This is a genomic window from Kitasatospora sp. NPDC057738 (assembly GCF_042798815.1).
Classification (GTDB): domain Bacteria; phylum Actinomycetota; class Actinomycetes; order Streptomycetales; family Streptomycetaceae; genus Kitasatospora; species Kitasatospora lactacystinica.
In genome coordinates, this window is sequence record NZ_JBHVJT010000013.1 from 100,746 (window position 1) to 141,625 (window position 40,880).

The window sequence follows — 40,880 nt, forward strand, 5'->3', positions numbered from 1 at the left end:
CGGTACGGGCGCCCGCCGCCCGTCCGGGTCCGGCCACGCGGCCGGACCCGGAGGTCACACGTACACCATTGTCACCCGAAAGTGGATCAGCCCTGACCCGCGTCGAGGATGTCCACCACGAAGACCAGCGTCGCGCCGGGCGGGATGTCGCCCTGGCCCTTGTCGCCGTAGCCCAGCGAGGCGGGGATCACCAGCTCGACCCGGCTGCCGACGGTCTGGCCCTCCAGGCCCTGGTCCCAGCCCTGGATGACCTGGCCGCCGCCGACCGGGAAGGTGAACGCCTGGCCCTTGCTGAGCGAGGAGTCGAACACCTTGCCGCTGGAGAACAGCGCGCCGGTGTACTGGACGACGACCTTCTCGCCCTTCTCCACCTTCGGCCCGGTGCCCTTGATCAGGACGTGCGACTTCAGCTCGGTCGGGTCCTTCGCGCCGGCCACCGGGGTGATCTCGGCCGGCTTCTTGCCGTTGTCCTTGACCTGCGGGAAGTCCGCCGGCGGCGGGGTGACGGTTCCGCTCACCACGGCGTCGGGCGCGTTGGCGTTGCGGACGTCGATCACGAAGATCAGGTCGTCCTTGGGGCCGATCGACATGTCGGCCTTGCCCTGGGCGCCGAACGCGGCGGCCGGCGGGGCCACCACCAGCAGCCGGCTGCCGGCCTTCTTGCCGATCACGGCCTGGTCCAGGGCCGGGATCAGCGCGTCGGTGCCGGCCTGGAAGATCTGCGGCTTCCCGTCGGCGTCGTACGAGCTCGGGATGTCCTTGCCGGTGTTCCAGTCCTTGGCGGTGTAGTCGACCGAGGCCCAGGAGTTCTTCTCCACCTTGGCGCCGGTGCCCTCGGTGAGCACCTTGACGACGAAGGAGCCGTCGGAGGCCTCGCCCGGCACCTGGATCTCGGCCTTCTTGCCGAAGTCCCCGGCGACCGTCGGCAGCACCTTGGCGCTGTCCTTGATCGGCGGCACCGGTTCGGCGGTCGGCGTGGGCGGCGCGCTCTTGGCCGCGTCCGGCTTGGCCGCGGCGCTGTCCTTGGAGCCGTCCTTGTTCACCACGTAGAGCGTGATGCCGCTGCCGACCAGCAGCAGCGCCAGCACCGTACCGAGGATCACGCCCAGCTTGCCGACACCGGGCGGGTTCTCGTCGTACCCGGCCTCCGAGCTGTCGGTCTTGCGCACGTTGGAGGCGAAGATCTGCGGGGCGTCGTCGTCCGTCCTGGTCCCGCCCGCGGGGCGCGGCGCCTCGCCGGGCTGCGCCCAGCCGGCCTGCTGCGCCAGGATCGCCGGGGGGACGACGATCGACTCGCGGTCCCCGCCGACCGGGCCGCCGGGACGGGAGGCGGCCGGGTCACCCGCAGAGCTGTCGTTCGCCGCGGTACCGGCCCCGCCCGGGCTCGGCGTCTTCTCAGTCATGACTCCCCATCCATCTCGCCACGAGGTCTTCCAGGTCTGCGTCCGGCGTGGGCACGCCGGCCTGATGTCGCACCGCCCGCCCGGACCTCGGCACCGGGCGGCGCCTGCCACAGTGCGTGGGCAGTATGACAGCTCAGGATGAGGGCGGACGCTTCGCTGTACGAGCGTCCGCCCAAGCGTACGGAATCCCCTGGGTGAGTTCCTAGACCGCTTCGAGAATGTCGATCACGAAGACCAGCGTCGAGTTCGCCGGCACCGAGCCCTGCGCCTTGTCCTGGTAGCCGAGCGCCGGCGGGACCACCAGCAGGACCCGGCTGCCGACGTTCTGCCCGACCAGGCCCTTGTCCCAGCCCTCGATCACGCTGCCGGTGCCGATCTGCACCGCCTGCGCGCCGCCGTGCGTCCAGGAGGAGTCGAACTGCTGGCCGTTGGCCCACAGCACCCCGGTGTACTGCACCACCAGGGTCTGCCCGCTCTTGACCTGCTTGCCCTCGCCCTTGATCAGCACCGCCTGCTGGAGGTCGGTGGGCGCGGCCTGCCCTTCCGGGATCGTGATCGTCACCGGCGCCTTGCCGTTGTCCTTGACCTGCGGCAGCGTCGCGGGCGGCTCGGTCATCGTCCCGGTGAGCGTGGAGTCCGGCGGCAGGCTCTCCATGATGTCCAGCACGAACACCACGGTGTCGCCCTTGCTGACGCCAAGCTGGCTGGAGCCCTGCTCGCCGAAGGCCGCCTCCGGCGGGGCCACCACCAGCAGCCGGGAGCCCACCTTCTTGCCGATCACGCTCTGGTCCAGCGCCGGCACCAGCTGCCCGCTGCCGGCCTGGTAGAGCTGCGGCTTGCCGTTGGCGTCGTACGAGCTCGGCAGGTCCTTGCCGGTGGTCCAGTCCTTGGCGGTGTAGTTGACCGTCACCCAGTCGCCCTTGTTGACGGTCGCCCGCTCACCCTCGATGACCGTGTTCACCACGAACTGGCCGCTGGGCTGCTGGCCCTCGGGAATGGTGATGGTGGCCTTGCTGCCGAATCCGCCACCCGAAAGAGTGGGCATCGGCGACGCCTCCGCGACCGGCGCGGGGACCGTCGGGGCGGCGCTCGCCGTGGACGGCGTCGCCGGGCCGGCCGCCTTGGGGGAACTGCTGCAGGCGACCGCGAGCAGCAACGGCAGGGTGAGAAGCAAACCGGCGGTGCGGCGCACGGTGGTCCTAACTGTCGGTCGAAGTCGGCTCTCCTGACTCGACGGACAGCGTATGCCCGGCACGCGTCCGGCCCCGGTAGACACCACCGGGGCCGGCCACCGCCTTGATCACAACGCCTCGATCACACCGCCTCCACTACATCCCCGCGATCAGCTTCTCCACCCGCTCGTCCACCGAGCGGAACGGGTCCTTGCACAGCACCGTGCGCTGCGCCTGGTCGTTCAGCTTCAGGTGCACCCAGTCCACCGTGAAGTCCCGGCGCTGCTCCTGCGCCCGGCGGATGAAGTCCCCGCGCAGCCGGGCCCGGGTGGTCTGCGGCGGGATCGACTTGGCCTCGAAGGTCTTGAGGTCGGTGGTCACCCGCTGCGCCTGGCCCTTGCCCTGGAGCAGGTAGAACAGGCCGCGGCGGCGGTGGATGTCGTGGTACGCGAGGTCGATCTGGGCCACCCGCGGGTTGGACATGCTCATCCCGTGCTTCTCGCGGTAGCGCTCGATGAGCTTGTACTTCATGATCCAGTCGATCTCCTGGGCCACCCCGTCCAGCCGCTCGGTGCGGACGGCCTCCAGGGTGCGGCCCCACAGGTCGAGCACCCGGCCGACGGTGCCGGTGTTGATGCCCTTGCGGTCCGCGAACTCCAGGGCCTTCGTGTAGTACTCCTCCTGGATGTCCAGCGCGCTGGCCTCCCGGCCGTTGGCGAGCCGCACCTGGTGGGTGCCGGTGAGGTCGTGGCTGACCTCGCGGATCGCCCGGATCGGGTTCTCCAGGGTGAGGTCGCGCATCACCACGCCGGCCTCGATCAGCCGCAGCACCAGGTCGGTGGAGCCGACCTTGAGCAGCGTCGTGGTCTCGGACATGTTGGAGTCGCCGACGATCACGTGCAGCCGGCGGTAGCGCTCGGCGTCCGCGTGCGGCTCGTCCCGGGTGTTGATGATCGGGCGCGAACGGGTGGTGGCGGAGCTGACGCCCTCCCAGATGTGCTCGGCCCGCTGGCTGACGCAGAACACCGCGCCGCGCGGGGTCTGGAGCACCTTGCCCGCGCCGCAGATCAGCTGCCGGGTGACCAGGAACGGGATCAGCACGTCGGCGAGCCGGGAGAACTCGCCGTGCCGGGCCACACAGTAGTTCTCGTGGCAGCCGTAGGAGTTCCCGGCCGAGTCGGTGTTGTTCTTGAAGAGGTAGACGTCCCCCGCGATGCCCTCCTCGTGCAGCCGCCGCTCGGCGTCCACCAGGAGGCCTTCGAGGATCCGCTCGCCGGCCTTGTCGTGCGTCACCAGCTCGACGACGTCGTCGCACTCGGGGGTGGCGTACTCGGGGTGGGAGCCGACGTCGAGGTAGAGGCGGGCGCCGTTGCGCAGGAAGACGTTGCTGCTTCGGCCCCAGGAGACGACCCGGCGGAACAGGTACCGCGCGACCTCGTCCGGTGACAGCCGCCGCTGCCCGCGGAACGTGCAGGTCACGCCGTACTCGTTCTCCAGCCCGAAAATCCGGCGGTCCATGAGCACTCCATTCTCTGTCGGAGCTGTCCGAAACCGCCTCCACGACGGCTGGGCCGCCGCAGGGGCACCGGAGTCCCGCACGACGGCGGCGGGGCCGCCGTACGGAACTCCACAGGTACTGCTACACCGGCGTGCCGTCCGCCGGGTTGTCGTCGTCGTCCGCCTCGGCGGACTGGTCCCCGTCGAGCAGCCGGCCCAGCTGGTTGCCCAGGATCCGCTTGAACTTGCGCTGCTGGAACCGCTGGCGGTCGAGGACCGCGACCTCCAGCTGTTCCGGCGTGAGGCTGCGCGGGCTGCCGCCGTTGGGGTCGCGGGCGAGCGAGTCCACCGCGACCTTCACCGCCTCGGTGAGGCTCAGGCCGGCCCGGTGGCGCTGGCCCAGGTAGTTGCCGATCGAGTCGGCGTTGCCGCCGACCACCACGTAGTTCTTCTCGTCCACGACCGAGCCGTCCGGCGTGAGCCGGTAGATCTGGTCGTTGTCGGAGGTGCGGCCGACCTCGGCCACGATCAGCTCGACCTCGTACGGCTTCTCGCCGACCGAGGAGAAGATGGTGCCCAGGGTCTGGGCGTACACGTTGGCCAGGCCCCGGGCCGTGACGTCGGCCCGGTCGTAGGAGTAGCCGCGCAGATCGGCGTAGCGGACGCCGCCGATGCGCAGGTTCTCGAACTCGTTGTAGCGGCCGACCGCCGCGAAGGCGATCTTGTCGTAGATCTCGGAGACCTTGTGGAGCGCCCTGGAGGTGTTCTCCGCGACGAAGACGATGCCGTCGGCGTAGGTGAGCACGACCACGCTGCGGCCGCGCGCGATGCCCTTGCGGGCGTACTCCGCGCGGTCCGCCATGGCCTGCTGGGGTGAGACGTAGAACGGTGTCGACACCGGCGGTCGTCCCTTTCCTGTGAGGTGGTGGCGTGGGGAGTGTCCTGTGGAACTCAGCCGGGTCCGCCTAGATCCACAGGACACCCCCTAGATCAGCGGGGCCTGCGGGCCGTTGGGCCGGGCCAGGCGCTCGTCGGTGATGGCGACGGCGACCTCCGTGACCTCCGCCTCGGTGAGTCGGCGGAAGCCGTCCTCGGTGATCAGCGAGACGATCGGGAAGATCTTGCGGGCGAGGTCCGGGCCGCCGGTGGCGGAGTCGTCGTCGGCCGCGTCGTACAGCGCCTGGACGACCATGGTGACGGCCTGGTCGGCCGTCAGCCCCTCGCTGTAGAGCTTCTTCATCGAGCCGCGCGCGAAGACCGAGCCGGAGCCGGTGGCGGTGAAGCCGCGCTCCTCGGACCGCCCGCCGGTGACGTCGTAGTTGAAGATCCGGCCGCGGCCGAGGTCCAGGTCGTAGCCGGCGAACAGCGGCACCACCGCGAGGCCCTGCATCGCCATGCCCAGGTTGCCCCGGATCATGGTGGTGAGCCGGTTGGCCTTGCCCTCCAGGGAGAGCGTGGTGCCCTCGATCTTCTCGTAGTGCTCCAGCTCCAGTTGGAACAGCCGGACCATCTCGATCGCGAGGCCCGCGGTGCCGGCCACGCCGACCGCGCTGAACTCGTCGGCCGGGAACACCTTCTCCATGTCGCGCTGGGCGATCACGTTGCCCATCGTGGCCCGGCGGTCACCCGCGATCACCACGCCGCCGTCGAAGGTCGCGGCCACGATCGTGGTCCCGTGCGGGGCCTCGACCACGGCGCCCTCGGGGAGCCCGCGGCGACCGGGGACCAGCTCCGGCTTGTGCTCGGCGAGGAAGTCGATGAACGAGGACGACCCCGGGGTCAGGAAGGCAGCCGGTAGACGCCCGGTGCCACGAGTGTTGGCTTCCACACGATTCCTTCCAGGTAGCTTGAAGCGCGCGCTGCCCGCACCCTACCCGCCCGACGATCACTGTCCACGGGTGGAGGGGCCGGTGCCGGACGGCCGGGCGGTGCTCGCCGCCCGGCCGCCCCGGACGGTCGCGACCGTGAATTCGGAATGCCCGGGTGCGGGCTATTGCCCGCCCTTCTGGACGAATCCGCGCACGAAATCCTCGGCATTCGACTCGAGGACCTCGTCGATTTCGTCCAGCACCGCGTCGACGTCGTCGCTCAGCTTTTCCTGGCGCTCCTTGAGGTCGTCGGAATTCTGGCTTTCCGCGGCCTGCTCCTCGACCTCCTCGGAGGAACGGTTTGCCCGCTGCTGGCCGCCGCCGGTGTCCTTGCTCGCCATTTCCCTCACCCCGCTCGATTCGTCTGGCACGGTTCGGTCGTTGCTTGCTGCACCGACCCTATACACAAGGTGCGACTGCCGCTCCCGGTTCGCCGGTGGCGCTTCCTGTCCAACACCCGCTGCCACCCCGAATGATTCCCATTCGGCGGACGTTCACCCATGGTGATCGAAAAGTTACCCGCCGGCCAGCACCCGGAGCAGGTCCTCGGCCGTGCGGCAGCGGTCCAGCAGCTCCTTGACGTGGTTGCGGGTGCCGCGCAGCGGCTCCAGGGTGGGGACGCGCTGCAACGAGTCCCGGCCCGGCAGGTCGAAGATCACCGAGTCCCAGGAGGCCGCCGCGACGTGGTCCGCGTACTGCTCCAGACAGCGACCGCGGAAGTACGCCCTGGTGTCCTCCGGCGGCTTGGAGACGGCCCGCTCTACCTCGTCCTCGGTGACCAGCCGCTCGAACCGCCCGCGGGCCACCAGACGGTTGTAGAGGCCCTTCTCGGGCCGTACGTCGCTGTACTGGAGGTCGACCAGGTGCAGTCGCGGGTTGTCCCACTCCAGGGCGTCCCGGCTGCGGTAGCCCTCCAGGATCTCCCGCTTGGCGATCCAGTCCAGCTGCCGGGACAGCGACATCGGGTCGCGCTCCAGCCGGCCCAGGACGTCCTCCCAGCGCGCCAGCACGTCCACCGTCTGCTCGTCCGCGTCGGTGCCGAAGCGGTCCTCCACGTACTTGCGGGCCAGCTCGAAGTACTCCAGCTGGAGCTGGACGGCGGTGAGCCGGCGCCCGTTGCGCAGGGTGATCAGGTGCTTGAGCGTCGGGTCGTGGGAGACCCGGTGCAGGGTGCGCACCGGCTGGTCCACCGCGAGGTCGGCGGCGATGAAGGAGTCCTCGATCATCGACAGGACCAGCGAGGTGGTGCCCAGCTTGAGGTAGGTGGAGATCTCGGAGAGGTTGGCGTCCCCGATGATCACGTGCAGTCGGCGGTACTTCTCGGCGTCGGCGTGCGGCTCGTCCCGGGTGTTGATGATCGGGCGCTTGAGCGTCGTCTCCAGGCCGACCTCGACCTCGAAGTAGTCCGCCCGCTGGCTGATCTGGAAGCCGTGCGCGGAGCCGTCCTGGCCGATGCCGACCCGGCCGGCGCCGGTGACCACCTGGCGGGAGACGAAGAACGGGGTGAGGTGGCGGACGATGTCGGCGAACGGTGTCGCCCGCTTCATCAGGTAGTTCTCGTGGGTGCCGTAGGAGGCGCCCTTGTTGTCGGTGTTGTTCTTGTAGAGGTGGATGGTCTGCCCGTTGGGCAGTTCCAGCGCGCGTTGTGCCGCGGCCGCCATGATCCGCTCGCCGGCCTTGTCCCAGAGCACGGCGTCACGCGGGTTGGTCACCTCGGGCGAGCTGTACTCGGGGTGCGCGTGGTCCACGTAGAACCGGGCCCCGTTGGTGAGGATGACGTTGGCGAGGCCGATGTCCTCGTCGGTCAGCTGGCTGGCGTCCGCGACCTCGCGGGCCAGGTCGAACCCCCGTGCGTCGCGCAGCGGGTTCTCCTCCTCGAAGTCCCAGCGGGCCCGCCGTGCCCGGTGCATCGCCGCCGCGTACGCGTTGACGATCTGGGACGAGGTGAGCATGGCGTTGGCGTTGGGGTGCCCGGGCACGGAGATCCCGTACTCGGTCTCGATGCCCATCACGCGCCGTACGGTCATGCGGCCCTCCTTGCCCGGTGCGCCGCCCCCGACGGGCGGAGCACTCTGACGTACCGCCGAACAACACCGACGCCGGGCCTCTGCCCGCGGACGGTGGGTCGAGCCTAGAACCCGGCGCCGAGCGGCGGGCCCGGAGACGCGCCGTCCGGCTGCGGGGCCGCGAGGCGCCACAGCCGGACGGTGTGCGTACAGCTCCGGGGACCGCTGCCGGCCCGGACAACCGCGTGCTTACAGGTACTGCCCCGTGTTGGCGACAGTGTCGATCGAGCGGCCGGACTCGGCGCCCTGCTTGCCGGTGACCAGCGTGCGGATGAAGACGATCCGCTCGCCCTTCTTGCCGGAGATGCGGGCCCAGTCGTCCGGGTTGGTGGTGTTCGGGAGGTCCTCGTTCTCCTTGAACTCGTCCACGCAGGCGGCGAGCAGGTGGGAGACGCGCAGACCGCGCTGACCGTGGTCGAGGAAGTCCTTGATGGCCATCTTCTTCGCGCGGTCGACGATGTTCTGGATCATCGCGCCGGAGTTGAAGTCCTTGAAGTACAGGACCTCCTTGTCACCGTTGGCGTAGGTGACCTCCAGGAAGCGGTTCTCCTCGGTCTCGGAGTACATCCGCTCCACCACCGACTGGATCATCGCGGCCACCGTGGCCCCGACGGAGCTGTCGTGCTCCTTGAGGTCGTCCGGGTGGAACGGCAGCGAGTCCTTGAGGTACTTGGAGAAGATGTCCTTCGCGGCCTCGGCGTCCGGGCGCTCGATCTTGATCTTGACGTCCAGGCGGCCGGGCCGCAGGATCGCCGGGTCGATCATGTCCTCGCGGTTGGAGGCGCCGATGACGATGACGTTCTCCAGGCCCTCCACGCCGTCGATCTCGGCGAGCAGCTGCGGGACGATGGTGTTCTCCACGTCCGAGCTGACGCCGGAGCCGCGGGTGCGGAACAGCGACTCCATCTCGTCGAAGAAGACGATGACGGGCGTGCCCTCGCCCGCCTTCTCCCGGGCCCGCTGGAAGACCAGGCGGATCTGCCGCTCGGTCTCGCCCACGTACTTGTTGAGCAGCTCGGGGCCCTTGATGTTGAGGAAGTAGCTCTTCCCCTGGGGGCGGCCGGTGACCTCGGCGACCTTCTTGGCCAGCGAGTTGGCGACCGCCTTGGCGATCAGCGTCTTGCCGCAGCCGGGCGGGCCGTAGAGCAGCACGCCCTTGGGCGGGCGCAGCTCGTACTCCTTGAACAGGTCGGCGTGCAGGTAGGGCAGCTCGACCGCGTCGCGGATCAGCTCGATCTGGTTGCTCAGACCGCCGATCTGGCGGTAGTCGATGTCCGGGACCTCCTCGAGGACCAGCTCCTCGACCTCGGACTTCGGGACGACCTCGAAGACGTAGCCGGAGCGGGGCTCCAGCAGCAGGGCGTCCCCGGACCGGATGGTCAGCCCACGCAGCGGTTCGGCGAGGCGCACCACCCGCTCCTCGTCGGTGTGCCCCAGCACCAGGGCGCGCTCGCCGTCCTCCAGGAGCTCCTTGAGGGTGACGATCTCGCCGATGTTCTCGAAGGCCATCGCGTCCACGATGTTGAGGGCCTCGTTGAGCATCACTTCCTGGCCGCGCCGCACCTCGTCGAGGGCGACGCTCGGGCTGACGTTCACGCGGAGCTTGCGCCCCCCGGTGAAGATGTCCGCGGTGCCGTCCTCGTTCGCGTCGAGGAAGGTGCCGAAGCCGGCCGGGGGCTGTGCCAGCCGGTCCACTTCCTCCTTGAGGGCCACGATCTGGTCGCGGGCCTCTCGCAGGGTGGAGGCGAGCCGTTCGTTCTGGGCGGTCACGCCCGCCAGGTTGGTCTGGAGCTCGACGATCCGCTCTTCGAGGATCCTCGAATTGCGCGGCGAGTCGGCGAGCTTGCGGCGCAACACGGCGATTTCCTGCTCAAGGTACGAGACCTGAGCGGCCTCGTCGGAACCACGAGCGGGCCTGCCGGTGCTGCGGTTGTAGTCGTCATCGTGGGCTGCCACGGTCCTCACCTCCTCCGGGGAGCTGGACGCTTCCAGACCCTACCTGGGACCAGGGGTCCGTAAACCCCTAGATCAAGAAAGATGGAACGGGCGTGTCCGACCTTCGCCCCAGCGCGCTTCCCCTCTGCTAAGGGGGATACCCACCGCGCACCACCCAAAGCGGGCCAGATGTATCGTCGAGCGAAGTGATATCCGATCGCGACCACAAGTCGAGGTCCGATCGTTGTACGAATGGCGGGATTGCTCCAGGAATAGGGGCGACCCGGGACAGAAACGGCAGGGGACCATGTCGGTGACCGAGCAGACGGCGGCAGCGGCCGAAGAGCTGGAGGTGTGGATCGACCAGGATCTGTGCACCGGCGACGGCATCTGCGTGCAGTACGCGCCCGAGGTCTTCGAGCTCGACATCGACGGGCTGGCCTATGTGAAGGGGCCGGACGACGAGCTGCGCCAGCAGCCCGGGGAGACCGCCCCGGTGTCGCTGACGATCCTTCAGGACGTGGTGGACTCGGCGAAGGAGTGCCCCGGCGACTGCATCCACGTGCGCCGGGTCGCCGACCGGGTCGAGGTGTACGGGCCGGACGCGGAGTAGCCGGCCCGCGGATCAGCGGGTCCGCGCGGTGGTCGGTCCGCGCGGTGGCCGGTCCGTCACACGGCGGAGAGCGGGGCGGCGGTCTGGGAGCGATCCCAGCCGCCGCTCCTGTGCGTCCAGGTGAGGTCGACCGAGATGTCGGGCCGGAACCGCGGCACGTCCTCGCTCGAATACCCCTGCGCGTGGCCGGTGATGGCGCCGTCCGAACGCACCGCGATCCGGCTCACGGTGAGGTTCTCGCGCTCGGTCAGCAGCGTGGCCACCACCTCCGGGCGCCCGCCCGGGCCGAAGCCGAGCAGCAGGACGGCGTCCGGCGGGGTGCCGGTCTCGGTGGCGCAGTGCGCGGTGACCACCGTGGCGGGGCGCCCGTCGCCGAGCCGCGCGGACACGCTGAGCGCCGTCTTGACCGGGAACGGGCCGCAGTCCAGCGGGAGTTGGACCTGGGCCGGGTCGGGGCCCGCGCTCACCGCGAGGGACGTGGGCACGGGGTGCGCGGGCACCGGGGTGCCGGTCGCCGGGGAGGCCGCCAGTGCGGCCCCCACCACCGCGCCGCAGCCGGCCAGGGCGACGGCCCAGTGCCAGGGGGCGGTGCGCGCGTGCCCGGGCCCGGAGCGGCTCCGCGGTGTCCGCTGTCCAGCCGTCGCCGTCGTCGTCCCGACCGCGGTCTCCACCAGGCGTCCCCTCCAGAGCTCCAGGAGCTGGTCTGCGTGCGCGAGCATCGTCCCACACCGTGATCGGCGGGATGCGAAAGGGGTGGTACGAGCGGTGTGCTCGTACCACCCCTTTCGCGGTGGGTTTCGGGGCTCAGCCCAGGTCGGGCTGCTCCGTCTCCGTGTCGCGGGCGGCCTTGCGGGCGGCGGCGCGCTCCTGGAGGGTGGGCTCGGGCGCCCCGTTGTCGTAGTCCTCGCCGTACGCGCCCTTGGCCGGACGGCGGCGGCGCAGCGGCGGCTCCACACCGTCCGCCAGGCGGCGGGCGGTGAGCAGGAAGCCGGTGTGGCCGATCATCCGGTGGTCCGGGCGGACCGCCAGACCCTCCAGGTGCCAGGTGCGGACCATGGTCTCCCAGGCCTGCGGCTCGGTGAAGGTGCCGTGGTCGCGCAGCGCCTCGACGGTCCTGGACATCTGCGTGGTGGTGGCCACGTAGCAGCAGATGAGGCCGCCGGGGACGAGCGCCTCGGAGGCGACGTCCAGGCACTCCCAGGGGGCCAGCATGTCGAGGATGACGCGGTCGACGTCGGTCTCGACCAGGTTGTCCTGGAGGTCGCCGACGGTGAGCTTCCACGCCGGGTGCGGGCCGCCGAAGTAGCGCTCGACGTTCCCCTGGGCGATGTCGGCGAAGTCCTGCCGGCGCTCGTAGGAGGCCAGCATGCCGTGCTCGCCGACGGCGCGCAGCAGGTACATGCTGAGCGCGCCGGACCCGACGCCGGCCTCGATCACGCGGGCACCCGCGAAGATGTCGGCCATGGCCAGGATCTGGCCGGCGTCCTTGGGGTAGATCACGGCGGCGCCGCGCGGCATGGACAGGACGTAGTCGGGGAGCAGGGGACGCAGCGCGAGGTACGGGACGTTCCCCGTGGTGCGCACGACCGTGCCCTCGGGAGCGCCGATCAGCTCGTCATGCGGGAACGCACCCTTGTGGGTGTGGAACTGGTTCCCGGCCTGGAGCGTGAACGTGTAGTGGCGACCCTTGGGATCGGTCAGCTGGACCTGGTCCCCGACCTGGAAGGGCCCGCGTCTGCGGGCGGCACCGGTCGGTTCGGACATGCCGACAATCCTAAGGGAAGCGGAGCCTCCCGCCCTACCACCATGATCGGCGGGCGTCGGTCAGCGGCCGGAGACGGCGGCGGTCAGCCGCTGCTCGATGTCGCTGAGCGAGGCGACGCCGTACACCCGGCCGTCCGCCTCGACCACCAGGTACTCCGCCGCCGGGGTGGCCTGGACGGCCCGCAGCAGGTCCTCGCCGCCGAGGTCGGCGCTCAGCCGCATCCCGGGTTCGAGGTCGCGGGCGAGCGGTCCGACGGCCACCCAGGGGCGGCGGTGCTCGGGCACCGACCGGACGGCGGCCTCGCGCACGAGGGCGATCGGCTCGCCCCGGCCGTCCACCACGATCACCGCGCCGGCCCGGGCCTCGCGGGCGCGGCGCAGCGCCTCGCCCAGCGGGGTGTCGGCGGTGACCTCGACGGCCCGCCGGGCCAGCTCGCGCAGCCGCAGGCCGGGCAGCACCTCCTTGAGCCGGGCGTTGCGCAGGCTGCCGGTGGCACCGTTCCAGATGATCGCGGCGAGCACCGCGGCCAGCAGGGCGTCCACCAGGGTGTCGGTGGTGGTGCGCTCGACCCCGCGGGCGGCGCTCAGCAGCGGCAGGCCGATCAGCACCGCGACGGCCAGCCCGCGGCCTACCCAGGCGGCGACCACCGTGCCGGTCATCGGCTTGCCGCTGATCGCCCAGACGACCGCGCGCAGCATCCGGCCGCCGTCCAGCGGCAGGCCGGGCAGCAGGTTGAAGGCGGCGACCACCAGGTTGGAGATCATCAGGCCGGTGAGCAGCACCCCGGGCACGGTGGAGAGCTCCACCGCCCGCACCCCGAGGTAGAACAGGCCGCCGAGCAGCAGCGAGAGCAGCGGGCCGACGAAGGCCAGCCAGAACTCCCGCCAGGGGCTCTCCGCCTCGTTCTCGATCTCGGAGACCCCGCCGAAGAACTGCAGCTGGATCCGCCGCACCCCGAGCTTGTAGCGCAGCGCGACCAGGGTGTGGGCGAGCTCGTGCACCAGGACGGAGGCGTAGAAGGCGACCGCGAAGAAGAACGCGACCAGGTAGCGGGCGCCGCCGAGGTCGGGCAGGACGTCGCCCAGCTGTCCGCCGAACACCCAGGTGATCAGTGCGGCGATGAGGAACCAGGACGGGGTGACGTAGACGGGCACGCCGAAGGGCCGGCCCATCAGGATGCCGCCGCGGCGCTCAGGCGGCGCCCCGGCCGGGCGCCCGTCGCCCGCCCGCGGTGGCCGGTCGGAGGGCTGCTGCCCCCTGCTGTCGCTCACCGTGATCCCTTCGGTCGTCTCCCCCGTCGTGCCCGGTACGCCCACGCTACGTGATCGCCGCCCCCCGGCGCCGCGCGGCCCTCCCCCCGGCTTCATACCCACTCCCGCGCGTCCGTGGCAGCACCGTGGCAGCGGGATGACAGGAAAGGGCAATAGGGTCGTAGCCATGCAGCACACCGACACCAGCAGTGCCGCCGTGCGTCCGGCGGCACCCCCGACCGGGCTCTCCCCGTCCCGAGCGGGGGACTTCCTCACCTGTCCCCTGCTGTACCGGCTGCGGGTGATCGACCGGCTGCCGGAGCCGCCGAGCCCGGCGGCGACCCGGGGCACGCTGGTGCACGCGGTGCTGGAGAGGCTGTTCGACAGCCCGGCGGCCGAGCGGACGCCGGAGCGGGCGCTGGGCCTGCTGCGCCCGCAGTGGGAGCGGCTGCTGGGCGAGCGCCCGGAGCTGGGCACGCTGTTCCCGGAGGACCCGGACGGCGCGGCGCTGACCCGCTGGCTGGCGGACGCCGAGAAGCTGGTCGGCCAGTGGTTCCGGCTGGAGGACCCGACCCGGCTGCACCCGGTGGAGCGGGAGCTCTACGTGGAGACGGCCCTGGGTTCGGGGCTGCTGCTGCGCGGCTACATCGACCGGGTGGACGTCGCCCCGACCGGTGAGGTCCGGCTGGTGGACTACAAGACCGGCCGGGCGCCCTCGCGGGACTTCGAGGGCAAGGCGATGTTCCAGATGAAGTTCTACGCCCTGGTGGTGTGGCGCTGGAAGGGCGTGATCCCCAAGCGCCTCCAGCTGGTCTACCTCGGCGGCGGCGGGGACGTGGTCAGCTACGACCCGGACGAGGCCGACCTGCTCGCGGTGGAGCGCAAGCTCCAGGCGCTGTGGGAACGGATCGGCCACGCGGTGGCCACCGGGGACTTCCCGGCCACCCGCAACCGCCTCTGCGACTGGTGCGACCACCAGGCCAGCTGCCCGGAGTTCGGCGGCACCCCGCCGCCGTACCCGCTGCCGCTGGCGCGTACGTCGGATGAGAGCGATCCCACGGGGGATCCGATGAGCAAGGAGTCCTAGGTGACGATCCGAGTGCTGCTGGTCGACGACCAGCCGCTGCTGCGCACCGGTTTCCGGATGATCCTGGAGGCCGAGTCCGATCTCGTGGTGGTCGGCGAGGCCGGCGACGGCCAGCAGGCGCTGGACCAGGTACGGGCGCTGCAGCCCGACGTGGTGCTGATGGACATCCGGATGCCCAGGATGGACGGCGTCGAGGCGACCCGCCGGATCGCCGGCCCGGGGCGGGACGGCCCGGCCAAGGTGCTGGTGCTGACCACCTTCGACCTGGACGAGTACGTGGTGGAGGCGCTGCGCGCGGGCGCCAGCGGCTTCCTGCTGAAGGACGTCCCGGCCGAGGAGCTGGTGCAGGCGATCCGGGTGGTCGCGGACGGCGCGGCGATGCTGGCGCCGAGCATCACCCGCCGGCTGCTGGACATGTACGCCACCAAGCTGCCCTCGGGCGACGAGGCGCCGCCGCAGGCGCTGAGCGCGCTGACCGAGCGCGAGCTGGAGGTGCTGAAGCTGGTGGCGCGCGGGCTGTCGAACGCGGAGATCGCGGCCGAGCTGTTCGTCAGCGAGACCACCGTGAAGACGCACGTGGGCCATGTGCTGACCAAGCTGCAGCTGCGCGACCGGGTCCAGGCGGCCGTGTACGCCTACGAGAGCGGGCTGGTGCGCCCGGGCGCCCTGTAGGGGCGGCGGCGGCCGCCCGCGGCTGCTGAAACGTCACGGCGGCCCGTCCGCTCCCCCGTCGGTACGGGGAAGCGGGCGGGCCGCCGTCCTGCGGGCGCTACTTGTTGGTCCGGCTGATCTCCCAGAAGCGGAAGTAGCCGGTGGTGTCGACGGTGGACTCGACGCCGGTGACGTACGAGCGGGCCGCGAAGAACGACTTGTTCTGGTACAGCGGGATCAGCGGCACGTTGTCGGCCTCGATCTGCTGGATCTGCGCGTAGGTGGCGGCCGCGGCGCTGCGGTCGGTCTGCTTGAGGCCCTCCGGCACCAGCCTTCCGCTGATCCGCGGGTCGTCCCAACCGTGGTGGTAGGCACCGCCGTTGACCAGCAGCGGGGCGAGGTAGTTGTCCGGGTCCGGGTAGTCGGCGAACCAGCCGATGACGTACGCCTGGTACCTGCCCTCGGTCCAGCCCTTGCGGTACGAGTCCCAGTCCGGCTCCTGGGCGAGCGTCACCTGGAAGAGGCCGCCGGTCTCCAGCTGCTTCTTCAGCGTCTCGGCCTCGTTGCTGCCGGCCCGCGAACGGGACCAGGTGAGGGTGAACTTGACCGGGGTCTGGACCTTGGCGTCGGCGAGGATCTTCTTCGCCTTGTTCACGTCCTGGTCGCCGTAGCGGTCGAAGAAGGCCGTGGTGTGGCCGGGCAGGCCGGCCGGGACCATGGAGTAGAGCGCCTGGACGGTGCGGGCGAAGACGTCGCGGGCCAGCGCCTTGCGGTCCATCATCTGGGCGACGGCCTGGCGGACGGCGACGTTGCTCATCAGCGGGTCCTTGGTGTTGAGGACCAGCGAACGGGTGTCGTTGCTGTCGCCCTCGGTCACCTGGAGGTCGGTCTTGCCGCCCTGCTGGTCGGAGCGGACCTGGGCGGCGGTGTTCGGCTCCAGGCTGTTGTCGGTGAGGTCGACCTCGCTCTTGTCCAGCGCGGCCTTCAGGTCCTCGGACTTGTCGAAGTACCGCACGGTGAACTTGTTGTTCCGCAGCTTGGCCTCGCCGCCGTACTTGTCGTTGGCCGACATCACGACCTTGCCCAGCTGCTTGCCGCCGTTCAGGTTCTCGACCGAGTCGATGCGGTACGGGCCGGAGCCGATCAGCTTGTCGTTGGGAACGAGCTTGTCGGCGGGGTAGACCTGGTGGTCCACGATGGCGCCGGCCGGGCTCGCCAGCTTGGCCGGCAGGGTGGCGTCGGGAGCGGAGAGGTGGAAGAGCACCTCGTTGTCGCCCTTGGCCTCGACGGACTTGATCGAGTCGAGCAGTTCGACCGGGCCGTTCGCGTCGTTGATCTTCTTGGTGCGCTCGATCGAGAAGACCACGTCCTGGGCCGTCATCGGGTGCCCGTTGGAGAACTTCAGGCCCGGCTTCAGGGTGCAGTGGTACTCGGTGGCGTCGCTGCCGGTGAACTCGCAGGCCTGCGCGGCGTCCGGGGAGGGCGAGCTGGCCGCGGCCTGGAAAGTGAGCAGCGACTGGAAGGTGTTGCGCAGCAGCAGCCACGAGCCGGAGTCGTAGGCGGCGGCCGGGTCCAGGACACCGGTCAGCTGACTGGTGCCCATGGTGATCGACTTGCCGCCGTCCCCCTTGACCACGTCGGTCACCGATCCGCAACCCGTTACCGACACGGCGACCAGACCGGCGCAACCGAGTACTGCCAGGCGTTCAGCTGAAGTCTTCACGAGGCGCGTCCTTTTGGGTGGCACGAACTGGAGTAGCGTGCCATATCGAACACGCACGACCGATACCCGAGCAGATGACGTTTGGGACACGGCGGTTCAGGGCATCACGGCGCGCCCGACGAGTTGTCAGCCAATGACCGTTTTCTCCCCCGGCGACTTCGCTCCGGGGGCCCGCCGGGCCGTTTACCGGCCAGTAGGCCGGGGTCGCAATGAGACGACAATCACACCCGCGAAGCGACCAGGGAACGCAACAGGTCGAGGTCGACCTGCTCCAGCGACGACAGCACCAGCCGCCCCGGTGCCGGCTCGATCGCCGCCACCGAGGGCACCGCGATCACCGGGCAGCCGGCCTCCTCGCCCGCCCGCACCCCCGTCGGGGTGTCCTCGATCACCACGCAACGGGACGGCTCCGCGCCCAGCCGCCGGGCCGCCTCCAGGTACGGGTCCGGGAACGGCTTGGTGCGCGGCACCTCGTCCCCGCCGATGGTGAAGGCGAAGTGGTGGGCCCCCAGCGAGCGCAGCACGATGTCGATCACGTGCCGGTGCGAGGCGGACACCATGGCGGCCGGAATGCCGTGCGCGGCAAGGGTGTTGAGCAGCCGCTCGGCACCCGGCATGAGCGGCACCCCGCCGGCCAGCAGGTCGACGAAGCGCTGGTTCACCAGCACGCCGAGGTCGTCCGGCGCGATGTCCGCCCCGGTCCGGGCGACCAGGTACTCCATCACCCTGGCCATCGGGCCGCCGACCACGTGGGCGCGGTCCGCCTCGTCCAGCTCGTGGCCCAGCTCGGCGAAGAGCGAGGCCTCGGCCTGCCACCAGAAGTCCTCGGTGTCCACCAGCGTCCCGTCCATGTCCAGCAGCACCGCCTGGAGCCCGCGGTCGTCCCCGTGGTCGAGGATGCGCGTGGCGGTGGGACTGGTCGTCATGGCAGGGGTCCTTCCGGCAGGCCCGGGGCGGCCCCGGGGAAGGCACGGGCCGGCCCGCAGGTGAGCGGACCGGCCCGTTCAGGATCATCAAGGATACGCCCGCTTCGTCCGGAAAGAGCGAACGCGGTGGAAACCGGGCGTTACCGGGCGTTGAAGTACTTCGCCTCCGGGTGGTGGATCACGATCGCGTCGGTGGACTGCTCCGGGTGGAGCTGGAACTCCTCCGAGAGCACCACGCCGATCCGCTCCGGCCTCAGCAGGTCGGCGATCTTGGCCCGGTCCTCCAGCTCGGGGCAGGCCCCGTAGCCGAGCGAGAAGCGGGCGCCGCGGTACTTGAGCGCGAACATGTCCTTGACGTCCTGCGGGTCCTCGCCGGAGAAGCCCAGCTCGTAGCGGACCCGCGCGTGCCAGAACTCGGCCAGCGCCTCGGCCAGCTGCACCGAGAGGCCGTGCAGCTCCAGGTAGTCCCGGTAGGAGTTGCCGGCGAACAGCTCGTTGGCCGCCTCCGAGATCCGGTTGCCCATGGTGACCACCTGGAGGCCCACCACGTCCCGCACCCCGGACTCCTCCGGGCGGAAGAAGTCGGCCAGGCAGAGCCGGCGCCCGCGCCGCTGGCGCGGGAAGGTGAAGCGGGTGCGCTCGGTGCCGTCCTCGTGGAAGACGATCAGGTCGTCGCCCTTGGAGTTGGCCGGGTAGTAGCCGTAGACCACGGCGGCCTCCAGCCAGCCCTCGGTCTGCAGCCGGTCCAGCCAGGCCCGCAGCCGCGGCCGGCCCTCGGTCTCCACCAGCTCCTCGTACGAGGGGCCGTCGCCGGCGCGGGCGGCCTTCAGGCCCCACTGCCCCTTGAACAGCGCGTCCTCGTCCAGCCAGGAGGCGTAGTCCGCGAACGGGATGCCCTTGACGATCCGGTCGCCCCAGAACGGCGGGACGGGCACGGTGTTGTCGACCGTGACGTCGGAGCGGATCTGGCCGAGGTTGACCTCGGGCTCCGGCTCCTCCACCTCGACCCGGGCGTGCCGGCGCTGCTTGAGCTCCGGCAGGGTGGCGCCGGGCACGCCGCGCTTGACCGCGATCAGCGCGTCCATCAGCCGCAGGCCCTCGAAGGCGTCCCGGGCGTAGCGGACCTCGCCCTCGTAGATCTCGTGCAGGTCCTGCTCGACGTAGGCGCGGGTCAGGGCGGCGCCGCCGAGGATCACCGGGAAGTCGGCCGCCAGCTTGCGCTGGTTCAGCTCCTCCAGGTTCTCCTTCATGATCACGGTGGACTTGACCAGCAGGCCGGACATCCCGATGACGTCCGCCCGGTGCTCCTGCGCGGCGTCCAGGATCGCCGAGACCGGCTGCTTGATGCCCAGGTTGACCACGTTGTAGCCGTTGTTGGACAGGATGATGTCGACCAGGTTCTTGCCGATGTCGTGGACGTCGCCCTTGACGGTTGCCAGCACGATGGTGCCCTTGCCCTCGTCGTCGGACTTCTCCATGTGCGGCTCCAGATGGGCCACCGCGGTCTTCATCACCTCGGCCGACTGGAGCACGAACGGCAGCTGCATCTGGCCGGAGCCGAACAGCTCGCCGACCACCTTCATGCCCGCCAGCAGGGTGCTGTTGACGATCTCCAGCGCCGGGCGCTCCGTCAGCGCCTCGTCGAGGTCCGCCTCCAGGCCGTTCCGCTCGCCGTCGATGATCCGCCGCTGGAGCCGCTCCTCCAGCGGCAGCGCGGCCAGCTCCTCCGCCTTGGAGGCCCTGACCGAGGACGAGGAGACGCCCTCGAACAGCTGCAGCAGCTTCTGGAGCGGGTCGTAGCCCTCGCTGCGGCGGTCGTACACCAGGTCGAGCGCGACCTCGCGCTGGTCCTCGGGGATCCGCGCCATCGGCAGGATCTTGGAGGCGTGCACGATCGCCGAGTCCAGGCCCGCCTCGACGCACTCGTTCAGGAAGACCGAGTTGATCACCATGCGGGCGGCCGGGCTGAGGCCGAAGGAGATGTTGGACAGGCCGAGGGTGGTCTGCACGTCCGGGTGGCGGCGCTTGAGCTCGCGGATCGCCTCGATGGTCTCGATGCCGTCCCGGCGCGACTCCTCCTGCCCGGTGCCCAGGGTGAACGCCAGGCAGTCGACCAGGATCGAGCCCTCGTCGACGCCGTACTCGCCGGTCAGCTGGGCGATCAGCCGCTCGGCGATCTCGACCTTCTTGGCGGCGGTACGGGCCTGGCCGTCCTCGTCGATGGTCAGCGCGATCAGGCCGGCGCCGTGCTCGCGGGCCAGTGAGGCGATCCGGCCGAAGCGGGTGTCCGGGCCGTCGCCGTCCTCGTAGTTCACCGAGTTCAGCACGGCGCGCCCGCCGAGCGCCTCCAGGCCGGCCCGCAGCACCTCCGGCTCGGTGGAGTCCAGCACGATCGGCAGGGTGGAGGCGGTGGCCAGCCGGCCAGCGATCTCCTTCATGTCGGCGACGCCGTCGCGGCCGACGTAGTCCACGCAGAGGTCCAGCAGGTGGGAGCCGTCCCGGATCTGGTCCCGGGCGATCTCCACGCAGGCCTGCCAGTCGCCGGCCAGCATCGACTCGCGGAACTTCTTCGAGCCGTTGGCGTTGGTGCGCTCGCCGATCGCCAGGTACGAGGTGTCCTGCCGGAACGGCACCGCCTGGTAGAGCGAGGCCGCCGAGGGCTCGGGCCGGGGGTCGCGCGGGGCGATCGGACGGCCCTGGACCCGCTCGACCACCTGGCGCAGGTGCTCGGGGGTGGTGCCGCAGCAGCCGCCGACCAGCGAGAGGCCGTACTCGCGGGTGAACACGTCGTGGGCGTCGGCCAGTTCGGCCGGGGAGAGCGGGTAGTGGGCGCCGTCCTTGCCGAGCACCGGCAGGCCCGCGTTCGGCATGCAGGACAGGCCGATCCGGGCGTTCTTGGCCAGGTAGCGCAGGTGCTCGCTCATCTCGGCCGGGCCGGTCGCGCAGTTGAGGCCGATGTAGTCGACGCCCAGCGGCTCCAGCGCGGTGAGCGCGGCGCCGATCTCCGAGCCGAGCAGCATGGTGCCGGTGGTCTCCACCGTCACCTGCACCAGCACGGGAAGGTCCAGCCCGGCCTCGGCCAGGGCCCGCTTGGAGCCCAGGATCGCCGCCTTGGTCTGCAGCAGGTCCTGGCTGGTCTCGACCAGCAGCGCGTCGGCGCCGCCGGCGATCAGGCCGGCCGCGTTCCGCTGGAAGCCGTCGCGCAGCGTCTCGTACGGGGCGTGGCCGAGGGTCGGCAGCTTGGTGCCGGGGCCGATCGAGCCGAGCACCCAGCGGGTGCGGCCGTCGGCGGCGGTGTGGGCGTCGGCCGCCTCGCGGGCGATCCGGGCGCCGGACTCGGACAGCTCGAAGATCCGCTCCGGGATCTCGTACTCGCCGAGCGCGCTGAAGTTGGCGCCGAAGGTGTTGGTCTCCACGCAGTCCACGCCCACCCCGAAGTAGGCCTCGTGGACGGACCGGACGATGTCCGGGCGGGTGACGTTGAGGACCTCGTTGCAGCCTTCGAGGTTCTGGAAGTCCTCCAGCGTCGGATCCTGCGCCTGGAGCATGGTGCCCATGGCACCGTCGGCGACCACCACCCGGGTGGCGAGCGCTTCACGCAACGCGTTCGCGCGACTCTGCTGAGTGATGGACGGGGTGGCTGCTGTGGCCATGGGGCTTCTCCCTGGTGCGACGGCTGTCGGCTTTGCGGACCCGCTTGCTCGGGCCCGCACGTGGCCAGGGTATCCGGCCGACGGGTCGGCCCGCCGTTCGTTTCGTATCCTGAGCGCTCGACCGCAAGGGGGGAGCAAGCGCGTGGCCCGATACCGGACCTCCGCGCAGCGTGCCGGTCGGGCCCTGGGGGCCCCGTTCCGCGCGCTGCGCAACCGCTGGCGGGCATGGTCCCGGTGGCGCCGGGCACTGCTGGTCCTGGCGCTGGTGGCGGCCCTGCCGCCGGCCGCGCTGGGCTCGGCGTTCGTGATGTTCCGACTGCACTACACCGGCGAACCCGCCGCCGACGCCCGCACCCGGGGCCGGGACGCGCTCTGGCTCGGCCACGCCTGGGTGGACGGCCGCAAGACCGAGGCCGACGTGGCCGCACTGGTCCGGCAGCTGGCCGGCACCGGCATCCGGGACCTCTACGTGCACACCGGACCGCTGGAGCACGACGGCTCGCTGCCGCCCGCCGTCCACCCCCGGGGCCGCTGGTTCACCGACACCGTGCACCGGGCGCTGCCAGGCGTGCGGCTGCAGGCCTGGCTGGGCGACGAGGTCAAGCCGGAGAAGGACGCCCTGGACCTGGAGGACGGCCCCACCCGGGACCGGGTCACCGCCTCCGCCGGCCAGGTGCTGGACCTCGGCTTCGACGGCGTGCACTTCGACATGGAGCCGATCCGCCCCGGTTCGCCGGGCTGGCTGGCCCTGCTCGACCGGGTCCGGCCGGTCACCGCGGCGCGCGGCGCCAAGCTGTCGGTGGCGGCCCCGCAGATCGACCCGGTCCCGGGCCTGCACACGGCCGGCATCCTGCTCACCGACCACGGCAAGTGGTGGGACGGGGCGTACTTCACCGAGACCGCCCGCCGGGTCGACCAGATCGCGGTGATGACCTACGACACCTCGATGCCCACCGAGCCGCTGTACGGCGGCTACGTCGCCCGGCAGACCGAGCTCGCCCTGCGGGCCACCCCGGCCGACGTGGACCTGCTGATGGGCCTGCCCTTCTACTGGGACGACAAGTGGGGCCACTGGGGCGACGCCGAGACCGTCCGGGCCGCCGTCCGGGGCGTGCGGCTGGGCCTGGGCCGGGAGGACCGGCGGCGGGCCAACTTCGGCGTCGCGCTGTACGTGGACTTCGCCTCGCTGCCCGAGCACTGGGCGGCGTACCGCAGCGGCTGGGTGGACGTCGGGTAGCGCGCCCGGACGGCCGTCCGGCGGGCCCGCGCGTCCCGGCCGCACCCGGACGGCCGTCACGTTCCGTCGCGAATCGAACACCCTTCACCCCCACCGGACACCTGACGGCCCGTCAGCCCCGGGGTCGCCGATATCCGGTGGATCGCGGCGGCCCGCTCCCCCAGACTGTCCCGGTGCCCGGCCGCGGTGCGCATCAAAGCCCGTAGGCTGGGCAGGTAGGGACCGTGGGGCGAGACGCTCCACGGGAGACGAGAGGTTCGACAGTCGGCAGCCGGCCCGTCGGCGCCCCGGCAGGCCAGCCGGGGCGGCGCAGGTCCGACCGCCGACCGGAGGGAGACGCTGGGTGATCGAGCTGGAAGATGTTCCCGAATTGATCGACCCGGTCATGGTCTGCGCCTTCGAAGGCTGGAACGACGCGGGCGACGCCGCCTCCGCGGCTCTGGCGCATCTGGACGAGACCTGGGGCGGCAAGGTGTTCGCCGCCCTGGACGCGGAGGACTACTACGACTTCCAGGTCAACCGGCCCACGGTCTGGCTGGACGGCGGCATCCGCCGGATCACCTGGCCGACCACCCGGCTCTCGGTGATCCGGGTGACGGAACCGACCACCCGGGACGTCGTGCTGATCCGCGGCATCGAGCCGAGCATGCGCTGGCGCTCGTTCTGCAACGAGCTGCTGGGCTTCGCGCACGAGCTGGGCGTCGAGCTGGTGGTGATCCTGGGCGCGCTGCTCGGCGACACCCCGCACAGCCGCCCGGTGCCGGTCAGCGGGGTCACCTCCGACCCGGAGCTGGCCCGCCGGCTGGACCTGGAGGAGAGCCGCTACGAGGGCCCCACGGGCATCGTCGGGGTGCTCCAGGAGGCCTGCACCCACGCCGGGGTGCCGGCCGTGACGCTCTGGGCGGCGGTGCCGCACTACGTCTCGCAGCCGCCGAACCCCAAGGCCACGCTGGCCCTGATCAACAAGCTGGAGGACCTGCTGGACCTGCGCATCCCGCCGGGCGAGCTCGCCGAGGACGCCCGGGCCTGGCAGCTCGGCGTGGACCAGCTGGCCGCCGAGGACAGCGAGGTGGCCGAGTACGTCCAGCAGTTGGAGGAGGCCCAGGACACCGCGGAGCTGCCGGAGGCCTCCGGCGACGCCATCGCCCGCGAGTTCGAGCGCTACCTGCGCCGCCGGGAGAACGTCGGGCCGACCGGCGAGAAGCCGGTGTCCGGGCACGCCACGGCGGAGCGGCCGGCCGATCCGGAGGCGCCGGGCGGCGCCCGGGAGAGCCAGGACGGCGCCGAGGAGGAGTAGCGGCACCGCACGCCGAAGGGGCGTCGGGACACCTGGTCCTGACGCCCCTTCGGCGTGTGCTGCGGGGTGCGGGTTACAGCGCGACGCCGAGCAGGGCGTCCACGGTGCGGGTCGCCAGGCCGGGCGCGCCGATGTCGGTACCGCCCTCGGCCTCCTGCCGGGCCGCCCAGCGGTCGACCGCGGCCAGCGCCGCGGGCGTGTCCAGGTCGTTCGCGAGCGCCTCGCGCACCTCGGCGAGCAGCTGCCCGGCCGCCGGGCCGTCCGGGCGGGAGACCGCGGCGCGCCACCGGGCGAGGCGCTCGACGGCCTCGTCCAGGGTTCCCTTGGTCCACTCCCAGTCCGCGCGGTAGTGGTGCGAGAGCAGCGCCAGGCGGATCGCGGCCGGGTCGACGCCCTCGCGGCGCAGCGCCGAGACGAAGACCAGGTTGCCGCGGGACTTGGACATCTTGTGGCCGTCCAGGGCGACCATGCCGGCGTGCACGTACGCCTTGGCGTACGGGTGGGCGCCGGTGGCGACCTGGGCGTGCGCGGCGCCCATCTCGTGGTGCGGGAAGGAGAGGTCGCTGCCGCCGCCCTGGATGTCGAAGGACATGCCGAGGTACTGGAGGGCGATGGCGACGCACTCGATGTGCCAGCCGGGGCGGCCGTGGCCGAGCTCGGTGTCCCAGGCGGGCTCGCCCGGGCGGGCGGCCAGCCAGAGCAGGGCGTCCAGCGGGTTGCGCTTGCCGGGGCGGTCCGGGTCGCCGCCGCGCTCGGCGAAGACCGGGCGCATGGCCTCGCGGGTGAGGCCGGAGACCTCGCCGAAGCGCGGGTCGGCGTCGACCGAGAAGTAGATGTCGCCGTCCACCCGGTAGGCGGCGCCGGAGGCCAGCAGCTTCTGGACGATCGGGACGATCCACGGGATCGACTCGACGGCGCCGATGTAGTGGGCCGGCGGGAGCATGCGCAGCGCGGTCATGTCCTCGCGGAACAGGGCCGTCTCGCGCTCGGCCAGGTCGGTCCAGTCCTGGCCGGTCTCGACCGCGCGGGCGAGCAGCGGGTCGTCGACGTCGGTGACGTTCTGGATGTACAGGACGTCGTGGCCGGCGTCCTTCCAGACGCGCTGCACCAGGTCGAACGCGTTGTAGGTGGCGGCGTGGCCCATGTGGGTCGCGTCGTAGGGGGTGATGCCGCAGACGTAGATCCGGGCGGTGCCGTCCTGCGGCACCACCTCGCGGACGGTGCCCGCAGCGGTGTCGTGGATACGGAGGGGGAGCCCCTGACCAGGCAGGTCGGGAACCTCGGAGGCGGGCCAGGCATGCATGGAAACAACTTTAACCTTGCGAACATTTGAAAGCCTAACCAGTACGAAAGATCGACTGGATTCGCTTCTTGCCATTGCCCGGCGGTTTTCCGACTGGTATTGCGCGGAACCGGTGCGGCGCGGAGCCGGCCGGGAGGCGGCGCGGCGCGGAACCCGGCCCCCGGTTCCGGACGTGGTTGAGCGCCCGGTCGGCCCTGCCGCCGACCGGGCGCCCGGCGCCCCGGGGGACGCGGTCGGAGCCGCTACGACCGCTGCCAGAGGGCCGGCACGTTCGGCGGCTCCCAGCCGGCCATGGCGGTGTGCGCCTGGAGGCAGGTGTAGGAGACGCCGGAGTAGGTGACGCGGTCGCCCGCCTTGTACGCGGTGCCCGCGGCCCAGGTGCCGCTCGGCGGCGTACTGGGCCCCCCGGTCGGGGTGACGGTGGGCGACGGGCTCGGCGTGCCGGGGGTCTGCGGAACGTCCAGCACGAAGTCGAAACTGGCCTCGCGGGTCTGGCCGTTCTGGCGGACGTTCATCAGCAGCCGGGGATCGTAGATGCTGTCCGTGCTGTTGCGCGGCTCGCCCGGGAAGTACAGCTGGGTGGTGATGATCGAGCGGCCGGGGGCCTGCAGCTTGACGTGCAGGTGCCGGGTGCGGCCCGGGTAGAGGCCGGGCACGATGGTGTCCAGCTTGTAGGCCCCGTTGGCGTCGGTGAACTGGTGGCCGCGGAAGGTGTAGGTGACGTTGTCGTAGTTGCCGCCGTTGTCGGCCTGCCAGAAGTCCAGCAGCACACCGGAGATGGGCCGGCAGGCGCGGCCGAAGACGTAGCCGCTGACCACCAGGCGGGTGCCGGGGCCGTCGTTGACCATCGAGCTGCGCAGCGGGGAGTTGGGCTTGAAGTACGGACCCTCGATCTGCTCGACGGTGGGGGCGTCCCCGTCGTGGCACTCGGGGGTGAAACCGATCGGTTCGCCGCTGTCGATCCGGTCCCGGGCCAGTGCGACTCCACCGCCGACCAGCAGCGGAGCAGCCCCTAGCGCGGCGGCGGCCTTCAGTACGGTCTTGCGGCTGATCATGCCGTCGGGCGTGGGCATGCGCCGTCTCCTTCTCGTGAGGCGGGGGGGTGGGGGCGGCCCTTGCCATGGTGGGGGCATGACAAGGGCCGAACCGGTCGCCCGTCCGTGCGCGCCGGGCCGGCCACCGGTGGCCAGCAGCAAAGTTACGGGCCGTCCGGCGTGACCGCGATGGACATGATCCGGGGATCGTGGTGATTTCCGTCGACCCTGGCCCGGAACTCCCCCGGGGTCATCCCGGTCTCCCTTCGGAAGAACCGGCAGAAGTACGCCGGGTCGACGAAGCCCGCCTCCTTCGAGACCTGACGGATCGTCAAATCCGTGCAGGCGAGCAGCCGTTTGGCCTCCAGGGTCTGCTGCCGGCGGATCAGGCCGCCCGGGGTCCGGCCGGTGGCCTGCTTCACCAGGGTCTGCAAGTGCCCCGGCGAGACACCGAGTTCCTGCGCGGTGGAGGCCACCGAGTGCCGCACCCCGCCCGGCCGGGCGATCAACCGGGTGAAGGCGGCGGCCACTTCGGCCGGACGGCTGGGCACCACCGGACGGTCGGCCGGGGCACAGGCGCGCAGCGCCCGGACGATCAGGATGTGCAGGCTGGCCCGCAGCACACCCTGGTAGCCCGGCGCCCTGGTCCGGTACTCGTGCTCCATGTCGGCGAGCAGCGCGGCGATCGCCCCGGCCTGTTCACCGAGCGCGAGGGCCGGGCGGGCGGCCAGGGCCCGCAGGGCGGCGAGGTCCTGGGGGTGGCCGAGCAGGAAGTCCTCGTTGAACAGGACGACCTGGCCGGTCAGCTCCTCGGCGTCCGCCCAGTAGTGCACCTGGCCGGGGGTGATCACGCACAACTGCGGTGGCGCCAGCGGCCGGTGGACGAGGTCCAGGACGTGGGCGCCGTGGCCGCCGGTGACGTGGACGATCTCGTAGAACGAGTGCCGGTGGGGGAAGCCGGCCCGCGAGAGCGGGCCGATCGCGTCGAAACTGCCGATGGCGAAGGGGAGCAGCTGGGGCAGCGGGACCTGCAACCGGTGCAACGGCAGGTCCGGCGCGGTCCGGGGGGTGGGGGTGGTCCGTCGCACATCCATCGGAGCAGTGTGCGACCCGTTCCGGGCACAGGTCCAGACCATCTGCCGCCGTTTTCACGGACCGGTCCGGGCCACCGGCGCTCGCGCGGCCGGCGGCAAGGACCGGTCGGCGCCCCCGGCTGCACCCGGGCCGCACCCCCGGCTACACCGGCGGCCAGGGAATCGCCGGCCAGTCCTCGGGCGGCAGCGGGTGCCGGCCGGAGCCCCGGAGCCCGGCCACCCGGGCCCGGGTCGCGTCCAGCTCGGCCGCCGTCAGGTGCGGGGCGAGCCGCTCGGCGAGCTCGCCGTCCAACTGCTCGGCCAGCCGGGCCAGCACCTCCAGCGCCTCGGTGGGCAGCGGGTCCCCGGCCCAGCCCCAGAGCAGGGTGCGCAGCTTGTCCTCGGTGTTGAAGGTGACACCGTGGTCGATGCCGTACACCCGGCCGTCGGCGGCCGGAATCAGGTGCCCGCCCTTGCGGTCGGCGTTGTTGAGCACCGCGTCCAGGACGGCGAGCCGGCGCAGCCGCCGGTCGTCGTGGTGCACCAGCAGGGCCGTCCGCCCGCCCTCGACCTCGGCCCGGACGATCGGCAGCCAGCCCTGCTCCGGGCCGCGCGGGTCCTGGAGCGCGAGCAGCGGCTCGGCCCCCGGGTCCGGCTCGACCCACAGCTGCACCATGCCGGGCCCGTGCGGGCCCTCGCGCAGCACGGTGGGCGGGATCAGCGCCCAGCCGGTCGCGGCGGACAGCTCGTACGCGGCGACCTCGCGGCCGGCCAGCGTGCCGTCCGGGAAGTCCCACAGCGGGCGCTCGCCGGCCACCGGCTTGTAGACGGCCTGCGCGCTCAGCGAGCCGTGCGCGACCGTGCAGTACAGCGCGGCGTTGGAGGCTTCGGTGAGGCGGCCGTGCACGGTCAGCCCGCCCTGGCGCAGCAGCGCGAGGGCGGTGGGCACGTCGGCGGCCAGCGCCGCGGCGGCGGCCGGGTCGGCCTGCGGCGGGGTGTCGGTGTTCAGCGCCGGTAGCCGTTCGCGCGCGGGCACAGGTGGCCCTCCGGGTCGAGCGGCAGGTTGCAGAACGGGCAGGGCTTGCGGCCCGCCGCGACCAGGTCCAGCGCGCGCTTGGCGAAGACCCGGGCCATCGCGCCGGACAGCCGCACCCGGAGCATGTCCGGGCCGGTCTCGTCGTCGGTGAAGACCGCCTCGGCGGCGTCCTCCTCCTCGTCCTCGACCAGCGCCTGGGCCTCGACCACCAGGCAGCTGTCCACGCTGTCCCAGGCCAGCGCCATGGTGCCGACCCGGAACTCCTGCTCCAGCGGGAGGTCCAGCGGGGCGGTGTCGAGCAGGTCCTTCGGGGCGGCGGCCGGGATGGCGGCGTCTCCGCCACTGCGCCGCAGCGCCTCGTCCAGGACCTCCTCGATGCGCTCGGCGAGCGCAGCGACCTGGGTCTTCTCCAGCAGCACGCTGGTGATCCGGCCCCGGGCACTGGCCTGAAGGTAGAACGCCCGGGCGCCGGGCTGGCCGACGGTGCCGGCCACGAACCGTTCGGGCTGGTCGTAGAAGTAGACCTGACGGGGCACGCTCTCGCTCCGGATCGTGTCGGTCGGCGCGGTACCGCCGGGGGCGGATCGCGGCCGGATGGACTCGTAAGTCACCCTACGACCTTCGGGCTCCGGCCGGGGAGCCGAGCCGACGGCCGCGGGCGGGGTGGCACCCGGGGAACCGGCGGTGTCGCCCCGGACGGCGCCTCCCCGGACGGCCCGTCGGCGGCGTGCCTCAGACGGCGCCGCCGACCACCGCGTCACCGGTCGGGGTGGCCGCGGCCGGGTGGGGCCTGGGCGCGAGCGAGGCGAGGTCGCCGGTGTCGCCCATCCTCAGGACGAAGGGCCGCTGCGGGGTGTAGCGGATCGCGGTGACCGAACAGGGCTCGACGCTGATCCGCTGGAAGTGGTCCAGGTGCAGCCCGAGCGCGTCGGCCACCACGGCCTTGATCACGTCCCCGTGCGAGCAGGCGATCCAGACCGCGTCCTCGCCGTGCTCGGCGGCGATCCTCCGGTTCCACTCGCGCACCGCGTCCACCGTGCGGTGGCTCAGCTCGCGCAGCGACTCCCCGCCGGGGAAGGCGGCCCCGGCGGCGTGGTCCTGCACGGTGCGCCAGAGCGGCTCCTTGGCCAGCTCCGCCAGCGGGCGGCCGGTCCAGTCGCCGTAGTGGCACTCCCCCAGCCGCTCGTCCTCGGTCGGCGGGCCCAGCTCGGGCCGGACCGCCAGCAGCGGCTCCAGCGTCTGCCGGCAGCGCTCCAGCGGGCTGCTGACCGCCCGCACCAGCGGGATGCCCGCCAGCCGGCCGGCCAGCGCGGCGGCCTGCGCGCGCCCGGTGTCGTCGAGGTCCACGCCGGGGGTCCAACCGGCCAGGATTCCGGCGGTGTTCGCGGTGGAGCGGCCGTGACGGACGAGCAGCAGGGTGGGCATGGGGTCAGCCTACGGCCTTCGGGCCCGGCCGTGGGCCCCGGTTCTTCCGCCCGGTCGCACCCCGGCCGCGGGAGGCCGGGGGACGGGGCAGCACCCGGGTCCGTGCCGAACGGCCCCGCTCGGGTGACAATGGCCCGCATGATCGTCCACTGCGCCGCCTACCACGACGGCCACCGGATCGAGTCCCCCGCGGACCTGGCCGGTGCGCTCGCCGCCGCCCGCGCGGCCGGTCCGGACGGCTTCGTCTGGATAGGCCTGTTCGAGCCCACCGTCGAGGAACTCGACCACGTCGGCAAGGAGTTCGCGCTGCACCCGCTGGCCGTCGAGGACGCCGTCAGCGCCCACCAGCGCCCCAAGGTGGAGGCCTACCAGGGCTCGCTGTTCGTCACCCTGAAGACCCTCGGCTACCACCCCGGCGGTCACGTCGTGACGGTCGGCGAGGTGATGGTCTTCCTCGGCCCGGACTTCGTGATGACCGTCCGGCACGGCGAGGACAGCCCGCTCAGCGGCCTGCGGGCCGCCCTGGAGCAGGATCCCGAGCAACTGCGCTACGGGCCCAGCTCGGTGCTGCACTCGGTCTGCGACACCGTCGTGGACGGCTACATGGAGGTGGCCACCGCGCTCCAGACCGACCTGGACGAGCTGGAGGCGGACATCTTCTCCCCCGGCCGGGTCGGCCGCGACACCGCCGGCCGGATCTACGGCTACAAGCGCCAGGTGATGTCCGTGCGCAGGGCCACCGGACCGCTGCTGGAACCGATGCTGGCCCTGGAGCGCGGCGCCCGCTTCGTCCGCCCCGAGACCGCGCCCTACCTGCGGGACGTCGCCGACCACGTGGCCCGGGTGAACGACCAGGTGGACGGAATGGACCGGCTGCTGTCCGACATCCTGAACGCCAACCTGGCGCAGGTCAGCGTCCAGCAGAACAACGACATGCGGAAGATCTCGGCCTGGGCGGCGCTGGCCGCCGTACCGACGATGATCGCGGGCATCTACGGGATGAACTTCGACCACATGCCCGAACTGCACCAGGTCTGGGGGTACCCGGCGGTGCTGGTGCTGATGGTGGTGGTCTGCCTGGTGCTGCACCGGGTGTTCAAGCGGCACGACTGGCTGTAGTGCCGCTTCCCCACCGGCCGTCCGGTTCGTCGGGCCCGTCCCGTCCGTCCCGTCCGTGCTGTCCGTCCCGTCCGTGCTGTCCCGTCAGGCCAGTCCGGCGCGCTCCAGCGCCTCGACGCCGGTGCGCAGCGCCAGGATCCGCTCGTCCAGGGTGAATCCGGACGGGGCCAGGGTGAGCGTGGTGACGCCCGCCTCGGCGTAGGCCTGCATCCGGTCGGCGATCCGGGCGGTGTCGCCGATCAGCGAGGTGGCGTCGATCAGGTCGTGCGGGACGGCGGCCGCGGCACCCGCGTAGTCCCTGGCGAGGTACTTCTCCTGGACCTCGTCGGCGGCCTGCTCGTAGCCCATCCGCCGGGCGAGCTGGTTGTAGAAGTTCTTCTCCTTGCTGCCCATGCCGCCGATGTAGAGCGCGGCGTACGAGCGCAGGCCGTCCACGCCGGCCTTGATGTCCTCGCCGACCGCGAGGTTCACGGTCGGGCAGAGGTCGAAGCCCTCCAGCGTCCTCCCGGACTTGGCGCGGCCGGCCGTCAGCGGGTCGACGGAGAGCGCGGCGTGCTCGGGCGAGAAGAAGATGCCGAGCCAGCCGTCGGCGATCTCACCGGTCAGCTCCAGGTTCTTCGGGCCGATCGCGGCGATGTACAGCGGGATGTGCTCGCGCACCGGGTGCACGGTGAGCTTGATCGGCTTGCCGGGGCCGCCGGGCAGCGGCAGCGTCCAGTGCGCGCCCTCGTGCACCAGGCGCTCGCGGGACATCGCCTTGCGGATGATCTCCACGTACTCGCGGGTGCGGGCGAGCGGCTTGTCGAACTTCACGCCGTACCAGCCCTCGGACACCTGCGGGCCGGAGACGCCGAGGCCGAGCCGGAACCGGCCGCCCGACAGGGTGTCCAGGGTCGCGGCGGTCATCGCGGTCATGGCCGGGGTGCGGGCCGGGATCTGGAAGATGGCCGAGCCGACGTCGATCCGCTCGGTCTTCGCGGCGACGAAGCTGAGCACCGTCGCGGCGTCCGAGCCGTACGCCTCCGCCGCCCAGCAGACCGAGTAGCCGAGCCGGTCCGCCTCCTGGGCGACGGCGATGTTGTCGGCGTCCATGCCGAGCCCCCAGTAGCCGAGGTTGATCCCGAGTCGCATCTGCCGCACCTTCCAGTGGGTTGGGGTTGCCAGCGAGGGTAGCCGTGCCCGCGCCGAACATGCTACTGACGGGTAGGAGTGGGTTGGGTCACACCGGTGCTGTTGATCGTTCTGCGGGTCGGCACCTCTGCCCGCGCACCGGCCGCTACGCTCAGCCGACGTGGGGAGCGCTCTCCCCACCTGCGCGTTCACAGGGCTGCCGGGCCTCCCGGGGCCACCGGCCAGTGAAGGGCCCGTCCGATGGAAAAGCGTCACCTCGGCCGCACCGGCCTGCAGGTCTCCCGGCTCGGCCTCGGCACCATGACCTGGGGCCGCGACACCGACGAGCACGAGGCGGCGGAGCAGCTCAAGGAGTTCGTCGACGCCGGCGGCAACCTGATCGACACCGCCGACGTGTACGCGGACGGCGGCGCCGAGTACCTGATCTCCCGGCTCACCGACAGCCTGATCCCCCGGTCCGAGCTCGTCATCGCCACCAAGGCCGGCAGCGTCCCGGAGTCCGCCCGCCGCTTCGACGGCTCGCGCGGCCACCTGCTCGCCGCCCTGGACGCCTCGCTGCGCCGGCTCGGCACCGACCACGTCGACCTGTGGCAGGTGCACTCCTTCGACCCGGCGACCCCGGTCGAGGAGACGCTCAGCGCCCTCGACATCGCCGTCTCCTCCGGGCGCGCCCGCTACGTCGGGGTCTGCGACTTCAGCGGCTGGCAGCTCGCCAAGACCGCCACCTGGCAGCACGCCCACCACGGGCGGGCGCCGCTGGCCGGGGCGCAGCTGGAGTACTCGCTGCTGCAGCGCGGCATCGAGCGGGAGGCGCTGCCCGCCGCGCTGGACGCCGGGGTCGGGGTGCTGGCCGGCTCGCCGCTCGGGCGCGGGGTGCTCACCGGCAAGTACCGGCACGGCGTCCCGCAGGACTCGCGCGGCGCCTCGCCCTACCTGACCGGGTTCGTCCAGCCGTACCTCGGGGAGCGCTCCCGGCGGATCGTGGACGCCCTCGCCACCGCCGCCGACGGGCTCGCCAGCAGCCCGCTGGCGGTCGCGCTGGCCTGGGTCCGGGGCCGGCCCGGGGTGGCGAGCGCCCTGGTCGGGGCCCGGACGGTGGCCCAGCTGCAGGCGGCACTGTCGGTGGAGGCGCTTACGCTTCCGGATGAGATCCGTGGTGCGCTCGACGACATCTCGTCGCCGGTGCACCACTACCCGGACCAGGGGTGGACCGAGCTGTGACCCCCGGCCCGGGTTGTCGAGCAGAACCTGCAGTGGAGTGACCTTTGGAGCGGACGACGATGACTGACACGGGGAACGGCGCTCCGGAGGTGACCGCCGGGGCCAAGCTGACCCCGGAGGCGAAGGCCGCGAAGTTCGCGGAGCTGGCCCAGCGGATCCGCGGCATGCAGCCGGAGGACGCCGCGGATCGTGCCGCACGGGCGGGTGCCGCCCGCGCGGAGGCCTCGATGACGGAAGCCCCGACGGCGGAGGCCCCGGAGCCCGGAGGGTCGGAGCCCGAGGAGTCGGAGCCGGCCGCTCCGACCCCTGCCCCGACCGCCCCTGCCCCGACCGCCCCCGTCCGGGCCGCCCCCGTTCCGGCCCCGGCTCCCGCTCCGGCCGCCCCCGCCCCCGTGGTGTCCGACCGGCAGCGCGGCGAGGTGCTCCGCGCCACCGTCGAGGTGCTGACCGCCGGCGGCGCCCCGGCCGAACTGGCGGCCGCCGCCGTAACCGCGCTCGGTGAGGAGGCACCCGCACGACTGCGCGAGGACCCGTGGGCGGTGCTGGGCCTGCCCGGCGTCCGGCCCGAGCACGCGGACGGCTTCGCCCGGGAGCTGCTCGGCCCCGGAGCCGGCCCGGGCGACGAGCGCCGCGCCCGCGCACTGGTGCCGTGGCTGCTGGAGCAGGCGGCGCTGCGCGGGCACTCGGCCCAGGAACTCGCCGAGGTGGCGGTCGGGCTCGACCGGCTCCGGATGCCCGAGCCGGCCACCGCGATCCAGGCCGCCGTCGAGGACGGGCGGGTGCTGTCCTTCCAGGAGGAGCTGACCGGCCCCGAGGCTCACGCGGCGGGGGGCGACGAGGAGGACGAGGCGCCGACCCGGACGCTGCTCGCCCTGGCGGGGCTGGCGATGGCCGAGGACAGCCTCGCCGAGAAGCTGCTCCAGCTGATGGCCACCTTCGTGCCGGGCGAGGACGCCGAGGAGACCGAGGACGCGGCCGAGGCTTCCGACGGGTCCGAGGACGCCGACGAATCCGAGCGGGCGGCCACCGACGCGGCGGCGGAGACCACCGAGGCCACCGCCGAACAGCCCCCCGTCGCCCCCGGCCCGGCCGCCTGGGCGGCCGCCGCCGAGGCGGCGCCGTCCTCCTCCTCGACCGCCCTGATCAAGGCCGTCGCCGAGCACGCCCTGGTGCTGCACACCGGCGGCGAGGCGGCCCGCGCCGAGCCGGCCGTACTGGTCGCCGCCGCCCGGGGCCTCGGGCTGCGGGCCTGGGCGGCCACCTGGACCGACCAGGGCCGGGACTCCTTCGCCGCGCTCGCCCGGGCGGGAGCCGGCGCCGAGGCCCCCGTGGTCACCCTCGCCGAGCTGCTCTCCGGTGCCGCCGGCCCCGGCCGCGCCCCGGACGGCACGCTCGCCCTGGACCTGCTGGTCGTGCTGGACGCCCCGCTGCTGGACGTCGAACTGGCCGCCACCGTCCTGGAGTCGCTGGCCGACGGCACCCGGCTGGTGCTCAGCGGCGACCCGGGCCAACTCTGGTCGGCCGGCCCCGGCCGGTTCTTCGCCGACCTGCTGGCCGCCAAGGCCTGCCCGGCGGTCTCCTCCCGCACCCCGGACTTCGGCCCGATCGGCGAGCTGGTCTCCGGCATCGGCATCGGCGAGCTCCAGCCGGTCGAGGCGCCGGACAAGGAGGTGGTCATCCTGACCGCGAAGGACGCCGGCGAGGCCGTCCACCGCGCCGTCCAGCTGCTCACCGACTCCATTCCGCGCGCGCTGGGCATCCCGGTCGAGCAGGTGGTGCTGCTCACCCCGGGCCACGGCGGCCCGGCCGGCACCCGCGCGCTGAACGCCGCCGCCAAGGCCCGGCTCAACCCCGGCCCCGGCCGCTTCGGCGGCTTCGACCCGGGCGACCGGGTGGTCGACTCCCCGGCACCGGGCATCACCCGCCCGGCCCGGGTGCTGGACGGCGACGCCGCCGGTCTGCACCTGGAGTACGCGGACGGCTCGCACCGGACCGTCCCGCCGGCCGAGGCCGCCCGGCTGCGGCACGGCTGGGCGCTGACCGTCCACCAGGCGCTCGGCCGGCGCTGGCCCGGCGCGGTCGTGGTGCTCCCGGAGGACGCCGCCCCGGCGCTCACCCGGCAGTGGGTCTACACCGCCTTCGGCCGCGGCGAGCGGCACCTGTCCGTGGTGCACGCGGCGGGCCCGGCGCTGGCCCACGCCGTCGCCGAGCGCCCGGCGCAGCCGCGCACCACCCGGCTGCGGGCGGTCCTCGCCGAGAACGCCGCCGCCTCCGAGTACTGAGCGGCGTCCGGCGGCCCGCCGTGGCGGGCTGCCGGGCGGAACGCACGACGGGCGGGCCCCGGTGATCCCGGGCCCGCCCGTCGGCCGTCCTGGACGGCGTCAGTCGTCCGGATCCTCGTCGTCGTAGACCTCGCTCACGTCGAACCGGCAGATCAGCAGCTGCGGGTCGGCGTGCTCGAAGGGTTCGGGCAGCCACTCGCCCGGCTCGGTCGGCTCGGTGGCCGCGACCCAGAGCGTCGAGTCGGCCTCCTCCAGGCCGAACTCCTCGCTGCGGGCGGCGATCTCGTCGGGCTCGTACTCGCCGAACAGCACTCCGATCGCGGCGTTCACCCCGCCCGCTCCGGCTCCGCCCGGGGTCAGCGACTCGTCCAGCCGCTCGGCCTGGGCACGCAGTCGCTCGGGGTCGACGACGTGGTAGTCGCGGCGGATCAACACACTGATCGCCTCGGGCTGTTCGGGGCCGTGGTACCCGCCGGGGCCCTCGTCCCCGGGGATCTCGAAGGGCGTCACCTCGTCGTAGGCCTCGTACAGGAGCTGGTCGTAGGCGATGGCCGCCGTGGCGAGCTGCTCGTAGGCGGCGGTAACGGCGGGATCATCGGCTGCGTTGGGGCTTGACACCGCTTCCAGATGACGATCGATGGCGGCCTTGACCGCCTCAGCGGCGGCGCGTACCTCGGCAATGGTGGGCTGCGCGGCATCAGACATGGTGCAGACGCTATCTCCCCGCGGTGTCGGTACGCACAGCGGTTGTCACCTCCACCCGCGTTTTCACCGCAACTTCCCCCCTGATGTCCGATCCGTGCCACTTCGTCCCCACGCGGCACCGGCGCGAAACGGGCGCGGAGGGCGCGCGCCGGACTCGACGGGGCCGTCCGGGTGCGGCTTCGCGCGCCGGGATCGGGGTATCCCTTCCCCAGTGGCAACAGGACTGATGCGCTGTCAGCCGACGGCCCGGGTCACGCCTCTTCCGGCCGCCGCCTCCGCGCGGGAGGGACGGCCGGAAATACCCGGGCCGACCGTCCGGGGCAGGCCGTAGGCTTGCCCGAAGGTGATCCCCAGGAGGAGCGTTTTGACCCCACGGAAGCCGGTCCGGCAGCCGGAGTACGAGTACCAGTCCCTGCGCATGCCGCGCGGCACCACGCGCAACGCGGCGCGCCAACTGCTCACCGAGCACGCCGAGTACGGGCACTGGGAGCTCGACCGACTCAAGCTGTTCCCCGACGGCAGCCGGACGGTCCGGCTGAAGCGGCGGATCATCCGGCAGGTCCGGAGCTGGTGACGGGCGGGGCACCGGCACCCCGGGCGGGCCTCGCGTCGAGCCTCCACGCGGCCGCGCCCGCGGCCGCCCGTTCGCCCGGCGGCCGCGGGTGGGTCGTTCCCGCTACGGGTGCGCGCGCGTCCGGTTCAGCGCGCGCCCCCGTCCCCGGTCGACCGGATCAGCGGACTCCGGCCCGGGCCCGGCGGTAGAGCACGCCACCGCCGAGCATCAGCGCGAGGCCGGCGGCACCGAGCAGCTCGACGCCGCCGGCGCCGGTGGAGGCCAGCTGGGCGGTCGGGGCGACCGTGGCGGCCTTGACCGCCTTGGCGGGTGCCACGACGGCCTGCTCGGCCGCGACGGGCGGCACGCTGTTGCGCGCGACGTTCGTCACCTCCTCGGAGGAGGTCTTCGGCGGGGTCGGGCAGGCCTCCACGCAGCCCTCGACCGGCTTCGGGGTGGGCTTCGGAGCGACCTTGGCCACGTTCACGCAGTCGTTGCCGAAGGCCGGGTTGCCGACGCCGACCACGTTGACCGAGTTGCCGCAGGCGTTGACCGGGACGTCCACCGGCGCCTGGACGCTGTTGCCGGAGAGCACGCCCGGCGAGTTGGCGGCGACGCCCGAGGCGCTCGCGCCCGGCACTGTGGCACCCGGGACCGAGGCGCCGGGCACGGTGGCACCCGGGACCGCGGAACCCGGGACCTTGGCACCCTGGCCGGCGCCGGTACCGGAACCCTCGACGCCGCCCACGCCGTCGGCGGGACGGCTGCCGTCGGAGTGACCGCCGCCGGTGGCGCCCGAGCCGCCGGGCAGGCCGTGCTGGACGGGCTTGGCCGCCGGGTGACCCCCGCCGCCGTTGACGTTGGCGCAGTGGTTGCCGTAGGACGGGTTCAGCAAGCCGATCACGTCGACCGTATTGCCGCAGGCATTGATCGGCACCTGGATCGGCACCTGGACCGAGTTGCCCGAGACGACGCCGGACGAACCGACGGCACCCCCCTGCGCCTCGGCTCCTCCCGCATAGGCGTAGCCGGCGGCCGAGGCCAGCACGCTGCCCGTGGCCACCGCCGTGAGGATCCCCTTCTTGGCTACATTCCTCATTTTTTCCCCTGACATTTCGAGACGACGTGTCGACCTTGACATGAACCTTCAAAAAAGTCGGAATTTCCGTATATCCGTAAATCACGCAAGGGCTTCGGCTGCACACGAGTTAACGAGAGGCGAACGGGGAGGTTGAGCCGAACGAATCGGCTTCACCCGATCGAGCGATCGTGTCGGACCTCGTGTATCCGGCGGCCGCCGGACCCCGGAGCGGGTCCGGCCCGCACCGGACCGACGGGAACGCGAACGCCCCCGGCGCGGCGCGTCCGCCGCCCGGGGGCCGGTTGCGAATCGGCTCAACAGGCCTCGACGGCCCGGAGGTCGACTCAGACGTTGGCGCAGTGGTTGCCGAACGCCGGGTTCAGCACGCCGATGACGCTGATGGTGTTGCCGCAGAGGTTGACCGGGACGTGCACCGGAACCTGGATCTGGTTGCCCGAGAGGACACCCGGGGAGCCGGCGGCCACGCCCTCGGCACCGGCGTGAGCGGACGCGACACCGGCGGCGGCGAGCACCAGACCACCGGTGGCGGCGGCGACAGCGGCGATCTTCTTGACCTTCATCATTCCTCCTGTATGGACAACGCAACCCGTTCGGCGGGCTGCACAGGGATGAACGACGCTGCGGCAAACGGGGTACGGAACGGGTCTCCCATTCACCCGCAACGGTGAGGTCTCGCACACATGATCAGCTTAAGATTTCCGGCAGAATCGCTTCTGTCGATCTTCCTTTCCCCGTCTCACAATCATCAGCTCCGACAATGCGCTCGGCCCGCCCCCGGCATTCCGGGAACGGGCCGACCCAGTCGTCTGATCAGGGGCTTCAGCAGGCGTCGATGAACCGGTCCAGCACCCGGGCACCGAACTTCAGGCCGTCCACCGGCACCCGCTCGTCCACACCGTGGAACATCCCGGCGAAGTCCAGCTCCGGCGGCAGCTGGAGCGGCGCGAAGCCGAAGCAGCGGATGCCGAGGTCCTGGAACGACTTGGCGTCCGTCCCGCCCGACAGGCAGTACGGCACCGCGCGGGCGATCGGGTCCTCGGCGCGCAGCGCGGTCTGCATCGCCTCCACCAGGGCGCCGTCGAAGCCGGTCTCGATCGCCTTGTCCGAGTGCAGGCTCTCGCGCTTCACGCGCGGGCCGAGCACGCTGTCCAGCTCGGCCAGGAACTCCTCCTCGTAGCCGGGCAGGAAGCGCCCGTCCACGTGCGCGGTGGCCTGACCGGGGATCACGTTCACCTTGTAGCCGGCGCCGAGCATGGTCGGCTGGGCGGTGTTGCGCAGCGTGGTGCCGATCATCTTGGCGATGCCGCCGAGCACCCGCAGCGTCTCGTCCATGTTCTCCGGGTCCAGCTCGACCCCGAGCGCGTCCGACAGCTCGTCCAGGAAGGCCCGGACGGTCTTGGTGATCCGCAGCGGGAACTGGTGCCGGCCGAGCCGGGCGACCGCCTCGCACAGCTCGGTGATCGCGTTGTCGTCGTTCTCCATCGAGCCGTGGCCGGCCCGGCCCTCGACCGTCAGGCGCATCCAGTGCATGCCCTTCTCGGCCGTCTCCACCAGGTAGAGGCGGACCTGGTCGTTGACCGTGAAGGAGAAGCCGCCGACCTCGCCGATCGCCTCGGTCACGCCCTCGAACAGCCCCGGGTGCTTGTCCACCAGGAAGCGCGCCCCGTAGGTGCCGCCGGCCTCCTCGTCGGCGAGGAAGGCCAGCACGATGTCGCGCGGGGGCTTGCGCCCGGTGCGCAGCCGGTCGCGGACGACCGCCAGGGTCATCGCGTCCATGTCCTTCATGTCGACCGCGCCGCGCCCCCAGACGCAGCCGTCCGCGATCTCGCCGCCGAACGGGTCGTGGGTCCAGTCCGCGGCGTTGGCCGGCACCACGTCGGTGTGGCCGTGGATCAGCAGGCCCGGACGGGAGCGGTCCTCGCCCTCGATCCGGACCACCGTCGAGGCCCGGCCCTTGGCGGACTCGAAGATCTTCGGTTCGAGCCCGAACTCGGCGAGCTGCTCGGCCACGTACTCGGCCGCCTTCCGCTCCCCCGGGCCGGAGCCGTCCCCGTAGTTGCTGGTGTCGATCCGGATCAGATCGCGACAGATCTCGGCGACCTCGGACTCAGCCGTCACCTTCGGTGCCGCCGACTCGCTCCGCTCGCTCACGGTCACTCCTCGTCTTGGGCCCGCACCGACGCACCAGCGCGCCACCCCCAGGACCTGCACCCGGGCCGTACGAGCACGTCCGCCCATCCTCCCCCAGCCCCGGATCCCGATCCACCCCCCGCGCACTCCCGAAACCCCCTGGTCACGCCCCCGCCACACGCCACCCCTTGCCACCGCCACCGGTCGTACCGGCCGACCGGGAATCGTTTTGGGACCCCAAGCCGATCTTTGCTACAGTTACATCTGTCAGCGCGACGGACGAGAGATCGGAAGCCGCGAGGACGACACCTGGTCCGGGTGGCGGAATGGCAGACGCGCTAGCTTGAGGTGCTAGTGCCCTTTATCGGGCGTGGGGGTTCAAGTCCCCCCTCGGACACCGAAGAAAGGCCCCAGTTGATCTGGGGCCTTTCTGCTTTTCGGCCACGGTTCTCCGCCGTGGCGCGACCGGTCGGACGCCCGGACGCCGGATGCCCGGCCGGTGGGTACCGGCCGGGCATCCGGATGGGCCTGGCCCGACGGGACGGTGTCGGGGTCACGCCCAAATCGGCGGGATTCGGTCAGCCCTGGCTGGCGGCGGGGGCGGCAGCGGCGGGCGCCTCGGC

34 protein-coding genes, 1 tRNA gene and 1 pseudogene are annotated in these 40,880 nt (G+C 72.2%); 10 read left to right on the plus strand and 26 right to left on the minus strand.

Annotated features, from left to right (window positions below):
• Positions 1–86: 86 nt before the first annotated feature.
• From ACFVGO_RS09845 to arc, 9 genes and pseudogenes are all read right to left on the minus strand, one after another.
• The gene (locus ACFVGO_RS09845) at positions 87–1,403 is read right to left on the minus strand and encodes an FKBP-type peptidyl-prolyl cis-trans isomerase (protein ID WP_359901166.1); all 1,317 of its coding nucleotides are present in this window, start codon (positions 1,401–1,403) and stop codon (positions 87–89) included.
• 202 nt (positions 1,404–1,605) lie between these two features.
• Positions 1,606–2,448, minus strand: a complete 843-nt coding sequence (locus ACFVGO_RS09850; RefSeq protein ID WP_380631290.1) for an FKBP-type peptidyl-prolyl cis-trans isomerase — start codon at positions 2,446–2,448, stop codon at positions 1,606–1,608.
• 283 nt (positions 2,449–2,731) lie between these two features.
• Complete coding sequence (gene pafA, locus ACFVGO_RS09855; protein WP_359901171.1) at positions 2,732–4,093, minus strand: Pup--protein ligase; 1,362 nt, start codon at positions 4,091–4,093, stop codon at positions 2,732–2,734.
• A 121-nt stretch (positions 4,094–4,214) separates the two neighbouring features.
• The gene (prcA, locus tag ACFVGO_RS09860; protein ID WP_359901174.1) at positions 4,215–4,970 is read right to left on the minus strand and encodes a proteasome subunit alpha; all 756 of its coding nucleotides are present in this window, start codon (positions 4,968–4,970) and stop codon (positions 4,215–4,217) included.
• Positions 4,971–5,057: 87 nt separating this feature from the next.
• Positions 5,058–5,855, minus strand: a complete 798-nt coding sequence (prcB, locus tag ACFVGO_RS09865) for a proteasome subunit beta (RefSeq protein WP_380352913.1) — start codon at positions 5,853–5,855, stop codon at positions 5,058–5,060.
• Positions 5,852–5,929 (minus strand): annotated as a pseudogene (locus ACFVGO_RS09870) (recombination endonuclease VII); the annotation flags it as partial. The pseudogene ACFVGO_RS09870 and the gene prcB, both read right to left, overlap by 4 nt.
• A gap of 133 nt (positions 5,930–6,062) precedes the next feature.
• Positions 6,063–6,281: a ubiquitin-like protein Pup gene (locus tag ACFVGO_RS09875; RefSeq protein ID WP_188299085.1), complete on the minus strand. Its 219-nt coding sequence runs from the start codon at positions 6,279–6,281 to the stop codon at positions 6,063–6,065.
• A gap of 174 nt (positions 6,282–6,455) precedes the next feature.
• Positions 6,456–7,967, minus strand: a complete 1,512-nt coding sequence (gene dop / locus ACFVGO_RS09880) for a depupylase/deamidase Dop (RefSeq protein WP_359901180.1) — start codon at positions 7,965–7,967, stop codon at positions 6,456–6,458.
• A 228-nt stretch (positions 7,968–8,195) separates the two neighbouring features.
• Complete coding sequence (arc, locus tag ACFVGO_RS09885) at positions 8,196–9,962, minus strand: proteasome ATPase (RefSeq protein ID WP_359901182.1); 1,767 nt, start codon at positions 9,960–9,962, stop codon at positions 8,196–8,198.
• A gap of 286 nt (positions 9,963–10,248) precedes the next feature.
• Here arc and ACFVGO_RS09890 point away from each other — a divergent pair, with 286 nt between their 5' ends.
• Positions 10,249–10,554 carry a ferredoxin gene (locus ACFVGO_RS09890; RefSeq protein WP_359901185.1) on the plus strand — a complete coding sequence of 102 codons (306 nt, stop codon included), beginning with the start codon at positions 10,249–10,251 and terminating at the stop codon, positions 10,552–10,554.
• A gap of 56 nt (positions 10,555–10,610) precedes the next feature.
• Here ACFVGO_RS09890 and ACFVGO_RS09895 read toward each other — a convergent pair whose 3' ends face one another.
• The 3 genes from ACFVGO_RS09895 to ACFVGO_RS09905 form a co-directional block, all read right to left on the minus strand.
• Positions 10,611–11,273 carry a hypothetical protein gene (locus ACFVGO_RS09895; RefSeq protein WP_359901188.1) on the minus strand — a complete coding sequence of 221 codons (663 nt, stop codon included), beginning with the start codon at positions 11,271–11,273 and terminating at the stop codon, positions 10,611–10,613.
• A gap of 85 nt (positions 11,274–11,358) precedes the next feature.
• Positions 11,359–12,318 carry a tRNA (adenine-N1)-methyltransferase gene (locus ACFVGO_RS09900; protein ID WP_359901190.1) on the minus strand — a complete coding sequence of 320 codons (960 nt, stop codon included), beginning with the start codon at positions 12,316–12,318 and terminating at the stop codon, positions 11,359–11,361.
• A gap of 60 nt (positions 12,319–12,378) precedes the next feature.
• Entirely contained in the window at positions 12,379–13,596 is a 1,218-nt protein-coding gene (locus tag ACFVGO_RS09905; RefSeq protein ID WP_380352914.1) for a site-2 protease family protein, read from the minus strand.
• A 160-nt stretch (positions 13,597–13,756) separates the two neighbouring features.
• Between ACFVGO_RS09905 and ACFVGO_RS09910 the strand changes: the two genes are divergently transcribed.
• Positions 13,757–14,656, plus strand: a complete 900-nt coding sequence (locus ACFVGO_RS09910) for a RecB family exonuclease (RefSeq protein ID WP_359901196.1) — start codon at positions 13,757–13,759, stop codon at positions 14,654–14,656.
• Positions 14,657–15,328, plus strand: coding sequence for a response regulator transcription factor (locus tag ACFVGO_RS09915; RefSeq protein ID WP_188299078.1), 672 nt, complete (start codon positions 14,657–14,659; stop codon positions 15,326–15,328).
• A gap of 97 nt (positions 15,329–15,425) precedes the next feature.
• Here ACFVGO_RS09915 and ACFVGO_RS09920 read toward each other — a convergent pair whose 3' ends face one another.
• The 3 genes from ACFVGO_RS09920 to metH all read right to left on the minus strand — a co-directional run bounded on the left by ACFVGO_RS09920 (position 15,426) and on the right by metH (position 21,609).
• Entirely contained in the window at positions 15,426–16,952 is a 1,527-nt protein-coding gene (locus tag ACFVGO_RS09920) for an ABC transporter substrate-binding protein (RefSeq protein WP_359901198.1), read from the minus strand.
• Between the two features lie 299 nt (positions 16,953–17,251).
• Positions 17,252–17,956, minus strand: coding sequence for an HAD family phosphatase (locus tag ACFVGO_RS09925; protein WP_359901201.1), 705 nt, complete (start codon positions 17,954–17,956; stop codon positions 17,252–17,254).
• Between the two features lie 140 nt (positions 17,957–18,096).
• Complete coding sequence (gene metH / locus ACFVGO_RS09930; protein WP_359901204.1) at positions 18,097–21,609, minus strand: methionine synthase; 3,513 nt, start codon at positions 21,607–21,609, stop codon at positions 18,097–18,099.
• A 142-nt stretch (positions 21,610–21,751) separates the two neighbouring features.
• Here metH and ACFVGO_RS09935 point away from each other — a divergent pair, with 142 nt between their 5' ends.
• Together ACFVGO_RS09935 and ACFVGO_RS09940 are read left to right on the plus strand one after the other, a co-directional pair.
• The gene (locus ACFVGO_RS09935; protein WP_380631294.1) at positions 21,752–22,846 is read left to right on the plus strand and encodes a hypothetical protein; all 1,095 of its coding nucleotides are present in this window, start codon (positions 21,752–21,754) and stop codon (positions 22,844–22,846) included.
• Between the two features lie 343 nt (positions 22,847–23,189).
• Positions 23,190–24,143 (plus strand): PAC2 family protein, encoded by a 954-nt coding sequence (locus ACFVGO_RS09940; protein WP_359901210.1) that lies wholly within the window; start codon positions 23,190–23,192, stop codon positions 24,141–24,143.
• Positions 24,144–24,216: 73 nt separating this feature from the next.
• Here ACFVGO_RS09940 and mshC read toward each other — a convergent pair whose 3' ends face one another.
• The 6 genes from mshC to ACFVGO_RS09970 all read right to left on the minus strand — a co-directional run bounded on the left by mshC (position 24,217) and on the right by ACFVGO_RS09970 (position 30,014).
• Positions 24,217–25,446 (minus strand): cysteine--1-D-myo-inosityl 2-amino-2-deoxy-alpha-D-glucopyranoside ligase, encoded by a 1,230-nt coding sequence (mshC, locus tag ACFVGO_RS09945; protein ID WP_380631295.1) that lies wholly within the window; start codon positions 25,444–25,446, stop codon positions 24,217–24,219.
• Positions 25,447–25,688: 242 nt separating this feature from the next.
• On the minus strand, positions 25,689–26,519 hold the full coding sequence (locus tag ACFVGO_RS09950; protein WP_359901216.1) for a carbohydrate-binding protein: 831 nt from the start codon (positions 26,517–26,519) through the stop codon (positions 25,689–25,691).
• A gap of 125 nt (positions 26,520–26,644) precedes the next feature.
• Positions 26,645–27,574 (minus strand): AraC family transcriptional regulator, encoded by a 930-nt coding sequence (locus ACFVGO_RS09955; RefSeq protein ID WP_359901218.1) that lies wholly within the window; start codon positions 27,572–27,574, stop codon positions 26,645–26,647.
• 142 nt (positions 27,575–27,716) lie between these two features.
• Positions 27,717–28,514, minus strand: coding sequence for an SCO1664 family protein (locus ACFVGO_RS09960; RefSeq protein WP_359901268.1), 798 nt, complete (start codon positions 28,512–28,514; stop codon positions 27,717–27,719).
• Positions 28,515–28,558: 44 nt separating this feature from the next.
• Entirely contained in the window at positions 28,559–29,125 is a 567-nt protein-coding gene (locus ACFVGO_RS09965; RefSeq protein WP_380631298.1) for a DUF3090 domain-containing protein, read from the minus strand.
• A 196-nt stretch (positions 29,126–29,321) separates the two neighbouring features.
• The gene (locus ACFVGO_RS09970; protein WP_359901223.1) at positions 29,322–30,014 is read right to left on the minus strand and encodes an MSMEG_4193 family putative phosphomutase; all 693 of its coding nucleotides are present in this window, start codon (positions 30,012–30,014) and stop codon (positions 29,322–29,324) included.
• Between the two features lie 138 nt (positions 30,015–30,152).
• On the opposite strand from ACFVGO_RS09970, the gene ACFVGO_RS09975 reads away from it, so the two are divergent.
• Positions 30,153–31,133: a magnesium and cobalt transport protein CorA gene (locus tag ACFVGO_RS09975; RefSeq protein WP_359901226.1), complete on the plus strand. Its 981-nt coding sequence runs from the start codon at positions 30,153–30,155 to the stop codon at positions 31,131–31,133.
• Positions 31,134–31,217: 84 nt separating this feature from the next.
• On the opposite strand, the gene ACFVGO_RS09980 is transcribed toward ACFVGO_RS09975, so the two are convergent.
• Positions 31,218–32,264: an LLM class F420-dependent oxidoreductase gene (locus ACFVGO_RS09980; RefSeq protein ID WP_359901229.1), complete on the minus strand. Its 1,047-nt coding sequence runs from the start codon at positions 32,262–32,264 to the stop codon at positions 31,218–31,220.
• A 240-nt stretch (positions 32,265–32,504) separates the two neighbouring features.
• Here ACFVGO_RS09980 and ACFVGO_RS09985 point away from each other — a divergent pair, with 240 nt between their 5' ends.
• On the plus strand, positions 32,505–33,485 hold the full coding sequence (locus tag ACFVGO_RS09985; RefSeq protein WP_380631299.1) for an aldo/keto reductase: 981 nt from the start codon (positions 32,505–32,507) through the stop codon (positions 33,483–33,485).
• Between the two features lie 59 nt (positions 33,486–33,544).
• Positions 33,545–35,767, plus strand: coding sequence for a helix-hairpin-helix domain-containing protein (locus ACFVGO_RS09990; RefSeq protein WP_380631300.1), 2,223 nt, complete (start codon positions 33,545–33,547; stop codon positions 35,765–35,767).
• A 99-nt stretch (positions 35,768–35,866) separates the two neighbouring features.
• On the opposite strand, the gene ACFVGO_RS09995 is transcribed toward ACFVGO_RS09990, so the two are convergent.
• The gene (locus ACFVGO_RS09995) at positions 35,867–36,472 is read right to left on the minus strand and encodes a hypothetical protein (RefSeq protein ID WP_049660402.1); all 606 of its coding nucleotides are present in this window, start codon (positions 36,470–36,472) and stop codon (positions 35,867–35,869) included.
• A gap of 364 nt (positions 36,473–36,836) precedes the next feature.
• Here ACFVGO_RS09995 and ACFVGO_RS10000 point away from each other — a divergent pair, with 364 nt between their 5' ends.
• Entirely contained in the window at positions 36,837–37,046 is a 210-nt protein-coding gene (locus tag ACFVGO_RS10000; RefSeq protein ID WP_359901238.1) for a DUF5703 family protein, read from the plus strand.
• A 157-nt stretch (positions 37,047–37,203) separates the two neighbouring features.
• Here the strand turns inward: ACFVGO_RS10000 and ACFVGO_RS10005 are convergent, their stop codons facing one another.
• The 3 genes from ACFVGO_RS10005 to ACFVGO_RS10015 form a co-directional block, all read right to left on the minus strand.
• Positions 37,204–38,124 (minus strand): chaplin, encoded by a 921-nt coding sequence (locus ACFVGO_RS10005; protein ID WP_380631302.1) that lies wholly within the window; start codon positions 38,122–38,124, stop codon positions 37,204–37,206.
• A gap of 326 nt (positions 38,125–38,450) precedes the next feature.
• Positions 38,451–38,690, minus strand: coding sequence for a chaplin (locus ACFVGO_RS10010; RefSeq protein ID WP_359901243.1), 240 nt, complete (start codon positions 38,688–38,690; stop codon positions 38,451–38,453).
• A gap of 256 nt (positions 38,691–38,946) precedes the next feature.
• On the minus strand, positions 38,947–40,278 hold the full coding sequence (locus tag ACFVGO_RS10015) for a M20/M25/M40 family metallo-hydrolase (protein WP_359901245.1): 1,332 nt from the start codon (positions 40,276–40,278) through the stop codon (positions 38,947–38,949).
• A 291-nt stretch (positions 40,279–40,569) separates the two neighbouring features.
• Here ACFVGO_RS10015 and ACFVGO_RS10020 point away from each other — a divergent pair.
• Positions 40,570–40,654, plus strand: a tRNA-Leu gene (locus tag ACFVGO_RS10020).
• The last annotated feature ends 226 nt before the right edge of the window (positions 40,655–40,880 follow it).

Bases quoted from the DNA above. Each gene is read 5' to 3' on its own strand.
- ACFVGO_RS09845 (WP_359901166.1), bottom strand. From the start codon at position 1,403: ATGACTGAGAAGACGCCGAGCCCGGGCGGGGCCGGTACCGCGGCGAAC.
- ACFVGO_RS09850 (WP_380631290.1), bottom strand. From the start codon at position 2,448: ATGCCCACTCTTTCGGGTGGCGGATTCGGCAGCAAGGCCACCATCACC.
- pafA (WP_359901171.1), bottom strand. From the start codon at position 4,093: ATGGACCGCCGGATTTTCGGGCTGGAGAACGAGTACGGCGTGACCTGC.
- ACFVGO_RS09875 (WP_188299085.1), bottom strand. From the start codon at position 6,281: ATGGCGAGCAAGGACACCGGCGGCGGCCAGCAGCGGGCAAACCGTTCC.
- dop (WP_359901180.1), bottom strand. From the start codon at position 7,967: ATGACCGTACGGCGCGTGATGGGCATCGAGACCGAGTACGGGATCTCC.
- ACFVGO_RS09890 (WP_359901185.1), top strand. From the start codon at position 10,249: ATGTCGGTGACCGAGCAGACGGCGGCAGCGGCCGAAGAGCTGGAGGTG.
- ACFVGO_RS09895 (WP_359901188.1), bottom strand. From the start codon at position 11,273: ATGCTCGCGCACGCAGACCAGCTCCTGGAGCTCTGGAGGGGACGCCTG.
- ACFVGO_RS09900 (WP_359901190.1), bottom strand. From the start codon at position 12,318: ATGTCCGAACCGACCGGTGCCGCCCGCAGACGCGGGCCCTTCCAGGTC.
- ACFVGO_RS09910 (WP_359901196.1), top strand. From the start codon at position 13,757: ATGCAGCACACCGACACCAGCAGTGCCGCCGTGCGTCCGGCGGCACCC.
- ACFVGO_RS09925 (WP_359901201.1), bottom strand. From the start codon at position 17,956: ATGACGACCAGTCCCACCGCCACGCGCATCCTCGACCACGGGGACGAC.
- metH (WP_359901204.1), bottom strand. From the start codon at position 21,609: ATGGCCACAGCAGCCACCCCGTCCATCACTCAGCAGAGTCGCGCGAAC.
- mshC (WP_380631295.1), bottom strand. From the start codon at position 25,446: ATGCATGCCTGGCCCGCCTCCGAGGTTCCCGACCTGCCTGGTCAGGGG.
- ACFVGO_RS09950 (WP_359901216.1), bottom strand. From the start codon at position 26,519: ATGCCCACGCCCGACGGCATGATCAGCCGCAAGACCGTACTGAAGGCC.
- ACFVGO_RS09955 (WP_359901218.1), bottom strand. From the start codon at position 27,574: ATGGATGTGCGACGGACCACCCCCACCCCCCGGACCGCGCCGGACCTG.
- ACFVGO_RS09970 (WP_359901223.1), bottom strand. From the start codon at position 30,014: ATGCCCACCCTGCTGCTCGTCCGTCACGGCCGCTCCACCGCGAACACC.
- ACFVGO_RS09975 (WP_359901226.1), top strand. From the start codon at position 30,153: ATGATCGTCCACTGCGCCGCCTACCACGACGGCCACCGGATCGAGTCC.
- ACFVGO_RS09980 (WP_359901229.1), bottom strand. From the start codon at position 32,264: ATGCGACTCGGGATCAACCTCGGCTACTGGGGGCTCGGCATGGACGCC.
- ACFVGO_RS09985 (WP_380631299.1), top strand. From the start codon at position 32,505: ATGGAAAAGCGTCACCTCGGCCGCACCGGCCTGCAGGTCTCCCGGCTC.
- ACFVGO_RS09990 (WP_380631300.1), top strand. From the start codon at position 33,545: ATGACTGACACGGGGAACGGCGCTCCGGAGGTGACCGCCGGGGCCAAG.
- ACFVGO_RS09995 (WP_049660402.1), bottom strand. From the start codon at position 36,472: ATGTCTGATGCCGCGCAGCCCACCATTGCCGAGGTACGCGCCGCCGCT.
- ACFVGO_RS10005 (WP_380631302.1), bottom strand. From the start codon at position 38,124: ATGAGGAATGTAGCCAAGAAGGGGATCCTCACGGCGGTGGCCACGGGC.
- ACFVGO_RS10010 (WP_359901243.1), bottom strand. From the start codon at position 38,690: ATGATGAAGGTCAAGAAGATCGCCGCTGTCGCCGCCGCCACCGGTGGT.